Source organism: Pseudosulfitobacter koreensis, assembly GCF_024733015.1.
In the GTDB taxonomy this organism is placed as follows: Bacteria; Pseudomonadota; Alphaproteobacteria; order Rhodobacterales; family Rhodobacteraceae; genus Pseudosulfitobacter; species Pseudosulfitobacter koreensis.
Genome location: NZ_JANKJG010000001.1, coordinates 562567 through 614262 on the forward strand (window position 1 = coordinate 562567; position 51696 = coordinate 614262).

The window sequence follows — 51696 nt, forward strand, 5'->3', positions numbered from 1 at the left end:
AACGGGTCGAAACCGGTGGTTTCAGTGTCTAGAACGATTTCACGCATGGGTCAGACCTGCCTTGATGGTGCTTACGATGGCCTGCACCTGCGCGCGGGCATGGTCCGTCGTGTCGGTGATCACAACATAATCGGATTGCGCGACCTTGTCATCGTTCGGCATCTGTTTCGCCTTGATCTGCTCGAACTGTTCTTGCGTCATGGTTCCGCGTGCCAAAACCCGCTCTTGCTGGATTTCTGCCGGAACAGAGACGCAAACGACAGCGTCCATCGCCTTGTTGCCGCCAGTCTCGAACAAAAGCGGAATGTCGAAGACCAGAATGTCAGAGCGCGCCGCATCCACGAATTGCTGACGGTCAAGACCCACGAGCGGGTGAACGATTTTCTCGATCCGCACCAGCAACGAGGGGTCTTCGGCGATCAGCGCACGCAGTGACGGGCGCGAGACCGCGTCGTCGATGACCGCGCGCGGCTCAATTGCGCGCATCGGCTCGACCGCACTGCCGCCCTTGCCATAGATCCGGTGCACCGCCGCATCCGCATCCCAGACGTCGCAACCCGCTTCGGCGAACAGTTGCGCCGTCGTCGATTTGCCCATGCCGATGGACCCGGTCAGCCCCAGACGAAAGGTCATCGCAGGGCCGCCGCACGTGCTGCGCTGTCGACGGTTGGGCGCTGCCCGAACCAACGTTCGAACCCCGGCACGGCCTGATGCAGCAACATGCCCAGGCCATCTACGACAACACAGCCCTGTGCCTCGGCGGTCGCGAGGAACCTGGTTTTCAGCGGTGTATAGACCAGATCCGTGGCCACAGTCCCGCGCCGCAGACCATCCAGCGGTACGCGCAATTCCGATTTCCCGATCATCCCCAACGACGTGGTGTTCACGGTCAGCATCGCATCGTCCAGCATGTTGCCAGCCTGCACCCAGTCATAGACCTGCACCCGGTTGCCAAAGTCGGACGCCAGCCGTTCGGCACGCATACGGGTGCGGTTGGTCAGCATGATCTCTGGCACGCCTGCCTCCAGCAGCGACGCGACAACCGCGCGCGATGCACCCCCGGCACCCAGAACAGCCGCGGGCCCTGATTTCGGGTCCCACTCCGGCGCGCCGGCCTTGAGGTTTTCCAGAAACCCGTAGCCATCAGTGTTGTCGGCCCGGATTTTACCGTCCTTGCGAAAAATAAGCGTGTTTGCAGCGCCGATAAGCGTGGCGCGATCCGTCACCTGGTCGGCGATCTGCAAGACTGCCTCTTTGTGCGGAATGGTGATGTTTACCCCGACAAAGCCCATGGCGGGCAGGGTGCGCAACACCCGCTCAAGATCCTCGGGTTCGACGTGCATGGGGATGTAGTGCCCCTTCAGCCCAAGCGATTTTAGCCAGTGGTGCTGCAATTGCGGCGATTTGGAATGGGCAACGGGCGCACCGATCACGCCCGCCAATGGAATCTTTGTATCGGTCACGCCTGCACAACTCCTCGGACTGTGAGAAAGGCCAGAAGCTGCAAAAGTGGCATACCCAGCACGCTAAAGTAATCCCCTTCGATGCTGGCCATCAGCCGCACGCCCTCTTCCTCGATCTTGTAGCCACCGACGCTGTGACGGATGCTGTCCCAGTTGCGGTCGACATAGTCCTGGATATAGCCATCCGACGCATCGCGCATCCGCACGCGAACCTGCCCGATGTGCCGCCAGATCGGCTTGCCGTCCTCGCAGATCACCGCTGCCGACAGCAGGCTGTGGGTGTCACCGCGCAAGGCAATCAGCTGCGACACCGCCTGATCGGGCGTTTCCGGTTTCGACAGCAGCGTTCCGCGATGGTCCAGTACCTGATCGCAGCCCAGAACAAAGGCGCCGGGATGCTTGTCACTGATCTTGCGCGCCTTGATTTCGGCCAGTGTGTCGGCGATGTCGCGCGGCTTGGCATCTTCCGCCAATAGTCCTGCTTTAATGCTTTCTTCATCTACGCGTGGTTTCATCACCTCGAAGGGAACGCCCGCCTGCGTCAGCATACCCGCCCGGATGGACGACCCCGAGGCGAGGATGAGAGCCTGTGGCATGTGGATAACCTTGTGCGAAAACCATGTGCAGCGTGATGGCACTCTTGTGGGAATTATCCGCCGTGGTTTCAATCCCGAATTTCGCCGCAGTTTGGGCGGGTTCGGGCACGCTTGTACCCCCATGGACAAGGATAGAATTTACGCTGTTGATAACTGAATTCGCGTGAAAGCATCCACAGGATTGTCAGATGTGAGCTTGGTTTACTACGCTTGTAACCTCCTGATATTAATAAAATAATATCTTCGTTCGATCAATCATGCAAAGCAGAGGGTAACTTTTGCCCCTGTGCACAACCCCGTGCACAGAACAATAATCCACAGAAATCCTGGCCCCCTACTTAATCATCATCCTTTCTTTTCTCTTATATATATTATTAGTAAGGACCCGAGCGCAGGGGGCCCCATGACCGATTTTCTGATCAACTGGTATCTCTACATCAAGGCTTTGCACATCATGTCGGTGATCGCGTGGATGGCGGGGCTGTTCTATCTGCCAAGACTGTTCGTGCATCACGTCGAAACAGCAGGCCAGACCGGGCCAAGTCATGACCTGTTTATCGTCATGGAAAACAAGCTGCTGCGGGTGATCATGAATCCTGCAATGATTTCTACCTGGCTTTTCGGTCTCTTGCTGGTGGCGACGCCGGGCATTGTCAGCTGGGACATGGTCTGGCCCTGGACCAAGGCGATTGCGGTGCTGGCCATGACGGGGTTTCACATGTGGCTGGCGGGTCAACGGCGCAGTTTCGTCGCGGGCGAGGGTCTGAAGACGGGCCGCACCTACCGGATGATGAACGAACTGCCGACGCTTCTGATGGTCGTGATCGTGCTGTCGGTTGTAGTGAAGTTCTGAATTCATTGACTTTGACGGCACATTTGCCTACTTGATCCCCACGCACCCCGTTCGGGGACCGCATCTCGCGATATATTTTGATTTGGGACAGCCTGTTTTGCGCCGGCTGCTACGTGTTTGCATGACAACTGAAACGATGGACGCAGCTGAACAAGTTGAACGCCTGACCCTGGCCGAGCTGAAAGCCAACAGCCCCAAAGATTTGCTGGCGATGGCCGAAGAGCTTGAGATCGAGAACGCCTCGACCATGCGCAAAGGCGAGATGATGTTCCAGATTCTGCGGGAACGCGCGGACGAAGGCTGGGACGTGTCCGGCGATGGCGTTCTGGAAGTGCTGCAGGACGGATTTGGCTTTCTGCGCTCTCCCGAGGCCAACTATCTTTCTGGCCCCGATGACATCTATGTCTCCCCCGACATGATCCGGAAATATTCGTTGCGCACCGGTGACACCATCGACGGCGGCATCCGCGCGCCAGACAATGACGAACGCTATTTCGCGCTGACGGATGTTGCGAACATCAACTTCGAAGATCCGGAGAAAGCGCGTCACAAGATTGCTTTCGACAACCTGACACCGCTTTACCCTGACGAGCGTCTGACGATGGAAACCGACGAGCCCGCGACCAAAGATCGGTCGGCGCGGATCATCGACCTGGTGTCGCCCATCGGCAAGGGCCAGCGTTCGCTGATCGTGGCACCGCCGCGCACAGGTAAGACCGTTCTGCTGCAGAACATCGCCAACAGCATCGAACGCAACCACCCCGAATGCTATCTGATCGTCCTGCTGATCGACGAGCGGCCCGAAGAGGTCACCGACATGCAGCGGTCTGTCAAGGGCGAGGTCATCAGTTCGACCTTTGATGAGCCCGCAACGCGCCACGTGGCCGTATCGGAAATGGTCATCGAAAAGGCCAAACGTCTGGTGGAACACAAACGCGACGTGGTCATCCTGCTCGATTCGATCACCCGTCTGGGCCGCGCGTTCAACACGGTCGTGCCGTCGTCGGGCAAGGTTCTGACCGGCGGTGTCGATGCCAACGCCCTGCAACGCCCCAAGCGCTTCTTTGGTGCTGCGCGTAACATCGAAGAGGGCGGCAGCCTGACCATTATCGCCACTGCGCTGATCGACACGGGCAGCCGGATGGACGAGGTGATCTTTGAAGAGTTCAAAGGTACCGGCAACTCCGAGATCGTCCTGGATCGCAAGATCGCGGACAAACGCGTGTTCCCGGCCATCGACATTCTGAAATCCGGCACCCGGAAAGAAGAGTTGCTGGTGGACAAGACGGACCTTGCCAAGACATTCGTCTTGCGCCGGATTCTAAACCCGATGGGCACGACCGACGCCATAGAGTTCCTGATTTCCAAGTTGAAGCAGACTAAGACAAACTCGGATTTCTTCGATTCCATGAACACCTGACCCCTGGGGGCGTGACCGATGGATACGATTTTCGCCCTTGCAACCGCGCAGGACCGCGCAGGCGTGGCCGTCGTGCGCGTGTCCGGGCCTGCCGCGCACAGCGTCGGGATGCAGATGTGCGGAACCCTTCCCAAGGTGGGAAGCTTTGCGGTGCGGCCTGTCAGTTCTGACGGTGACTTGATCGACCGCGGGCTGGTACTGACATTCGCGGCCCCGCACAGTTTCACCGGCGAGGATGTGATCGAGCTGCACCTGCACGGCAGCATCGCAATCATCGACCGGGTTTTGGACACGTTGAGCGCCTTCGACGGCGTCCGGCTTGCCGAGCCGGGCGAGTTTACCCGACGCGCCTTGGAAAACGGCAAGATGGATTTGGCCCAGGTCGAAGGTCTGGCCGACCTGATCGACGCCGAAACGGAGTTTCAGCGCGCACAAGCCATGCAAACTGTCGAAGGGGCGCTGAGCAAGGTCGTCGAAGACTGGCGCGCGCGGTTGATTAACGCGGCGTCGCTGCTTGAGGTGACCATAGACTTTGCAGATGAGGATGTGCCCGTGGACGTCGCCCCCGAGGTGTCGGCCTTGCTGGAAAGCGTGATGTCCCAGGCATCCGATGAAATTTCGCGATCGTACGTGTCAGAGCGCGTGCGCACCGGGTTTGAGGTCGCCATCGTCGGATTGCCCAACGCGGGAAAATCCACGCTTCTGAACGCGCTTGCCGGACGCGATGCCGCGATCACTTCGGAGTTTGCGGGTACCACGCGCGATGTGATCGAGGTTCGGATGGATCTGGACGGCTTGCCCGTGACCTTCCTCGATACGGCCGGATTGCGCGAAAGCGATGATCAGGTCGAAACCATCGGGATCGAACGCGCCATCGCAAGGGCGAAGACAGCAGACCTTCGCGTGTTTCTATCGGAAAACGTGTCCGACCTGCCGCTGGACCCATTGCCGCAGGACATTGTCGTCGCCCCAAAGGCAGATTTGCGCACAGATGGAACGGGCGTGTCGGGCGTGACAGGTGCTGGGCTGAATGCTTTGGTTCAAGAGGTGAAGGCTGTTTTCGCGGACAGGGCGACCCACTCGGGGCTTACGTCACGAGCACGGCACCGAACGTCGCTGCAATCCGCCGTCACAGCGATGAAAGACGCGTCTCGCCTCGTCAATCAGGGCCCGGAGGTCTATGATCTGGCGGCAGAAGAACTGCGCACCGCGATTCGAAGCCTTGAGTTTCTCGTTGGGCGCATTGACGTCGAAAATTTGCTGGATGAGATCTTTTCCAGTTTTTGCTTGGGCAAGTGATAGGAGTGTTTCACGTGAAACATTTTGATGTGTTGGTAATCGGGGGAGGTCACGCAGGTGCGGAGGCTGCGCATGCTGCTGCGCGAATGGGTGCCAGGACAGCGCTTGTTACCATGACCCTGTCTGGTATCGGCGTCATGTCCTGTAATCCGGCGATCGGTGGGCTGGGAAAAGGTCACCTCGTGCGCGAAATCGACGCGATGGACGGAGTGATGGGCAAGGTGGCGGACAAGGCCGGGATTCAGTTCCGGCTGCTGAACCGTCGCAAGGGTCCTGCAGTCCAAGGGCCACGCGCGCAAGCGGACCGTGCGATTTATCAACGCGAAATGCTGGCGGCAACCCAGGCCCAAGACAACCTTACCATTGTTGAAGGTGAAGTTGTCGATCTGAAGATGTCCGGTCAGAAAGTCACGGGCGTGGAATTGGCCGACGGCACACTGTTGCACAGCACCACCGTTGTTCTGACCACGGGCACATTCCTGCGCGGGATCATCCATATCGGCGAGGAAAAGCACTCCGGTGGTCGGATGGGTGACAAGGCTTCGGTTAAGCTTGCCGAGAGGATCGATTCATTTGGCCTGCCCCTCGGCAGGTTGAAAACGGGGACCCCGCCGCGGCTGGACACGCGGACGATCAATTGGTCGGTATTGGAAGAGCAGCAAGGCGACGATGAACCGGCGTTTTTCTCGTTCGAGACCACAAAGCTTGCCGCCAAACAAGTTGCGTGCGGGATAACCCACACAAATGAGCGCACCCACGAGATTATTTCCAAGAACCTGGCGCGCTCTGCGATGTATGGCGGGCACATCGACGGCACCGGGCCGCGCTATTGCCCTTCGATCGAAGATAAGGTCGTGCGCTTTGCGGATAAGACATCTCACCAGGTCTTTCTTGAGCCCGAAAGTCTGACCGGGCACACGGTCTATCCGAATGGCATTTCGACGTCGCTGCCCGTGGACGTGCAGGAAGATTACATTCATTCGATTGTCGGACTTGAGACTGCGAAGATACTGCAGCCCGGTTATGCGATCGAATATGATTACATCGATCCCCGCGCCCTTGATGCATCGCTGCAGTTGCGCGCGACCACGCATTTGTTCCTTGCGGGACAGATCAATGGCACCACCGGATATGAAGAAGCTGCGGCGCAGGGTCTTGTCGCCGGAATAAACGCCGCCTGTCTCGCGCAGGGGCGCGAACCGGTGCAATTCAGCCGGGCAAACAGCTATATCGGCGTAATGATCGACGATCTGACCACACGCGGTGTAACCGAGCCCTACCGCATGTTCACGTCGCGTGCCGAATTCCGACTGTCTTTGCGGGCGGATAACGCAGACCAGCGGTTGACGCCCACAGCGATGGATCTGGGCATGGTCTCGGTACAGCGTCGTGCGCTGTTCGATTCGAAGCGTGACGCTTTGGAGGTGGGTTATCAGGCGTTGTCGCGCGAAGCTTATACGCCAAAACACATTTCAAGAGCTGGAATTGCAGTGAAGGAGGACGGCACGCGCAGGACGCCCTACCAGCTGTTGGCTTTCCCGGATGTCCAGTTCAAAGACGTGGTGCGGGTTCAACCGGACCTGAGTGCGATTGATAGGCCTATTCAAATCCAGCTCGCCCGCGATGCGCTTTATGCGAATTACATCGACCGGCAGCAAAAGGATATTGACAGAATTAAAAAGGATGAGGCTCACGTGATACCAACTGGGTTCACCTATGCCGGTATAAGTGGCCTCTCGAATGAACTGTCCGCAAAGCTGGAAAGCGCGCGCCCCGACAACCTGGCGCAGGCCGCGCGTGTAGAGGGGATGACCCCCGCAGCGTTGGCTCTGTTGCTCGCGAAGCTTCGTCAACACCAAAAGAAATCGGCATGACGATAGTTCCCGACTGGCTGGAGGGGAATGTTTCACGTGAAACATTGACCGACCTCGAACGCTTTCATGATCTGTTTCTCAGGTGGAATGCCAAGATCAATCTGGTGTCGCGCTCAAGCGCACCCGAACTTTGGAACCGCCATATCTGGGATTCCGCACAAGTCTGGAAACTTGCACCTCAAGCTGAACATTGGGCCGACTTCGGGAGCGGGGGCGGCTTTCCTGCGATTATCTGCGCTATCTTTGCCAAAAAAGCAGGCAAAACCACGCGATTTACGCTTGTCGAAAGCGATCAGCGGAAATCAACCTTTCTGCGCACAGCAATCCGAGAGCTGGACTTGAACGCCTCGGTCCTGGCCAAACGCGTTGAATCACTTGATCCGCTGAAGGCCAATGTCATTTCCGCACGCGCTTTGTCTCAGCTGTCTGATTTGCTTGAGTTTACTGCGCTTCACCTCGCAAGCTACGGGCAAGCGCTGTTTCCCAAAGGTGAGCTTTGGAAATCAGAGCTTGATGATGCGCGGAAAACATGGACATTCGAGTGTGAGGCGCACCCCAGCCATACGGATGCGCAAGCGGCCATTTTGCAGATCAAGGAGTTGAAACGTGTCTGACCCAACGCGTCCAGCAGGACCCAAGATCGTAGCAGTGGCAAACCAGAAGGGCGGTGTCGGAAAAACGACGACGTCGATCAACCTGGCAGCGGCGCTGGCTGAAAAGGGTCGCAAGGTCCTCGTGGTTGATCTCGACCCACAGGGCAATGCGTCCACCGGTTTGGGGATCGAAGTCGATGATCGGGTTTTGACGACCTATGAATTGCTTCTTGAAGACATCGATCTGAACGAGGCCATCCTGCCGACCGCCTTTGAAAATCTGTCGATCATTCCGGCGACGGTCGATCTCAGCTCGGCTGATCTCGAACTCATCTCGAACGAAAAGCGCAGCTTTCTGCTACATGATGCTTTGCGGCAGGTGCAAATGGACCTGTTTGCCTTCGACTACGTGTTGATTGACTGCCCACCTTCGCTGAACTTGCTCACCGTCAACGCGATGATTGCGGCGCATTCGGTTCTTGTGCCGCTGCAATCCGAGTTCTTTGCGCTCGAGGGGCTTTCGCAGCTCATGCTGACCATTCGCGAGGTGCGTCAGTCAGGTAACAAGGAACTTCGGATCGAAGGTGTGGTCCTGACCATGTACGACCAGCGCAACAACCTGAGTTTGCAGGTCGAGCAGGATGCGCGCGATTACCTTGGGGATCTGGTGTTCAAGACGGTTATTCCGCGCAACGTTCGCGTGTCCGAAGCGCCGTCTTTCGCGATGCCGGTTCTGAATTACGATCCTGCGTCGCGCGGCGCAAAAGCCTATCGCGACTTGGCGTCCGAGTTTATCCGGAACAATGCACGACAGAAAGTAGAGGCCTAGAATGGTTCCCAAAGACAAGAAACGAGGCCTGGGGCGCGGGCTTTCGGCACTGATGGCCGATGTGAACGAGGCCGAGCAGGTCTCGAAGGAAAGCGCGGGGACGGGCATTCGCATCGTCCCAATCGAGCGGGTAAAGCCCAATCCCGACCAGCCCCGCAAGCGGTTTACCCAGGACGATCTGAACGATCTGGCGGCTTCGGTCGCTGAGAAGGGCGTGATTCAGCCGCTGATTGTGCGCGAGAAAGATGGCGGGTTCGAGATTGTTGCGGGTGAGCGTCGTTGGCGCGCCGCGCAGATGGCGAAGTTGCACGAGCTGCCGGTTATCGTGCGCGACTTTGACGACACGGAAGTGTTGGAAGTCGCGATCATCGAGAACATTCAGCGCGCTGATCTGAATGCGATTGAAGAGGCCGCAGGCTATCGTCTGTTGATGGACAAATTCGGCCACACGCAAGAGAAGATGGCCGAGGCACTGGGGAAAAGCCGCAGTCACATTGCCAACCTGCTGCGCTTGCTGCAATTGCCTGATGATGTGCTGGAAATGATGCGCAATGGCGGTCTGACGTCTGGACACGCGCGGGCCCTGATCACGGCGGATGATCCATCTGCGTTGGCGCGCAAGGTCGTGGAAGACGGTTTGAGCGTTCGGGCGACCGAAGCCCTGGTGAAGTCAATGCAGGGCGGAAGCGACGTCAAGGAGCCGAAGGCCGAAAGCAAGCGTGCGGGTGACCCCAAAGATGCAGACACGAAAGCGCTTGAGGGAGACCTGTCTGCTGCTCTTGGCATGCGCGTCAACCTGACACACAAGCCGGGCGGTGAATCCGGTCAGCTGTCGATTTCCTATAAAACGCTGGATGAGTTGGACGAATTGTGCCGGATGCTCAGCGGAAGCTAATCCGCCAACAACTCGCGTAAAACACCGTTCAAAACACTAACACCTTGTTCTGTAACGGAAATTCTTTTACCTCTCTGACTGAGCAAACCCAGGTCAGAGAGGTTTTTGAGCGCGTCAGGAGCCACAGAGCGCCCGGAAAGCGCCTCAAAACGAGTCAAATCAACGCCTTCGGTCAATCTCAGACCCATCAGCAGGAACTCGTTGGCCTGATCTTCGCCGGTTAGCGGCGCGGCAGGCAGTTGGCGCAGCTCTTCCAGCCAGCGTTTCGGGTTGCTGGGCGCCTCGGTCGCATAGCGCTGACCGTTCGAAGTGATCCGTCCATGTGCGCCAGGTCCGATGCCCACGTAATCGCCATAGCGCCAATAAATCAGGTTGTGCCGCGATTGAGCGCCATCACGGGCGTGATTGCTGACCTCATAGGCGGGCATGCCAAAATCCGCGCAGATATCGCGGGTAAGGGTGAACATATCCGCCGCACGATCTTCGTCCGGCAGCCCGGCCAGTTTTCCCGCGTTATAGCGATCACCAAATGCCGTCCCTTGTTCGATGGTCAGCTGGTAGAGCGACAGATGGTCAATCGCCATGTTCAGAGCCTGCTTCAGCTCGGCTTCCCAGTCCTTCAAGGTCTGCTTCTGCCGCCCATAGATCAGATCGAAACTGACCCGATCAAATGTCCTTCGAGCAATGTCGAAAGCTGCGCGCGCCTCGTCTGCCGAATGGATACGGCCCAGGCGGCGCAGATCGTCGTCGTTCAACGCCTGGATGCCCATCGAAATCCGATTGACGCCGCCTGATCGAAAGTCCGCAAAGCGCTGCGCCTCGACCGAGCCGGGGTTCGCCTCCAGCGTGACTTCCATGTCATTAGCGGTGGGCCAATGCTTGCGGACCGCGTCGATGATCTCACCGACAACCCAAGGCTCCATCAGACTGGGCGTGCCGCCCCCGAAAAACACGGTGTGCACAACGCGGCCGGGCGTTTGTTCGGCGGCCTTGCGGATCTCATCCAGATAGGCATCACGCCATGCAGCATGATCGACGCTGCGCGTTACGTGACTGTTAAAGTCGCAATAGGGACACTTTGCGGCACAAAACGGCCAATGGATATAGATGCCAAAGCCGCCATTTTGCCAATCTTCAGTCAAAGCAACCTGCGATCAGTTTGGCGAACGCATCGGCGCGGTGGCTGATCACGTTTTTGGCGTCCGCTGTCATTTCGGCGAATGTCACGTCGTGGCCGAGGGGCTGGAACATCGGGTCATAGCCGTGGCCCAAGGCGCCGCGCAGCGGCCAGACCAGCGTGCCCTCGACGGTGCCTTCGAAAACCTCGTCGTGTCCGTCTGGCCATGCAAGCACGAGTGTGGAGCAGAAGCGGGCCGTCCGTGGTTGCGGCGCGTTGCGTTCTTCCAGCAGGTCGTGGGTCTTGGTCATTGCCATCAGAAAGTCGCGACCGTTCGGGGTTTCAGCCCAATCGGCGGTATAGACCCCCGGTGCACCGTCCAGCGCGTCGACCTGGATACCGGAATCGTCCGCCAAAGCGGGCAGGCCGGTGGCCTGAACCGCGGCGTGCGCCTTGATCCGGGCATTCCCGATAAAAGTGGTCTCGGTCTCATCCGGTTCGGGCAGCTTCATTTCCGCAGCGCCGACGACCCGCACACCTCGCGGCAGGAAAAGCGCGACCATCTCTTCCAGCTTGCCCGCGTTGTGCGTGGCCACCAGCAACTGCTCACCCGTGAACTTGCGTGTCATGCGGTGGCGGCCTTCTGTGCCGCGACCAGTTCAGAGACACCTTTTTCCGCCAGATCCATCAACTGGTTCATCTGATCGCGCGAGAATGTTTGCCCTTCGGCGCTCATTTGTACCTCGATCAGGCGGCTGGTACCGGTCAGGATAAAGTTGCCGTCAACGCCCGCTTCGCTGTCCTCTGGGTAATCCAGATCCAGCAGGGGCTGGCCCGCATAAATACCGCAGCTTACTGCGGCAACAGGGTCTACCAGAGGATCAGAGATGATATCGCCCGCTTTCAACAGCTTGTTAACCGCCAGTTTCAGTGCGACCCAGCCGCCGGTGATCGACGCGCAGCGGGTGCCACCATCGGCCTGCAGGACGTCGCAGTCGATGGTGATCTGGCGTTCGCCCAAGGCAGAGCGGTCCACACCTGCGCGCAGCGACCGTCCGATCAGGCGCTGGATTTCGACCGTACGGCCCCCTTGCTTTCCCGACGCGGCCTCGCGGCGCATCCGGGTGTTGGTGGCGCGGGGCAACATGCCGTATTCGGCGGTGACCCAGCCCAACCCCGACCCCTTGATGAACGGCGGCACGCGATCTTCGATGGTGGCGGTGCACAGAACGTGGGTGTCGCCCATCTTGATCAGCGCAGATCCTTCGGCGTGTTTGGTAAAGCCCGTTTCAATCGAAACGGCCCGCATCTCGTCCAGTTTTCGTCCCGAAGGTCGCATGATAAATCCCTTTCATTGTTGGGCCGGGGATAACGCCCCACAGGGCTGTGACGCAAGTGCGATTGACCTTTTGTTGCTCAGCCCTTCTATTGGCTACGCCGAGGCAAATTATGACAGACACACCGAATATCCTGGAAGAGCTGAACGACCGATCGCGCGAAGTGTTTCGCCGCGTGGTCGAAGGCTATCTTGCCAACGGCGATCCGGTCGGATCACGCACGCTGACCCGTGATTTCAGTGAAAAGGTCAGTGCGGCGACCATTCGCAACGTCATGCAGGATCTTGAGTTCATGGGGCTGCTGGACAGCCCGCATGTCAGTGCCGGTCGCATCCCGACTCAGCGCGGACTGCGCATGTTCGTCGATGGTCTGATGGAGGTTGGTGTGCCCGATTCAGCCGATCGCGAAAAGCTGGACGCGACGCGCGGTGGCAACGAGCGGGATGTCGCCGGGCTGCTGGACCGCGTTGGCTCTGCCTTGTCGGGTGTCACGCAGGGCGCATCGCTGGTTCTGGCGCCCAAGCACGAGGCACCGATCAAGCATATCGAGTTCGTGTCGCTGGGGCATGACCGTGCCTTGGGCGTCTTGGTTCTGGCCGATGGTCACGTTGAAAACCGTCTATTCACACCACCGCCGGGTCAAACGCCCAGTTCAATGCGTGAGGCGGCGAATTTTCTCAATGCGCTGATCGAGGGGAAAACCCTCAGCGAAGTGCAATCGGTGATCCAGATCGAGATCAAGAAGCGCCGACGCGAGATCGACAGTCTGGCCGCCGAACTGGTGCAGCAGGGTCTGGCCGTCTGGGACGGCGATGACGACCGCGACCAGCGGTTGATCGTGCGGGGGCGGTCGAATCTGCTGGGCGCCGCGGGCGAGGGCGAGGACCTGGACCGCATCCGCACGCTCTTTGACGACCTTGAGCGCAAGCGCGACATCGCTGAATTTCTCGAACTGACCGATGAAGGCCACGGTGTGCGCATTTTTATCGGCTCGGAGAACAAACTTTTTTCACTTTCGGGTTCCTCTCTGGTGGTTTCCCCATATATGAACGCAGATCGAAAGATCATCGGAGCGGTCGGGGTCATCGGGCCCACGCGGCTGAACTATGGGCGCATCGTTCCGATCGTGGATTATACGGCGCAATTGGTAGGCAAATTGCTGACCGATAAAAGTTAGAGGTGAAGAATGGCGGAGCCGAAAGACAACGATTTCCTGGACGACATCGACGCGGCCGAGGCGGACGAATACGCGGATGACATGGCCGAGATTGATGACGAGGCGTTGGAGCTGGACCAGCTGCGCGCCGAGCGGGATCAGCTGAAGGACCGTTTCATGCGTGCGCTGGCGGATGCCGAGAATGCGCGCAAGCGGTCAGACAAGGACCGTCGTGAGGCCGAGAATTATGGCGGCTCGAAGCTGGCCCGCGACATGCTGCCGGTCTATGACAACATGAAGCGTGCGCTTGAGACCACGAACGAGGACCAGCGCGAAGTGGCAGGGCCATTGCTTGAAGGGATCGAGCTGACGATGCGCGAGTTGCTGAGTGTGTTCAAAAAGCACGGCATCGACATGATTGCACCAGAAGTGGGCGATAAATTCGATCCGCAGCACCACCAGGCGATGTTCGAGGCACCTGTTCCCGGCACCAAGGCGGGCGAGATCATTCAGGTCGCCGCAGAAGGTTTCATGTTGCACGACCGCTTGCTGCGTCCTGCGCAGGTCGGCGTGTCGTCGATGCCTGCATCGTAAAGGTTTTGAAATTCGAGTTCAAAAGAGGCGGTCAGGTTTTGGCCGCCTCTTTCAGTTTATAAAGCGCTTCAAGCGCCTGCTTAGGCGTCATCTCGTCGGGATGCAGCGCGCCGATCATCTCTAACGCGGGGCTTTGCGCCTGTTTGGGCGCAGGGGCAGTGGCCTGCATGCTGAACAGCGGCAAATCGTCGATCAGCGCCTTTTGCGTGGCACCGCCTTCACGCTCGCCCTTTTCCAATGCTTCCAGAACCGTTCGGGCGCGGGCAATGACCGAGGGCGGCAATCCGGCCAGTTGCGCCACCTGCACGCCATAGGACCGGTCTGCGGCACCCTTGTGCACCTCGTGCAGGAACACGACTTCGCCGTCGAACTCCTTGACCGCAACGGTGGCATTGTCCACGTGATCCAGCTTGCCCGCCAGCGCGGTCAGTTCGTGGTAATGCGTGGCAAACAGCGCGCGGCTTTTGTTGCCGTCGTGCAGATGCTCCAGCGTCGCCCAGGCAATCGACAGGCCGTCATAGGTGGCCGTGCCGCGCCCGATTTCGTCCAGGATCACCAGCGCACGGTCATCCGCCTGATTGAGAATCGCCGCGGTTTCGACCATTTCGACCATGAACGTGGACCGCCCGCGCGCCAGATCATCGGCGGCGCCGACGCGGCTGAACAACTGGCTGATCACACCGATGCGGGCGGAAGTGGCAGGCACATAGCTGCCCATTTGCGCGAGCAGTGCGATTAGCGCGTTCTGGCGCAGGAACGTGGATTTACCGGCCATGTTGGGTCCAGTTAGCAGCCAGATGTTCGATCCGTCTTCGACCGTCAGGTTGCAGTCATTGGCGATGAACGCTTCGCCCGATCCATCGCGCAGGGACTTTTCCACAACGGGATGGCGTCCGCCGACGATATCGAACGCGCGGCTGTCGTCCACCTGTGGGCGGCACCAGTTTTCGGACCGGGCCAGACGGGCAAGGGCGCAGGACACGTCAAGTTCCGCCAAGGCCGTTGCGGTCTGGAAAATCTCGGCGGCTTTTTCAAGAATGGAGGCTGAAAGCATTTGGTAGAGCCGCTTTTCTGTCTCGATCGCGCGATTGCCCGCGTTCAAAATCTTGGTTTCCATCTCGGACAACTCAACCGTAGTGAACCGCACCTGATTGGCTGTGGTCTGGCGATGGATGAAGGTCTCGGAGAGAGGCGGCGACAGCATCTTTTCTGCGTGGGTTGCTGTGGTTTCGATGAAATAGCCCAGCACGTTGTTGTGCTTGATCTTCAGCGACGTGATGCCGGTGACCTTGGCAAAATCCTGTTGCATGGCGGCGATCACCGACCGCCCCTCGTCGCGCAGGGTGCGGGCTTCGTCCAGATCGGCGTCGTATCCCGGTGCAATGAACCCGCCATCGCGGGCGAGCAAGGGCGGTTCGGCCACCAGCGCGTCGTCCAGCAGGTTCACCAGATCCCCCATCCCGCCCATACGTTCCAGCGCATCCGTCACGCCGTGCGGTGCATCCGGCCCCAGCCCGTCCTGCGCGATGGTGGCTGCCTGGCTCAGCCCGTCCCGGATGGCGGTCAGATCGCGGGGCCCGCCACGATCCAGTGACAGCCGCGACAGGGCTCGGTCCAGATCAGGCACGTGGCGCAGCCGTTCGGTCAGGCCCTCCGCGAGACCGTTATCAAGGAAGAAACCGACAGCGTCCAACCGATCCTGAATGATTCGCACATTGCGCGAGGGGCTGGACAGGCGACGCTCCAACAGACGTGCGCCCCCGGCTGTCAGGGTCTTGTCGATGGTCGCCAGCAGTGATCCGGCGCGACCCCCGGACAGGGCGTGGGTCAGTTCCAGATTGCGCCGGGTTGCGGCATCAATCTGCACCTGCCCCATCTGATCTTCCTGCTGCGGCGGACGCACCAAGGGCAGTTTGCCTTTTTGCGTGATGTTCAGGTACTCGACGATGGCCCCCATCGCGGAAATCTGCGCGCGGTCAAAACTGCCAAAGGCGTCCAGCGTCTGCACGCCGAACAGCTCGCACAACCGCTTTTCGCCGCCGGTGCTGTCGAATGTCGCACGCGACAGCGGCGTCATCGAAATCCCGAAATCAGTCACCAATTCGGCCAATTCAGGCTCGGTCGTGTCCATCACGATCAACTCGGACGGTGCCAAGCGCGCCAGTTCCGGCCCCAGCCGCATCTGGTTCAGTTGCATCACGCGAAACGCCCCGGTCGACATGTCCAGCCAAGCCAGCGCTGACGCGTCGCGCACCTGGGCAAAAGCTGCCAGATAGTTGTGCTGCCGCGCGTTCAGCAGGGAATCCTCGGTCAGGGTTCCGGGTGTCACCAGACGCACAACGCCACGTTTGACCACCGACTTGTGGCCGCGTTTCTTCGCCTCGGCGGGGTTCTCCAACTGCTCGCACACCGCCACGCGAAACCCCTTGCGGATCAGGGTCAGCAAATAGCCTTCTGCCGAATGTACCGGCACGCCGCACATCGGAATATCGTCGCCGTCATGTTTGCCGCGTTTGGTCAGGGCAATGTCCAGTGCTTCGGCGGCGGCCACCGCGTCTTCAAAGAACATTTCATAGAAATCGCCCATCCGGTAGAACAGCAGCGATCCGGGATGCGCCTGCTTGATCTCCAGAAACTGCGCCATCATCGGCGTAACCGTCATACCTGCCCCCATGCGAACCAGCGCGACCTTACAAACGCCTGCGGCGGAGCGAAAGCCAAAGCTGATTGAGCGCGGCAGATCGCTCGGGTATGAGGGAGCAATACATTGGAGGAATGTTTGCACATGTCGAAGACCAAAGTCACAGCAGAAGAGGCTCTGACCTTCCACCTCGAACCGACTCCGGGCAAGTTCGAGATCACCGCAACCGTTCCGATGACCACGCAGCGCGACCTTAGCCTGGCCTATTCGCCGGGCGTCGCCGTGCCCTGCGAGGCAATCGCGGCAAACCCCGAGACCGCCTACGACTATACCAACAAGGGCAACCTTGTCGCCGTCATCTCGAACGGGACGGCTGTTCTGGGTTTGGGCAACCTTGGCGCGCTGGCGTCCAAGCCGGTGATGGAGGGCAAGGCGGTTCTGTTCAAACGCTTTGCCGACGTGAACAGCATTGACATTGAGCTGGACACCGAAGACCCGGACGAGTTCTGCCGCGCCGTGCGACTGATGGGCCCCACATTCGGCGGCATCAATCTAGAAGACATCAAGGCGCCCGAATGCTTCATCATCGAGCAGCGCTTGAAAGAGGAAATGGACATCCCCGTTTTTCACGACGACCAGCACGGCACCGCCGTGATCTGCGCCGCCGGTCTGATCAACGCGCTCTACCTGTCGAACAAAAAGATCGAAGACGTAAAGATCGTGCTGAACGGGGCAGGGGCTGCGGGCATCGCCTGTCTTGAACTGCTCAAATCCATGGGCGCGCGGCATGAGAATTGCATCATGTGCGACACCAAGGGCGTGATTTACCAAGGCCGTACCGAGGGCATGAACCAGTGGAAATCGGCCCACGCGGTCAAGACCGACACCCGCACGCTGGAAGAGGCGATGGTGGGTTGCGACGTTTTCCTGGGCGTGTCGGCCAAGGGCGCCGTGACGCAGAAGATGGTCGCGTCGATGGCGGACAACCCGGTGATCTTCGCGATGGCCAACCCCGACCCCGAGATCACGCCGGAAGAGGCGCACGAGGTCCGCGTTGATGCCATCGTCGCCACCGGACGCAGCGATTACCCCAATCAGGTCAACAACGTGTTGGGCTTTCCTTATCTGTTCCGCGGCGCGCTGGACATCAACGCACGTGCCATCAACGACGAGATGAAGATCGCTTGCGCCCATGCGCTCGCAAATCTGGCGCGAGAGGATGTGCCGGACGAAGTCGCGCTGGCCTACGGCAAGAACCTGACCTTCGGCCGTGACTACATCATCCCGACGCCTTTCGATCCGCGTCTGATCCACCGCATTCCGACAGCGGTGGCCAAGGCCGGCATGGACACAGGCGCCGCGCGTCGTCCGATCATCGACATGGAGGCCTATGAGCTTTCGCTGAAATCGCGGATGGACCCGACGGCGAACATCCTGCGGGGGATCAATGCGCGGGCGCGGGCCGCCCAGGCGCGGATGATCTTTGCCGAAGGCGACGACCCTCGGGTGTTGCGCGCTGCGGTCATGTACCAACGCTCGGGTCTGGGCAACGCGCTGGTCGTGGGGCGCAATGACGACGTCAAGGCCAAGCTGGAAGCAGCCGGCCTGGGCGACGCCGTGCGCGAGATCGAGGTCGTGAACGCGGCCAACACGCAGTATCTGGAAACTTACAAGACATTTCTCTACGATAGGTTGCAACGGCGTGGCTATGACCGGTCGGACATTCACCGTCTCGCCGCGCGGGATCGGCATGTGTTTTCGGCTCTGATGCTGGCGCACGGGCACGGCGACGGTCTGGTGACCGGGGCCACGCGCAAATCGGCGCATATCCTTGAGCGGATCAACAACGTCTTTGACGCCGATGCCGAACATGGCGCTGCGGGCATCACCGCGCTGCTGCACAAGGGGCGGATTGTACTTATTGCCGACACCTTGGTGCATGAATGGCCCAACGAGGAAGACCTGGCCAATATCGCCGAGCGGGGTGCCGTGGTCGCACGTCATCTGGGGCTTGAGCCGCGCGTTGCCTTCGTCAGCTTCTCGACCTTCGGCTATCCGGTGTCCGAGCGGGCGGAAAAGATGGCGATGGCGCCCAAGGTCCTCGATCGGCGCGGTGTCGATTTCGAATACGAGGGCGAGATGACAGTCGATGTCGCCCTGAACGCCAAGTCGCAGCAGGCCTATCCGTTCTCGCGGCTGACCGGGCCTGCGAACATTCTGGTGGTGCCCGCGCGCCATTCGGCCAGCATCTCGGTTAAGCTGATGCAGGAAATGGGCGGTGCGACGGTTATCGGGCCAATCCTGTCGGGTGTGGACCGGTCGATTCAGATCTGCTCAACCGTTTCGACGGCAAACGACATCCTGAACATGGCCGTTCTGGCCGCCTGCAAGGTCGGCTGATGGCAATCTGGAACCTTGGGTCGATCAACATCGACGTGGTGTACCGGGTGCCGCATCTGCCTGCGCCCGGTGAAACACTCGCTGCGACCGAGGTGACGCGTGGACTGGGCGGCAAGGGCGCAAACATGTCCGTGGCCGCCGCCCGCGCTGCGGCCTGTGTCGCCCACATCGGGGCGGTGGGCGCTGATGGCGGGTGGACCGTTGATCGGCTGATGGAATACGGCGTCGACGTGCGCCATATCTCGCGCCTGCCGAGTGAGACGGGCCACGCGATCATCGCCGTCGATCAGGCGGGTGAGAACAATATCATTCTCTATTCAGGCGCAAACTGTGTGCTGGACAGTGACATGATCGGTGCCGCCCTTGCTTCAGCGGATCATGGCGATACGCTTTTGATGCAGAACGAAACGAACGGACAGGCAGAGGCGGCTCAGATGGCCAGCCAGCTGGGTCTGAAGGTGGTTTATGCCGCCGCGCCTTTCGACGCGGATGCGGTGCGCGAGGTGATGCCTTATCTGGACATGCTGGTTCTGAACGCGGTCGAGGCTGCACAGCTTAGCGACGCGCTTGGCGCCGAACTTCAGGACCTGCATATTTCACAGATCGTGGTGACGTGCGGTGCCGATGGCTGCGACCACTACGACAACATCCGCAAGACGAGGGCGCAGTATCCGGCGATCAAGGTCGATGCGGTAGACACCACAGGTGCCGGCGATACGTTCACTGGCTACCTGGTGGCGGGGCTGGACCGCGATCTGCCCATTGCGCAGGCGATTGATCTGGCGATGACCGCCGCCGCGATCATGGTCACACGCCATGGCACAGCAGATGTGATCCCCGATCTGAAAGACATCGAGGATTTCAAGCTGGCTTAGCTGCCCGGCACGAAGGGCGCATCATTGCCCCAAAGCTGTCTGACCCGTTCATCCCGGCCGCAAGCATCGCGATAGGCGATATAGGCGTTCGCCTTCGACTTGGGGCCGAACCGGGTCAGGATCAGGCTGGACTGCTTGTAATAATCCTGATGATAGCCGTCGGCAGGATAGAACGGTTGCTCTTCCAGAATAGGCGTCACAACCGATTGGCCCAACTCCGCCTCGGCGTTTGCCTTGGCAGCTTCGGCGGCTTGCCGTTGCGCGGCATCGGCGGGGAAAATCGCGGTGCGGTAGCTGTCGCCGCGGTCACAGAACTGGCCACCTGCATCCAGTGGATCGACCGAGCGGAAAAACAGGTTCAGCAGCGTGGATGCGTCCACGACGTCCGGGTCATATTTGATCTGCACCGCTTCGTAGTGACCGGTTCCGCCGCCCACGACCTCTTTGTAGGTCGGATCAGCCACCGTTCCGCCGGTGAACCCTGATATGGCCTCGGACACGCCTTGGACCTTTTCAAAGTCGGCCTCGACGCACCAAAAACAGCCGCCCGCGACGGTCAGCGTCTTTTGTTCGGCAGCGTGGATTGCGGTTGAAATGCCGAGGCTTGCGGCGGCGATCAAAAACAGTCGTTGAATAGTCATGACAAACTCCCTTTTGTCGATGATGTAGTCGAAAGGCGTCGCCGCTCAAGGGAATGAGCATGCGGTCACGTCAAGGTGAAGCCACGTATGAAAAGGATCAGGGCATGACGACAAAACGGATCGCGATGTGGTCGGGGCCACGCAATCTGTCCACCGCGATGATGTACAGCTTTGGTGCGCGGTCCGATTGCAGGGTCGTGGACGAGCCATTCTACGCAGCCTACCTGCACGCCACCGGGATCGAACACCCGATGCAACAAGAGATACTTGCGGCGCAGTCGACTGACGGCAACAAGGTTGCAAAGTCGCTGGTTTCGCCCGTGTCAGAGCCTGTTTTCTATCAGAAACACATGGCGCATCACATGGTCGACGGGATGCCGCGCGATTGGATCAGCCAGGTGACCAATGTTTTCCTGATCCGCCATCCGGCCCGCGTTCTGGCCAGCTATGCGCAAAAGCGCGAAGGGCCAAGCCTGAGCGATATCGGTTTTGTTCAGCAGGCGGCACTGTTCGATCAGGCGCACGCGCCTATTGTGATCGATTCAGCCGATATTCGCGACAACCCCGAGGGGATGTTGCGCGCGCTTTGCGATGCGATCGGGATAGACTGGGATGCGGGGATGCTGAACTGGCCCGCCGGAGGGCACCGCGATGACGGCGTCTGGGCATCGCATTGGTACAATGCCGTGCACCGCTCGACAGGGTTCGCAGGGCCAGAGGGGCTGTTGCCGAAGTTGCCACCCGAATATCAGGACATCGCCGATGCAGCGATGCCCTGTTATACCCGGATGGCCAAGCAAAAGCTTAGGATTTAAACCGACGTTTCCGTGCCGCAAGCAGCTTCAGTCGCAGGGCATTCAACTGGATGAACCCTGCGGCGTCTTTCTGATCATAGGCGCCCGCATCGTCTTCGAACGTCACATGTGCCTCGGAATAGAGACTGTAATCAGACCAACGGCCCACTGTGCGCGCCAGACCCTTGTACAATTTCAACCGCACGGTGCCGGTCACATGTTCCTGGCTGCGGTCGATCAGCGCCTGCAGCATTTCACGCTCGGGCGAGAACCAGAAACCATTGTAGATCAGCTCGGCGTATTTCGGCATCAACTCATCCTTGAGGTGAGCAGCCCCCCGATCCAGCGTGATCTGTTCGATACCGCGGTGCGCTTCCAGCAGCAGGGTGCCGCCGGGCGTCTCGTAGATGCCGCGCGATTTCATGCCGACAAAGCGGCCTTCGACCAGGTCAAGACGGCCGATACCGTGCTTGCCGCCCAATTCGTTCAGCTTGGTCAGAATGGTCGCAGGCGACATCGCTTCGCCATTGATAGAGACTGCATCGCCCTTCTCAAAGCCAACCTCGATGTACTCGGGCGTGTTTGGCGCATCCTCTGGCGCGACGGTGCGCTGATAGACGTAATCGGGCGCATCCTGTGCTGGGTCTTCCAGAACTTTGCCCTCGGACGAGGTATGCAGCAGGTTCGCATCGACCGAAAACGGCGCTTCGCCGCGCTTGTCCTTGGCGATTGGTATCTGGTTCTTTTCGGCAAAATCGATCAGTTTGGTCCGGCTGGTCAGATCCCATTCACGCCAGGGCGCGATCACCTTGATGTCGGGATTCAGCGCATATGCGGCCAGTTCAAAGCGGACCTGATCGTTGCCCTTGCCGGTCGCACCGTGGGCCACCGCGTCGGCACCTTCCATGGCCGCGATCTCGACCAGACGTTTCGAAATCAGCGGACGGGCGATGGAGGTGCCCAGCAGGTACAGACCCTCGTACAGCGCATTGGCGCGGAACATCGGGAACACGAAATCACGCACGAACTCTTCGCGCAGGTCCTCGATATAGATCGACGACGCGCCCATCAGCTCGGCCTTGGCCCGCGCGGGCTCCAGCTCTTCGCCCTGGCCCAGATCGGCGGTAAAGGTGACGACTTCGCAACCATATTCGGTTTGCAGCCATTTCAGGATGATCGAGGTGTCGAGGCCGCCGGAATAGGCCAGCACTACTTTCTTTGGCGCGCTCATTGGTTCTTTCCACATTAAGGTTTTGCTGGCCGCGATATAAGGTTTCGGCGCTCGGGGCAAGATTGACGCTTGCAGGCGGGGCGCTTAGGGCTGGATCGACCTGAAAGGATCGAAATGACGTTCAAAGATGATGCACGGGCTGCGACCGCCGAAATGCGCGGCGTTTTCCCCGCGACCCCGCTGTTGCGCAACGATCTGCTGTCTGCGCGCTACGGTGCCGATATCTGGCTTAAGCGCGAAGACCTGAGCCCGGTGCGGTCCTACAAGTTGCGCGGCGCGTTCAATGCGATGCGCAAGGTCATTCCCGGTCAGTCGGTGTTTGTCTGCGCATCGGCGGGCAACCACGCGCAGGGCGTGGCGTTCATGTGCCGCCATTTCGGCGTGCGTGGCGTGATTTTCATGCCGGTCACGACGCCGCAGCAAAAAGTACAAAAGACGCGGATGTTCGGCGGTGATGCCGTCGAGGTTAAGCTGATCGGCGACTATTTCGACAACACGCTGGCCTCGGCCCAGGCGTTCTGCGCACAGGAGGGCGCGCATTTCCTGTCGCCCTTCGACGACGAGGACGTGATCGAGGGGCAGGCGTCCGTCGCAGTCGAGATCGAACAGCAGTTGGGCCGCGTCCCCGACCGGATCGTGCTGCCCGTGGGCGGCGGCGGGTTGTCGTCTGGCGTCCGCAGCTATTTCGGAAGCGAGACGGATTACACGTTTGTCGAACCTTCTGGCGCCAAGAGCCTTGCAGCAGCGGTAGAGGCGGGCCAACCGACCGAGGTGAAGAAGGTGAACACTTTCGTCGACGGTGCAGCGGTGGCAACCATCGGCGTGCGCACCTTCGACCGTCTGCGCGGCATATCCCGCGAGGATGTTCTGGACCTGTCCGAAGACCGCATCTGCACCACCATCCTTGAAATGCTGAACGTCGAGGGCATCGTTCTGGAACCCGCAGGTGCCCTTAGCATCGAGGCGCTGGGCGATCTGCGCGACGAGATCAGGGGCAAGACGGTGGTTTGCGTCGCCTCTGGCGGCAATTTTGATTTCGAACGCCTGCCCGAGGTCAAGGAACGCGCGCTGCGCTATTCCGGCGTGAAAAAGTACTTTATCCTCCGGTTGCCACAACGCCCCGGCGCGCTGAAGGATTTCCTGTCGTTGCTGGGCCCCGAAGACGACATCGCGCGGTTCGAATACCTCAAGAAATCCGCGCGCAACTTCGGCTCGGTCCTGATCGGGATCGAAACCAATGCGCCCGAAAACTTCACCGGTTTCCTTGCGCGGCTGGACGCGGGCGGGTTCGCCTATACGGACATCACGAACAACGAAACCGTCGCGCAATTTGTCATCTAGGGAGGAAGACATGGATTTTCAGGACAAGGTCGTCGTCGTCACGGGCGGGGCCAGCGGGATCGGTGCTGCGATGGTGCGCAAATTCGCGGCGCTGGGCGCGCTGCCTTGCGTGGCCGATCTGAACATGGGCGCGGCACAGACCCTGGCGGATCAGGTCGGCGGAATGGCCATGCGCTGCGACGTGACCTCCGAAGATGACATCGTGGCGCTGTGCGATGGTGTCACTGCCGCCATGGGGCCGATTGACGTGTTCGTGTCCAACGCAGGCCTCGGGCGCGGTCAGCCCAGCCATGCGGCGTCTGCAACGAACGAGACCTGGATGCTGAACTGGAACGTGCACGTGATGGCCCATGTCTATGCCGCGCGGGCGCTGCTGCCGCAGATGATCGAACGCGGGTCGGGTTACTTCGTCAATGTCGCCTCGGCGGCGGGGCTTTTGAACCAGATCGGAGATGCGGCCTATTCCGCGACGAAACACGCTGCTGTCAGCTTTGCGGAATCGCTGGCGATCAGCCATGGCAACGACGGGATCGGCGTTTCGGTTCTCTGCCCGCAATATGTGGCGACGCCGCTGATTGATCTGGCCGATGCTGACGCCGCAAACCATGCGTCGCTGATGACGGCCGATGATGTGGCGCAGGCCACGATTGACGGCATGAACGGTAGACAGTTTCGCATTCTGTCGCATCCAGCGGTGGGCGACTATGTCAAGGTGCGTGCGATGGACCCCGATGGCTGGCTGGAAGGGATGCGCAGGCTCAAGGCCAAGGCGGAACGCGAACTGGGTCAGGCGGGCATCAAGGATTTCTATAAACTGGTCTAGGCGGCCAGCCTTTGGTCTTTTTCAGCCAGAAACCGGTCCTTTGACGCGTCGTAGCTGCCTATGATCTGCGCAATGTCCACCTGATCGGCCAGACCCTGACGGGCCATCGTCTCGCCAGTCTGGCACAGCGTCGAAAGATCGGCAAATCCCAGGTTCAGCGCGCAGCTTTTCAGGAAATGCAGGTCGTGTTCCAAGCTGTCCCTGTCGGCCAGAGCGCGCAGGCGGTTGGTCACCTCTTCGACTTCTTCGATGAACAGGGCAATCACTTCGTCCATCTCGCCCGCGCCGATCTGATCGCGCAGCGCTGTCACCTGTGTCCAGTCGATCATCGCACTCTCCCGTGGGTTACACCGCAGAATGGGCAAGAGAGGTAAAGATCCGGTTTACTTCAATTTTATTGATGTTTTCCCGAGATGATGACCAATCCTTAATTCTGCTTTGCCAAGACTGTGGGACTGAAAGAAAGGATCTGGACTCACTTCGATGCAGGCACCCGCCACCTCATATGCGCCGATGCAAAGCGCAGACGCGTCAGGCAAACGACGGCGCCTGGCGCTGGTCGTCGACGACAGCCGCCTTCAGCGTCACATCCTCAGCAAGGCGGTGCGCGGTTGGGGTTTCGATGTGATCGAGGCCGCGTCGGGCGACGCCGCGCTGAAGATTTGCCACGATGTCACCCCCGATCTGGTGCTGAGTGACTGGATGATGCCGGGCATGAACGGGCTGGAATTCTGCGACGCCTTTCGCAAGCTGGGGCGGGAGGACTACGGCTATTTCATCCTGCTGACGTCAAAGTCGGAGAAAGAGGAAATCGCACGCGGGCTCGAGGCCGGGGCCGATGATTTTGTCAGCAAACCTGTCGATCTGAACGAGCTGCGCGCCCGGATCACGGCGGGCGACCGCATCCTGCAGATGCAACGCGAGCTGACGGAGAAGAACCATCTGGTTTCGCAAACCCTGCGCGAGTTGCAGCGTCTTTATGACAGCATCGACAAGGATCTGCTTGAGGCGAAGAAACTTCAGCAATCGCTGGTCCGCGAAAGGTCGGTTGTCTTCGATCAGGGGCATGTGTCGCTGTTGTTGCGGTCCAGCGGGCATGTGGGCGGCGATCTGGTCGGGTTCTTCCGGTCGGGAGACGATCATCTGGGACTTTATGCGATTGATGTCTCTGGTCACGGCATCAGTTCGGCGCTGATGACGGCGCGACTGGCGGGCTATCTGTCATCGACCGCCCCTGATCAGAACGTGGCGCTTGAGCAGACCGAGGAGGGAACACACCGCATCCGCCCGCCGCTGGCGGTGATGCAAACGATCAACAATCTGGTTCTCAACGAGATGGACACCGAACATTATTTCACGATGATCCTGGCCGACGTCGATCTGAGTACGGGCAAGGTTGTACTGGCGCAGGCGGGCCATCCGCATCCCGTGGTGCAACGCAAGGGCGGGCAGATCGAACAGGCTGGTCCCGGCGGCTTTCCCGTCGGGCTGATCCACGACGCGCAGTTTTCGCAATTCGACCTGCACCTGCGGCCCGGTGACCGGCTGCTGCTGTGCTCTGACGGGGTGACAGAATGTCCGGGCGGCACAGGCGATCTGTTGGCGGAAGAGGGGCTTGAGGAGATCATGCACAACCTGCAAGACGTGACCGGCCCCGCCTTCTTCGAGGCGCTGATCTGGAAGCTGAGTGAATTTGCGGGCAATCAGGATTTTCCCGACGATGTCTCGGGCGTTTTGTTCGAATATCAGGCCAGGCCCGCGGCATAGCGCTGAAGGAACATGCGGTCGCCGTCATTGCCGATGCTGTCGATCGCCTTGGCCCAGGGCAGCACCAACGTGACGTGATCGGGCTCGATCGGATCGCAGATGCGCCGCGTCGGGCGGGCCACAAAGACCGTGCACAGCTTTTCGGCCCACATGTCGTATTCGGGCATATAGACGAACCGCCGGAACGCGCCCAGCCGCAAGGGTTGCGCAATGGCCCAGCCGGTTTCCTCGCGCACTTCCCGATGCAGCGTCTGTTGCGAGGATTCGCCGGGATCAATGCCGCCACCGGGCAGTTGAATGTCCAGCCAGTCGCCCTGTTGACCGGTCAGCAGCACGCCACCGGGCATGGGTAAAATCGCATAGGCACCGGATCGCTGGGTGTATTTCTGTCCCTTGACCGGGGGTGGTCCGACGCGTCGGATCATGCGCTGCCTCTTTTACTGTGGATTGCGTCACCTATATTGACGCGATATGCCAACGACCGGCGCATAAGGAAACCCCAATGACTCTTGGAAACCAACTCGTGTGGGACGACACGGTCCTGCCTTTTCAGCTTGATGCCTCGGACATTCGTGGCCGCGTGGCGCGGCTGGACGGTGTGCTGGGCGGTATTCTCAAACAACACGACTATCCGCCCCAAGTCGAGGCGCTGGTTGCCGAAATGGCGCTGCTGACGGCGTTGATCGGTCAAACCATCAAATTGCGCTGGAAATTATCGCTGCAGGTGCAGTCCAAGGGCCCGGTGCGGATGATTGCGACCGACTATTATGGTCCGACCGAAGAGGGCGAGCCTGCCCGCATCCGCGCCTATGCCAGCTATGATGCCGACCGTCTGACAGACGGTGCACCCATCGACAACATCGGCGAGGGGTATTTTGCCGTGATCATCGACCAGGGTCAGGACATGGCTCCCTATCAGGGGATCTCGCCCTTGGTCGGGTCGTCGCTTGCAGCCAGCGCCGAGGCGTATTTTGCTCAGTCCGAGCAATTGCCGACGCGGTTCGAACTGAGTTTCGGCAAAAGCACCGAAGGTGGCGGCACGGAACATTGGCGCGCAGGTGGCGTGATGCTGCAGCACATGCCCGAGGCGTCGCCGCTGATGGCAAAGTCCGAAGGCGAGGGGGATATCCTCAAACCCTCCGATCTGCTGACCGGCGACAAGCACGAGAATTGGCGGCGCGTGAACATCCTGCTGGACACGGTGGAAGAGCTGGAACTGATCGGACCGCATTTGCCGCCGAACGATCTGCTGCTGCGCCTGTTCCACGAGGAATTGCCGCGCGTCTTCGATCCGCAGGCCGTTCGTTTCGGTTGCACCTGTTCGGAAGATCGCGTGCGCCAAAGCCTGTCGATCTATTCGGCGGCAGACATCGCGACGATGACCACGGACGAGGGCCGCGTGACTGCCGATTGTCAGTTCTGTGGTGCGCATTACGACCTGGACCCGAAATCGGTCGGGTTCGAGGCGGAAACGGGCCCAAGTGGCAATTGACCTGAACGACATCAAGGCCGCGCTGGACCGTCCGGGGCGGCCTTCTTCCGATTGGGATCTGAACCCCGACACCGTTGTGCCCGAAGGGCGCAAGCTGCGCCCCGCAGGCGTTCTGGCGGCGGTGGTCGAGGGCGCCGCCGGACTTGAGCTGATCCTGACCACGCGGTCTTCCGCGCTCAAGCATCACCCCGGACAGATCGCCTTTCCGGGTGGCAAGCAGGACGATGGCGATGCAGACGTGACCGCCGCCGCCCTGCGCGAAGCGCATGAGGAAATCGGGTTGCACCCCGAACTGGTTCAGGTTCTGGGCACGCTGCCTCCGCACGAAACCGGCACGGGCTTTCTGGTGACGCCGGTTCTGGCCTATGTCGGCACCCCGTTCGAGCCGTTGCCCGAAGCGGGCGAGGTGGCCGAAGTGTTCCGCGTTCCGCTGGCCCACGTGCTCAACCCCGACAATTATGTGACACAGTCTCGGCGCTGGCGTGGGGCGATGCGCACCTATTACACGGTGCCTTACGGGCCCTATTACATCTGGGGCGCAACCGCGCGTATGTTGCGGGCATGGACCGACCGTATGACATGAAATTGCCTGCCGATGTGCCCTGGCTGAACGATGCCGAGGCGCTGGCGCTCTGTGCCGCCCTGGAAGACGCGGGTTTTCAGGCGCTGTTCGTCGGCGGCTGTGTACGCAACGCGGTTCTGGGCGCGGACGCCAGCGACATCGACATTGCCACGGATGCGACGCCCCAACAGGTCCAGAACGTCAGCAAGGCAGCCGGGTTCAAGGCGATCCCGACAGGGATAGACCACGGCACCCTGACGATTGTCATCAACGGCGCGCCCTACGAGGTGACCACCTTTCGCACCGATGTCACCACTGATGGGCGCCGTGCTGTGGTCGCGTTTTCGACGGACGTGGCCGAGGATGCGCGCAGGCGCGATTTTACCATGAATGCGCTTTATGCGCGGTCGGACGGCACGCTGGTCGATCCCTTGGGAGGCTTGCCCGATGCACTGGCGCGGCGCGTGGTCTTTATCGACGATGCCGCCGCCCGCATCCGCGAGGACTATCTGCGCATTCTGCGGTTCTTCCGCTTTTCCGCCTGGTACGCTGATCCGGCCCATGGGTTCGACGCGGATGCGCTGGCGGCCATCGCGGATCATCTCGACGGTCTCGCGCAACTCTCCGCCGAACGCGTCGGCTCCGAGGTGCTCAAGCTGCTGACCGCCCCCGATCCCGCGCCTGCCGTGGCGGTGATGGAGCGTGTCGGCGTTCTTTCACGCTTGCTGGAAGGGGCACAATCACAGTGGCTGGCGCCGTTGATCCACGCCGAATCCATGCTTGACCTGTCACCTGATCCGATCCGCCGATTGGCCGTTCTGGGGGGTGAAGACGTGGCGATACGCTTGCGTCTATCCAAGGCGGATGCCCGAAAACTGGACGCGTTGCGCGCATTGACGGAACACGCAATGAGCGCTGCGGAATTGGGCTATCGGCATGGCCACGCCACCGCGCTGAATGTCATCGCCCTGCGCGCAGCGCTGTTCGAAGCCCCTGTAAACATGGGCGATGCACGGGCGGCCACGCTGGGCGCGCAGGCAACTTTCCCCGTCGCTGCACGCGATCTGATGCCCACCCTGCACGGTCCCGATCTGGGCGCAAAGCTCAAGGAACTCGAAGCGCGCTGGATCGCTTCAGGCTTCAACCTGACACGCGCGCAGCTTTTGGGCTGACATTTCCGGATTTTACCGCTATCCGGAGTACACACACAAGGAGAGTGCGACATGTACCGCGGGATTTGGTTAACCTAACCACAGCAGGTTGAACGGGCTGCACGCTTGCGCAGGCCACAGTCGAATTGCGTCTTTCCCTACAGGTTCATCATGTTCAAATACTTCGAAAACCTCGTCGATCCCTATGTGTCTTTTGTCGAAACCAACACGCCACCCACGCGGCTCTGGCCGTTCATGCGCGCCTATGCCGAACCGTTCAAGGCGGTGTTTGTCGCGGCGGGCATCCTGTCGATCCTGATCGCCGCCATTGAGATCGGGTTGATCTACTATATGGGGCGGGTCGTCGATCTGCTTCAAGGCAATCCAGCCGAGGTCTGGGCGGCCCACAAGGTCGAATTGATACTGGTCGGGATCTTCATCCTGACCCTCCGGCCGTTGATCCAGTTGCTGGACGTGATGCTGCTGAACAACACCATCATCACCAACTTCGGCACGCTGATCCGCTGGCGGTCGCATAAGCACGTGCTGCGCCAGTCGGTCGGCTGGTTCGAGAATGACTTTGCCGGACGGATTGCCAACCGCATCATGCAGACACCTCCCGCTGCCGGAGATGTTGTGTTCCAGGTGTTTGATGCGATTTCTTATTCGCTGGCCTACATGATCGGCGCGGCGATCCTGCTCTCCACCTCCGATGCGCGGCTTTTGCTGCCGCTGCTGATCTGGATGGTGCTTTACGCCATGCTGATCGTCTGGACGACCGAACGGGTTGGCCCCGCGTCCAAGGCGGCGTCGGATGCGCGCAGCACGGTCACGGGCCGCGTGGTCGATGCCTATACCAACATCCATTCGGTCAAGATGTTCGCGCACCACGACAGCGAGCTGGCCTATGCCAAGGAAGCGATCGAAAACACCCGCAAGACGTTCCAGACCGAGATGCGGATCTACACCACGATGGATTTCTCGCTGGTGGTGCTGAACGGCCTGCTGATCGTCGGCGTCGTCGGCTGGGCCATCGCGCTATGGGTTCAGGGCGAGGCGTCGGTCGGTGCCGTGGCTGCGGCGACGGCGCTGTCACTGCGGCTGAACGCGATGACCGGCTGGATCATGTGGGCGCTGACCACGTTTTTCCGCGAGCTTGGCGTCGTCGCCGAAGGGATGGAGACGATCGCCCAGCCGATCACGCTGGTCGATGCGCCGGACGCCAAGCCGTTGCAACTGACCGATGGCCGGATCGACCTGAAGGCGCTGACGCACCACTATGGACGCGACACCGGCGGGCTTGAGGCGCTGGATCTTGCCATACGTCCCGGCGAAAAGGTCGGCCTGATCGGACGGTCGGGCGCGGGCAAGTCCACCTTGGTCAAGCTGTTGTTGCGGTTTTACGACCCCGAAAGCGGTGTGATCGAGATCGACGGTCAGGACATCACGCAAGTGACGCAGGACAGTCTGCGCCTGAACGTCGGCATGGTGCAGCAGGAAAGCAGCTTGTTGCACCGGTCGGTGCGCGACAACATCCTTTACGGCAAGCCAGACGCGACCGAGGCCGAAATGATCGCCGCCGCCAAACAGGCCGAGGCGCATGATTTCATCACAACGCTGACCGATCCCAGCGGCAATGTCGGCTACGACGCACAGGTGGGCGAGCGCGGCGTCAAATTGTCCGGCGGGCAACGTCAACGGGTGACGCTGGCGCGTGTTATCCTGAAGAACGCGCCGATCCTGGTGCTGGACGAAGCGACAAGCGCGCTCGACAGCGAGGTCGAAGAGGCGATCCAGACCACGCTTTACAAGATGATGGAGGGCAAGACCGTGATCGCCATTGCCCACCGTCTGTCCACGATTGCCGAAATGGACCGCATTCTGGTGCTGGATGGCGGCAAGATCATCGAAGATGGCAGCCATGACGCGCTTTTGGCCAAGGGCGGCCTATATAGCGAGTTCTGGGCCCGGCAGTCGGGCGGATTTCTGAACCCCGAGGCGGACATATGAACATCGCAAAATGGATACACGCGTTCCGGCCTGCCGACGGTCCGCCGCCGCGCACGCTGAATGCGTTCATGCGCTGGGCATTGTCTGGGGCTTGGCCTGCACTTTGGCTGGCCGCGTTCTTTTCGGCAGCCGCTGGCACGGTCGAGGCGGGAACGGCGTGGATATTGGGCAAGGTCATCGACGCCAGCAGCGCGCTGGGGCCGGACGGGTTTTTCTCGGCAGGCAACCTTGCGCTGATCCTGGGTGCAGTGGCGTTTTTCCTGATAGCGCGGCCGCTGCTCTTCGGGCTGTCGTCGTCGGCCAACGCCATTATCGTGCAGCCAAACCTGAACCCGCTGGTGCTGTCGCGCCTGCACCGCTGGACGCTGGGTCAGTCGGTGCGGTTCTTCGACAACGACTTCGCGGGCCGGATCGCGCAAAAGCAGATGCAGACGGCGCGCGCAGTCACAGACGTGGTCGTCGAGATGATCAACGTCGTCGCCTTCGCGCTGGCATCGCTGGCGGGGTCTGTTCTGTTGCTGGTTGCGATCGACTGGAAGATCGGCTTGGGCTTCATGGTCTGGCTGATGGCCTATTTCCTGATGATCCGCTGGTTTCTGCCGCGTATCCGGGCGCGGTCTGCGGCACGTGCCGGAGCACGGGCGATGGTCTCGGGGCAGATCGTCGACACGATCACCAACATCAAGACGGTCAAACTGTTCGCTCATGACGACCACGAAGACCGTGCGGCGCTGGGCGCCATGGGCAATTTTCGCCGCACGGCGCTCGACTTTGGCTATCTGGCGGCGGGGTTCCGGTTCTGCCTGATGACGCTGGCAGGGCTGTTGCCCGTGCTTTTGCTGGGCTGGACGCTGATTCTGTGGCGCCAAGGCGTCGCAACCCAAGGCGACATCGTGGCGGCAGGTGCGGTGGCCATCCGCATCGCGCAGATGACCGGCTGGGTCAGCTTCACGCTGATGGCGATCTATTCCAGCGTCGGCGAGATCGAGGACGGCATCAACACGCTGACTCCGCGCAACCGGACGGAAAACAACCCCGACGCCGTCGATCTGGACGTGGGGCAGGGCGGCATCGTCGTGGACAACCTGAACTTTGCCTATGGGCGCGATGTCGGCGGGATCACGGATGTGAACCTGACCATCGCACCGGGTCAAAAAGTCGGGATCGTGGGTGCATCCGGCGCGGGCAAATCGACGCTTGTGGCGTTGCTGCTGCGGCTCTACGAAACCGAGGGCGGCACGATCAGCATAGATGGCACCGACACCAGCACAGTCACGCAGGAAAGCCTGCGCCGCAGCATCAGCATGGTCACGCAGGAAACCGCGATGTTCAACCGTTCGGCGATGGACAACATTCGCTATGGCCGTCCCGAAGCCACGGACGAAGAGGTGTTTCAGGCCGCCCGCGAGGCAGAGGCGCATACCTTCATTCTCGATCTGGAAGACCACAAGGGGCGCACCGGCTACGACGCCCATCTGGGCGAACGCGGCGTGAAACTGTCTGGTGGTCAGCGGCAACGGATCGCGCTGGCCCGCGCCATCCTGAAGAACGCGCCGATCCTGATTCTGGACGAGGCGACCAGCGCGCTCGACAGCGAGGTCGAGGCGGCGATTCAATCCGCGCTGGACCGCGTGATGGAGGGCAAGACGGTGCTGGCCATCGCCCACCGCCTGTCGACGCTGACCGAGATGGACCGGATCATCGTGATGGATCAGGGCCGCATCGTAGAGGATGGCAGCCATGATGCGCTGTTGAAGCAGAACGGGCTTTACGCCCAGTACTGGCATCTTCAATCCGGCGGCTTTCTGCGGACCGAAGCGGCGGAATAAGCCACCGGAAATACCCCAAGCGAAAACGCGTACTGCTTTCTTGATCATATCGGAGGTCCCGCAATGGGGTCGTCCGACATCACCAAGAAAGCAGCACGCGTGAAATTCAGTCAGCAGGCCTCGCGCTTAGCGAAAGTTGCTGCGTCCCTTGTCGCGCAGTTGCGCGAATTTTTCGGTCGGGTCGAACTCGGACGAGTGTTGTTGGCCACTGCGCCGACCGGTGGTGGCAAAGATGACAACGGCGACCAGGATAAGGGCCAGAAGCCCAAAGATAAGCATATCGAGACTCATGTTCCGTTCCTTTCTCTGATTGTGTCTCGGGTGCTCAACACCGGATTCAGAACAAGGTTCCATAGATCGCAAGGCCGGACGAATTCGCGGCATCACGGTTGCGTTATTGTCTCAGTCTGGGGTTTTCGAGCGGCCAGCTCAGTGATCGGCGGGTTCGTGGAACGTGTCCTCGACGTCAAAGGTCACCTCGGTGCGATAGACGTCATCGGTCGAGGTGGTTTCGACCTTTCCGTTCAGTTGCGTGGCAAAGGCCCGGATCAGCTGCGCGCCCAAGCCCGCCTCGTTGGTCTCGAACTCCTTGATGTTCGCGCCGACCGAGTTTTCGCAGATCAGTCGCGCGGTCCCTGCGTCCAGCTGCTTGAGCGAGACGAACAGATGCGGTGCCTCGCCTTCGGGCGCGCCCATGAACTTCAGCGCGTTGGTGCCCAGTTCCGACGCCAGCAGTGTCAGCGGCACAGCCTGATCGGGAAACAGCACCACCTCGTCAAAATCATAGGTATAGTTCAGATCGGTCACATGGCTGCCGGCGACCAGACGCTCGAACAGGTCGGGCAGCAGAATACCGGCATTGGTGCGGCTCAGGTTTTCGGTCTGGTACAGGCTCTTGTGGACTGACGACAGGCTCATCACCCGCTCCTGAAGCCTGCGCAGAATATCGCGGGTTTCAGGTTCGCTCGCCTTGCGGATCTGCATGTTCATGATCGACGAGATCAGTTGCAGGTTGTTGCGGACGCGGTGGTGCACTTCCTTGAGCAGGACGTTTTTCTCTCGCAACGCGTCTTCCATCTGCGCCTCGTCGTCGAGCAGGTGAAAGGCCATCTCGGCCAAAGCGTCTTCGAGGTCTTGCAGCTCCGCCGACAGCGAAAGCTGGTCGGATGTGGTGGGCAGCCGCCGGGTGCGCGAAAACGCCTGAACCTTGTTGCGCAGTTTCTTGACGTGGCGCACAACCAACCGGTCAACGGCAAAATAGGCCACCGCAAGGCTGGCCACGAACATCAGGAACGGGAACAGCATCGGCGCGCCCGATAATCGCCCGATGGCGGGTTTGCGGTATTCCACCGGCCAGGCCGCCAGCGCATAGACCAGCCCCGGCACCACCGGCACCACGGCAAAGGCCTGTTCCTGTCCGAACTGGTTGTTCGCGATGAACGTCTGGGTCCAGTTTTCATTCAGCCGCTCGAACCGGAAGTTCTGCGGCATGTATATGGTCTGGTCCGCCGTCGAGGATACCGTGGTCAGCACGTCACCCTGATCGTTGTATGTCGTCAGGCTGAGCGGTCGGCGGGTGTTGGACGGCAACCACGGAACACCCAGTTCCGCGCGGGGTAGAGACATTGCGATATAGCCGCGGAACGTTCCGTCCTGGTACGATGGGAACAGCACGTCGATCGCCGCACCGCTGTCGGTATTGGTGTTGCGCGTCGGTTCGATCCACATGCGGGGGGAGCCCAGCTGTTCGGTCAGGTTGGTCCAGCCGCTCAGGTCGAAATCCGATCCGCCGGAGGAGCAAACCATCACACCGGCAGGGTTGAGAAACCCGACAAAGGAATAGCTTCCGGTCTCGTCGATATATTGTCTGAGATAATTGCCGCAGCGTTCGGGTTCGACCAGCATCAGTTGCAAAACAGCCGTCAACGCCTGAGCGGCACCGAACGCGCGCTCGAAAACCTGCCGCTCGGACACGGCGGCGGTGTTGGTCAGCGCCAGTAGTGCCAGTTCCGAACGGTTGTCGACTTCGTAGGACAGATCGCGGGTCTGAAGCACGCTCATCACGCCGATGGGCAGCAGGGCCAGGGCAAGAAAGGCCGCGACCCGGACCCTCAGACCACGGGAAAGTTTTGCGGACAACGTCGTGGCGCGGCCCGAATCCGGCATCAGAATGCAGAGGAGCCGTTGGCCGCCACCACAGCGACAGTTGCGCTATCGGTCATCACCATTGAATCCTCGTCGTCCAGATGCATCAGCTCTGCCAAACGCTTGCGCCCCCGGTTGGCGCGACTTTTGATCGTGCCCACCGCGACGCCGCACATTTCGGCTGCCTCTTCGTAGGAAAAACCGGATGCGCCCACAAGTACCAGTGTCTCGCGCTGCTCATCTGGAAGCTGCGCAAAGGCCTTGCGAAAGTCGTTCATCTGCAGCCGCCCGTCGTGGGCCGGCTTCTCGGCCATGTTGCCGGTGTGAATACCATCCACGTCCGCAACCTCGCGTTTCACCTTGCGGCGGCTGGAGTAGTAAGTGTTGCGCAGAATGGTGAACAGCCAGGCACGCATGTTCGTACCCTCCTGAAACTTCTCGATATTTGTCCAGGCCTTCACCACGGTGTCCTGCACCATGTCGTCAGCCACCGCACCGTTGCGCGTCAAACTCAGGGCGAACGCCCTCAGTGCCGGCAGATGATCCACCAGCTCGTCTCTCGGATTTGAATCGCTCATTTGTGGTCACCTGACCCCTTGTTGGTGTCTTGCTCCTGAAGCTGCGCAAGCAGCTCCTTGAAGCGATCGGGAACCTCTTCCTCGACCTTCTCCTGGAACACGCGACGAAGATTGTCGTCGATCTGCTTGCGCGTTCCGGAATTGGGTTCGTTATTTGCCATTGTGATTTTCGCCTAATGTCAGAAGTGTACTTTTGCGCACTTAGTTGGGAACTAAACACGGGATGCTGCGTTTGGTTCCCAAGAAATATGAAATTCGGGGAAAAAGATATGACTTCTGAAAGCACTGGCCAGGATCGCACAGCCGAGATCGGATCGGCACTGCCGTTCCTGCGTCGCTATGCACGTGCGCTAACCGGTTCGCAAACCAGCGGCGACCGCTATGCCGCCGCCACGCTGGAGACGATCCTTGCGGATCACACGGCGATGGATTCCAACCTGCGCACCAAAACCGCATTGTTCAAAGTGCTGCACGTCCTGTGGCAGGCCAGCAAGGTCGACACGATGGATATGTCGGACGACATGATGGAAGGGGCCGCGCAAAAGCACCTGTCCAAGCTGACCGACAACACCCGCGAGGCGCTGCTGCTGCACACCATCGAGGAATTCGATTACGACGCCGTGGCCAGCATCATGGATGTGGACCGGTCCGAGGCCGAGCATCTGGTCAGCGTCGCCCACCGCGAGATGGCCGACAGCATCGCGGGCCGTGTTCTGATCATTGAAGACGAGCCGATCATCGCGATGGATCTGGAAAACCTTGTCGGCGATCTGGGGCACCGGATCACCGGCATCGCGCGTACCCGCGACGAGGCGCTGTCGCTGGGCACAGCGGACAAGCCCGACCTGATCCTGGCCGATATCCGCCTGGCGGACAACTCGTCGGGCATTGACGCGGTCAACGATCTTCTGGGTCAGTTCGGCGACATGCCGGTCATCTTCATCACCGCCTATCCCGAGCGCCTGCTGACGGGCGAGCGGCCCGAGCCTGCCTTCCTGATCTCGAAGCCCTACAAGGAAGATCAGGTGAAATCGGCTGTCAGCCAGGCGATGTTCTTCTCAACCACGGCAACGCTGAAGGTCTGAACACCTTCCCTAGCATCCGGGCTTGCCCCCGGATGCTGCGGGATTTTTACCCAAATTTTAAAGAATTACGATCTGACCTTCGGCGACAGGCCGATATTGGTCAGCACACGTTCGATGTCGCCGGTGCTGAACGGCGTCGGCACGCGGTATCCGTCGTGCAGAACCTCGGCAAAGGCTTTGTTTTCCACACCGACGCGCACTGCGGTGATGCAGCGTTCGATCAGCAGTTCCATCAACGCCGGTTCCGTGGACTTGGCCGCACTTCCCAGCATGAACACGACATCAGGCGTGCCGTTGGTTTTCAGTGCGTCAATGGCAGCATCCACGTCGTCGACATGAGATATCATCGCTTCAGGAATGCAGTCGGAGAGGATCTGAGACAGGTCCTCTGCAATCAACACATCACCCTGAACGACCAGAAATTTCGTCGTCATCCACTGACCCCAGATATTCAATTGGGTTTCAATATGGTACATTGCTAAGGTCGTCGCATTAAACTGTGACATAGCTTCGAAAGTTTTTACTGATGGCGACCAAATGCTTTAACTGCCCGCTACAGCGCAGCGATGTGTTCATTGATCTTACCAAAGATGAAATGCGGTTCATGCAAAACTTCAAGGTTGGCGAACTTGAGGTCGACGCAGGCACCACGCTGCTGATGGAAGGGTCGAACAGCCCGCAGCTTTACACCGCGCTGCGCGGCATGGGGCTGCGCTACAAGACGCTGGAGAACGGCAACCGTCAGGTGACGAACTTTGTGTTTCCCGGCGATTTCATCGGCCTTCAGGCCGGTATCATGGGCGAAATGCAGCATTCGGTCGAGGCATCCTCGTCCATGACCTTGTGCGTTTTCGACCGCAGCGAACTCTGGAGTTTCTTTCGCAACAGCCCGGAACGCGCATTCGATCTGACATGGATGGCCGCCGCAGAAGAGCATTTTCTGGGCGAGGCGCTGGCCTCGGTCGGGCAGCGCACCGCCTTCGAGGCGATTGCCTGGGCCTTGTGCAAGATCATGCTGCGCGGTCAGGGGCTGGGTCTGGCCAAGGACCGGGTGATGCCGATGCCGTTTCGGCAACAGGATCTGGCCGACGCCCTCGGCCTGTCGCTGGTGCACACGAACAAGACGCTCAGCAAGCTGCGCAACCGGCAGCTGGCCAACTGGGGCGACGACATGCTGATCGTGAACGATCTTGGCGCCCTGGCAGATGCCGCAGGCATGACGTTAGAGCCGCCGATGAAGCGCCCGATCATGTAGGTGTCGCGTCAGGCCCTAATGCCGTTCGAACACATCATCCTTGACTTGACCCCAGGCGATGACCGCAAAGACCGCCGTACCGCCTACGATGTTGCCCAGCAGCACGGGAATGAAGAACTCGAACACCGCCTCGTAGGGTCCGACCAGCCCCTGAACCGCAAGGTACGCCATTTCGACCGAACCTGCGACGATGTGGGTAAAGTCCCCGACAGCGATCAGCCAGGTAAAGGTGGTGATGATAAAAAACGCCGATTCGTTGCTTTGCGGCATCATCCAGACGATCGCAGCCACCAGAATGCCCGCAGGAATGGCGCGAAAAAAGCTTTCACCCGGCGGCATGTGAACAGCATGTTCCGACAGGGACAAAAGCGCAGGCCCCAGATTTTCGGGGATCGCGGGCGTATAGGCATAAAATGTGGCGATGACGAAAGCACCCAGTACATTGGCCCCCAGCACGATGCTCCACAGACGGGCAACGCAGCCAAGATTGTGTGCCGTCGGCTGAACCATCAGCGGCAGCACGGTGGTGATCGTGTTTTCGGTGAACAGTTGCATCCGGCATATGATGACCAGCAGGAAGCCCAGGGAATATCCCAGGTTCTCGACCAGGAACGACCAAGGCGCATCCGGAAGATACGTGCGCAGGATCGCCTCGCCCAGCACCGAAAAGCTGATCAGAATGCCCGCAGCCGTTCCCGACCAGAACAAAGACCGTTTTGTGCGGGCCAATTCCTCTTCACCGTCGCGACGGATCACCTCATAAATCAGCTTTGAACTCAGCTTGGCCGCAGCCTCGACCGACTCGCGTTCGGTTTCTTGTTCCAGGGGCACCGCGCCCGGATCGTTCTCGTGGGCAGATACCATTTTTTGTTCATTCCGGTTGGTCATCAGGACTTAACCCGCCCCAAGCCGTTTTGGTTCCCGGAAACCTTGCCTTGTTGTTGGCGGCGTTTCGCGACACGTTGAAATCTGCAATCTCATGGAGAATCTGATGTTCGGATCGCGCGCCTATGTTCAGAAGCTCGTGCAGGATGTGCGTTCAAGCTATTGGTTCATCCCCTCAGCTCTGGTGTTCGCGGCGCTGCTCTTGTCCGAGCTGACCCAGTGGATCGACCACAACCCCGACATGCTGCCCGTGGGCTTGCCCGACGACTTTCTCGACACGCAGGTCGATGGCGCGCGGCAGACGCTGGCGGTGATTGCGCAGTCGATCATCGGGGTGACGGGGGTGATGTTCTCGATCACGATGGTCGCGGTGTCCTTTGCATCGGGCAACTTCGGGCCGCGCCTGATCGGCAACTTCATGCGCGACCGGGGCAATCAGATCAGCCTTGGCGTGCTGATCTCGTCCTTTGTCTATTGCCTGATGATCCTGCGCGCGGTGCAAAGTTCCGGGTCGGACGGGCTGGAATCGTTTGTGCCGCAATATTCGATGCTGGTGGCGCTGATGCTGATGCTGATGTCAGTCGGGACGCTGATCTATTTCCTGCATCACATTCCCGAAACCATCAACGTGTCGAACATCTCGGCCGATCTGGGTCGCAGGCTTGAGAACCGCATAGAGCGGCTAATTGACAACCACGCCGACCGCAATGAAGAGCCTGCCCAGGTTCCGGCAAAGGACGCGGTCGAGACCGAGCTGAGCCTTGGGCACGCGGGCTATATCCAGCAGCTGGATCTGGACGCGCTGTCCGACATGGCCGAGCAGAACGATTGGGTGATCGACGTCAACGTCGACATCGGCGGCTTTGTCAGTTCGCACGAGACGGTTCTGACCGTGCATTCCGCCAGCGCCCCCACGCCCGAGATGTGTGACAAGGTCTGCGCCTGCTTCGCCGTCGGCGAAGAGCAGACCGAGGCGCAGGACATCACCTTCATGATCGACCAGCTGGTCGAGATGGCGGCACGCGCGCTGTCGCCGGGGGTGAACGATCCGTTCACGGCGATCAACTGCCTGAACTGGCTGCGCAACGGTCTCAGCACCGCCTTGCAGTACAAGGGCGGTCTACACCCTACATCGCGCCCGCGCGTGCAGTACCGCAGCCTGACGGTGCTGCAACTTCTGAACATCAGCTTTCGTGCTGCAGCTCCCTATTGCATGGCGGACAAGATGGCGCGCGATCACTGGATGTTCTGCGTGCGCAGTCTGCTGGACGCGGCCATGGGTGAGGACAAACGAAACGTAAGCAAGCTGCTTGAGGATTTCGACAAACACTACCCCGAGGCTGACTAGAGGGGTTTGCCAATCGCGGCGGCTTGGCCCACAACTGGGGAAAAATCGTTCGAAAGGTCCAATCTCATGAACTTTGTTTTCCCTCCCGCACCTCAGGCAGCACTTGCCGTCGCTGACAGTGACGACCGCTTTCCGGTGCGGCGTGTCTTTTGCGTGGGTCGCAACTATGCGGCCCATGCCCGCGAGATGGGCAACGACCCCGACCGCGAACCGCCGTTCTTCTTCACCAAGCCTGCGGATGCGGTGGTGGATACGCCCTGCACCGTGCCCTATCCGCCGCTGACCGAAGACCTGCATTTCGAGATCGAGCTGGTCATCGCCATCGGCAAGGGCGGCGCGAATATCGCGCCCGCTGATGTGCACACGCATATCTGGGGCGCCTCGGTCGGCATCGACCTGACGCGCCGCGATCTGCAAAACCTGGCGAAAAAGACGCGCAGGCCGTGGGACTGGAGCAAGGCTTTCGACCAGTCTGCCCCGATTGCGCCCATTCTCCCCATTGCGCGTGTCCCCAGCCTCGAGCGTGGACGGATCTGGCTGGCGGTCAATGGCGAGATCAAGCAGGACGCGGACATCGCCGAGCTGATCTGGCCGGTGTCCGAGCATATCGCCACCCTCAGCGAGGGGGTCACGCTGGCCCCCGGCGACATCATCATGACCGGCACGCCCGCAGGCGTGGGCGCGGTGCGCCCCGGCGACGTGATCACTGGTGGCGTCGACGGCATCGGCGACTTGCAAGTGACGATAGGGCCACGCGCATGACCTTGGTTTTGCACAACTACTTCCGCTCCTCCACTTCGACACGGGTGCGGGCCGCGCTGAACCTCAAGGGGCTGGAGTATGAAAACGTCTCGCACGCGCTCTTGAAGGACGAACACCGCAGCGCCGAACACCTCGCGCTGAACCCCCAAGGTCTGGTGCCGACACTGGTGACGGACCACGGTCCGTTGCCGCAATCACTGGCGATCATCGAATGGCTGGACGAGGTTCACCCCCAGCCGCCGCTCTTGCCCGCTGACGCATGGGGCCGGGCACGGGTGCGCAGTCTTGCACATATTATCGCGTTAGACGTACATCCCGTGAACAATCTGCGCATTCTCAAACATCTCGAGACGGAATACGGTGTCGATGCCGACGGCAAGGCGGCGTGGTTCCGCAAATGGGCTGCCGATGGCATGGCCAGCCTCGAGGCGCGCCTGTCGTCCGAACCTGAAACCGGCACCTTTTGTCATGGCGAGGCACCGGGGCTGGCCGACCTGTGCCTGTTCGCCCAGGTGCTGAACAACGAACGCTTCGGCGTGGGGCTGGATGCCTGTCCGACCATTGCGCGCATTCATGCGGCCTGCATGGCGCTGCCCGCGTTTGAACGTGCAGCCCCGGCGAACCAGCCCGACGCCGTATGATGCGACACCGTGGCCCAGTTTTCGGGTCCACGCGCGTGCTACCGTGATGTCAGCCAAACATGAATCCAGACTGATCGGAGCCACCGAATGAAACCCATGATCCGCATTCTTGCCATCCTTTCGCTTGCCACGCCCGCCTTTGCAGACAGTCACGCGATGGGCGATGCCGCAGAAGGGGCCAAGACCTTCAACAAATGCAAAAGCTGCCACGTGATCGCCAATGGCGACGAAGTGATCGAGAAGGGCGGGCGCACCGGTCCCAACCTCTACGGTGTGATCGGGCGTCAGGCCGGTTCTGTCGAAGGGTACAGGTATCAGGATTCCATCATTGCCGCGGGCGAGGCCGGTCTGATCTGGGATCAGGCATCGCTGGCCGAATACCTGGTCGATCCGCGCGAGTTCCTGCGCACCTATCTGGACGACCCCAAGGCGAAATCCGGCATGGCCTACAAGCTGAGAAAAGGCGGCGAAGACGTCGCATCCTATCTGGCCGAAGTCGGCCCCGAAGTCGCTTCCGAAGACGAAGCGGCGCCTGCAGACGGCTAAGCGCCCGACGCTGCGGCGGTGCGGGCCCGCGCCTGCGCCGCCAGTTCCGGCAGACCGTTGCGGGTATAGACCTCTGCCAGCATCCGGTTCAGCGGCACACCGTCCGGGTCGTAGGTCCGACGCATCTCCAGCACCTGCTGCGCGCGCGCCACGTCGCCATTTTCCATCAGCGCATCCAGATGGATCTGGTCGAACAGATCGCGCTGGGCATGGCTGCCGCCACATTCCGCCAGCCGGGGCAAGGCCGCGCCCATCAGCCGCGCGGCCTCTGACCAGTTGCGGTTCGCATGGGCCACAATCCCTCGGGCTGCGGGCAGAGCGACCTCGGCCCAAGCGCGGTGATCGTGCTTCGTGGCATCTGCGGCACGCGCCTCGATCGCATCCATCATCACGCCCAGCGCTCTGCGGTCATCGGTGCGGCCCAACGCATATAGGTATTGCAGCGTCAAAAACGGGCTGACCGTATCGGCACCGCGCTGTGCCACGTGATCCACCACATCGGCCCAGCGGTCGCCCACGTCCACACCGGCAAAGTCCAGTCGCGCCAGCAAGGAAACGGCACTGACCTGATCCTGGCTATAGTCCTTGGACAGGCCCCAGATGTTTTCGTCATAGGCGCGCAGTACATCCGCATGACGTCCCTGGCTGATGTAGAACAGCGCCAGATGCCACCAGTTGTGGCTGCGCATGAAGCTGTTCAGATCGCGCCAGGTATCCGCAACGCTTTCCAGAAACACCGTGCCGCCTGCCACGTCGCCGCGCGTCAGATAGATATGCGCCAACGCGTGATGCGCCCAAGGCTCGTCCGGGCGCAGCTCCATCGCGCGCCGTGCAGCAGCCTCGGCCTGATCCAGCAGGTGACACTCCTCGTAGCCGAAGGCGAGCATGCCGTGTGCATAGGCGATGTCGTCCGCGCCGGGAAAGGCGCGCGTGGCGATCCGCAGCATCGCGGGAAAATCACCGATGTTGAAGGTGTGGTACTGGCCCAGTTTCAGCATCACCATATCGCGCGGATAGCGGCGGATGGTCTCTTCGCACAGCGCGATCAACTCGGGAACCTTGCCGTCGTGAAACAGACGCGCGGCGTTCACCGTGGCCTGCTCGCGGGGGGTGGCGTTTTGCGCCGCAGCCTCTGCGGCTTTCAGGAACGGAGCGGCCAGTTGCGGGGCCACGGGCGCCTCCAGCAGCATATAAAGGATCGCGGCATAGGCATTGACCAGCGCGCAGCTGGGCGCAGCCTCGGCGGCGGCCAAAACATTGGCGGCTTTGGTCTGAAAGCTGATGAACCCGTGCACGAAGTCATCGATGCCCTGTAATGCAGCCGCATCCGCGCCAGAGACTGGCAGGCCGTAAAGATCGGTCATTTCAGGCATTGAGGTCACTCCAGCAAGGCAGCAGGTCATCGGGCTCAGCGTGGGCCAGAAACACGCCCCGCGCAATGGCCCGCGACAGGCACAGGGCGGCGGCATGGCCGATCAGCGCCAGATCGCGGTGGTCGTCTTGCATAGGGCGCGCGCCGGTCGACAGGGCAAAGACCAGATCGCCGTCGCCCGGACTGTGCGCCGGGACGCAGGCGCGCCCGATACCGTCGTGTGCGGCCCAGGCGACACGCTGGCATTGTGCCTTGGAGAGGCTGGCGTCAGTCGCGACAATGGCAATGGTGGTGTTGGCCCGCTCGATCATCGCGGCGGTCTTGCGGCTGTCCAAGGCGCGGCCCAACCCGCTGGCAGGGTCGGGGCCAAGGCCCCCAAACTCGCCGTCGATCTCGAACGGGGCCGCCCAGAAATGCCTGTCGCCCGGCGTGGTCACGGCCCCCATGGGGTTCGCCGCCACGAGTGCCGCAACGGTCGTTCCATCTGGCAGCACCAGCGAAGCAGACCCAAGCCCGCCCTTCATCATCGCCGTCATGGCGCCAGTGCCCGCGCCGACGCTCCCCAAATCGAAAGTGTCGCTTGCCGCATCGAACGCCGCGCGGCCCAGCTTGCGATAGGGGTTCTCCTCCCAATCCTTGTCGCCGCCAGACAAGAGGTCGAATATGATCGCCCCAGGAACCAGCGGAATCACTGCATCGGCCACGCGGTATCCACGCCCCATTTCCCGCAGCCCGTCCACGACGCCCGAACAGGCATCCAGCCCATAGGCAGAGCCGCCCGACAGCACCAGCGCATCGACCGCCGCGACCGACTTGTCGGGCTGCAACAGATCGGTTTCGCGGGTGCCGGGCGCGCCGCCCATCACCGCGACCGATGCGGCAAAGGGGGTGTCCGATGTCACCACCGTGGCCCCCGACTTCAGCGCCTGATCGGTGGCGTTTCCGACGCGCACACCGGGCACGTCGGTCAAAAGATTGCGGGGGCCGGGTGTCATCATGTCATATCCGTGGTTTGGGGGCGGCGGTGGCGACGTCGCCAGTGTTCGGAACACCCTTGGGTTCGATCAGCAGCACCTTGCATTCAGCCTCGGCGCGGGGCCGGTGGGTGACACCGCGCGGCACGATAAACAATTCGCCCGCACCGACGTGGTGTTCGGCACCTTCCAGATCCATGACCATCTCTCCTTCGAGGACCAGAAAGAAATCGTCGGTGTCGGGGTGCATGTGAAAGGGAAATTCACCTTGAAACTTCACCACCATCACGTCGTTGCCGTTGTAGTCAGCCACGACATGAGGGTCCCAATGGGTGCTGAACTGCGCCAGCTTCTCAGCCAGGTTGACGGATTTCATATGCAGCGCCCGCCGTCCACTTCCATGGCGACACCGGTGATCATGCTGGCCTCGTCCGAGCACAGGAACAGCGCTGCGTTCGCCAGATCCTCGGGCTGGGAAAAGCGGCCCAGCGGGATCGTCGACAGGAACTTGGCGCGGATTTCCGGCGTGTCCTCGCCCATGAAGGATTTCAGCAGGGGCGTTTCGCCCGCCACGGGGTTCAGTGCGTTGACGCGCACGCCGCTGGGGGCCAGTTCAACCGCCATCGTGCGGGTCGCGGTGATCATCCAGCCCTTCGATGCGTTGTACCAATTCAGGTTCGGGCGCGGTGACACGCCAGCGGTCGAGGCGATGTTCAGGATCGCGCCTACGCCGCGGTCCTTCATGTGGGGTACAAGGCTGCGGGCGGTCAGATAGACCGACTTCATGTTGACGTTGAACACGCGGTCAAAGTCTTCCTCGGTCACATTCTCCATCGGTTGCGGCATGTGGGTGATGCCTGCATTGTTCACCAGAATGTCGATATGGCCCAATGACTTCAGCGCCACATCGGCCATCGCCTGTACCGACGCGCCATTGCCCACATCGACCTGACAGTACTCCGCTCCCAGATCGGCAGCCACCTTGGCGGCACCGTCGCCGTTGATGTCGGCCACCAGAACGCGGGCCCCTTCGGCGGCAAAGCGGCGCACGATACCCTCGCCAAATCCCGAAGCCGCCCCTGTGACGATCGCCGTTTTTCCCTCAAGTCTCATATCTCTCTCCCTTGCGTGTAATCAGCCGTGATGGGCCGCCACGGTTTTCAACGTGGAAAACCCGTACAGCGCCTCGAACCCTTTTTCGCGGCCGTGGCCGGATTTCCCGGTGCCGCCAAAGGGCAGTTCGACACCGCCGCCCGCGCCATAGTTGTTGATGAACACCTGCCCTGCACGCAACGCCCGTGCCAGTCGCATCTGGCGCGCACCGTTGGCGGTCCAGATCGCCGCGACCAGCCCGTAATCGGTGCCGTTTGCGATGCGCACCGCCTCTTCTTCGGTGTCGAAGGGGATCAGCACCTGAACGGGGCCGAAAATCTCGTCGCGGGCCAGCGTGTGGTCGGGGGGCACATCCGCGAACAGGGTTGGCACGACATAAGCACCGGTCTCGGGCGCGTTTTGCAGCTTGCCGGTGGCGGCGACGGTCAGATCGGCGCCCTTGTCCAGAAACCCCCGAACGATGTCGCGCTGACGGTTCGAGATCAGCGGCCCGACGCGGAGGTCATCCATCGCGGGGCCCACGGTAAGGCCGCGATATGCTTCGGCCATCCGGTCGCGTACCGTGTCATAGACACCGCGCTGCACCAGAATGCGCGAGGAGGCCGAGCAGGTCTGCCCGGCGTTCTGGATGCCCGCGTTCACCAGAAACGGCAGCGCCGCGTCAATGTCGGCATCGTCGAACACCAGTTGCGGGGATTTGCCGCCCAGTTCCAGCGTCACGGGTACCACATTGGCCCCTGCGGCCTGCTGCACCAGTGCCCCGGTGCGCACCGACCCGGTAAAGCTGATGTGGTGGATGCCGGGGTGTCCCGACAGCGCGGCACCAGCCTCTGTCCCCAGACCCGTAACCACGTTCAGCGCACCGTCGGGCAGGCCGACCTCCTGACAGATACGGGCAAAGGCCAACGCGGTCAGGCAAGCCTCTTCCGCCGGTTTCAGGACACAGGCGTTGCCCATCGTCAGCGCCGCGCCGACGCTGCGACCTATAATTTGCATCGGATAGTTCCACGGCACGATATGCCCCGTCACCCCATGCGGTTCGCGCAGCGTATAGACGGTGTAGCCATCCAGATAGGGGATCGTCGCGCCATGCACCTTGTCGGCGGCACCGCCATAAAACTCCATGTACCGCGCCAGCGCCACGGCATCGGCGCGGGCCTGTCCAAGCGGTTTGCCCACGTCGCAGGCTTCGATCTCAGCCAGAGTGTCGACGTAATCCAGTACGCGACGCCCGATCTCGGTCAGAAGGCGGCCCCGTTCCAGCGCCGTCATTCGGCCCCATTCACCATCCAGTGCCGATTGCGCGGCGGATACGGCGGCATCGATGTCGTCGCCCTTGCCGCGTGCAATAAGCGCCAGTTCGCTGCCGTTCGATGGATTGATCAGCGGGATCGTCTGGCCGCTGGTGCAGGGCTGCCATGTGCCGCCAATCAGGATTTCAGTAGGGTCAAACCAAAGGGGAGCAGTCATGATGCGGCCTCGTCTCTTGCGTCTGTCAGGTCGGGCAGCGATGGCGCCGCGGCGATCAAGGTTTGGGTGTAGGGGTGCTGCGGGTCGGAAAAGACCTGTTCGGTCGCCCCGTGTTCGACGATCTGTCCCGATTGCATGACCAGCACGCGGTCGGTCACGGTGCGCACCACGCTTAGATCGTGGCTGATGAACAGATAGGTCAGTTCGTACTGGCGGCACAGATCGGCCAGCAGATCAAGGATCTGGGCCCGCACCGAGACGTCCAGCGCGCTGACCGCTTCGTCGAAGACGATGATTTCGGGCCGGATGATCAGCGCCCGCGCGATGGCGATGCGCTGGCGCTGACCGCCCGAAAACTGGTGCGGATATTTGTCGGCATCGGCTGCCGACAGCCCGACCGCCTCAAGCGTTTCCGCGATCAGGTCAGCGCGGGCCTGACCCTTGGGCGGATTGTCCAGCAGATAGAAGGGTTCGGTGATCAGACGCGACACGCGGTGGCGCGGGTTGAAGCTGCCGTAGGGGTCCTGGAACACAACCTGCATGTTGCGGCGCACCGCCAGATTGGCCTTGCCCGCCGAAAACACCGGCGCACCGTTCAGGGTGATGGTGCCGCTTTGCACATCCTCCAGACCCAAAATCGCCCGTGTTAGGGTCGATTTTCCGCATCCGCTTTCCCCGACAAGGCCGACACGCTCGCCCTTCTTGATCTCGAAACTGACGTCGTTCACGGCCCGGAACGTGCCCGGCGCGCCGAACACCGTCTTGCGGGGCGTGCGGTAATCGCGGCTGACGTGGTCGACCTTCAACAGCGGCGCGTCGGATTTGCGCGCAGGCAGATCGACCTGATGGGACGACGCCTCGAACAGCAATTTGGTATAGGGATGCCGCATGTTGCGCAGCAGATGCGCGGTGTCGCCCTGTTCGACGATCTCACCGTGTTGCATCACCACGATGCGGTCGGCCATTTCCGACACGACGGCCAGATCGTGGGTGATCATCAGGAGGCCCATGTCATCCTCGCGCGCCAGCTTGGCCAGCAGTTTCAGGATTTGCGCCTGCGTGGTGACATCCAGCGCCGTCGTCGGCTCGTCCGCGATCAGCAGCGCGGGGCGCAGGGCGATGGCCATCGCGATCACCACACGCTGACGCTGGCCGCCGGACAGTTCATGCGGAAAGCGACCCAGCGGAAAGCGGTCTTGCGGCAGGCCCACGCGCGTCAGGGTGTCTGCGGCGGTCTGCATCGCCTCGGCGCGGGTGCCTGCGCCGTGTATCAGAATCGTTTCGGCCACCTGATCGCCGATGGTCTTGACCGGGTTCAGCGCGGTCATCGGTTCTTGAAACACCATGCCGATGGCATTGCCGCGCAGGGCGCACATCTGCGCCTCTGTCCGGGTCAGAAGGTCGGTGTCGTCAAGCATGATCCGCCCGGTGGCGTGCGATCCATCGGGTGCAAGACCCATGACGGAAAACGCCGTCATCGACTTGCCCGACCCGCTTTCGCCGGTGATCGCCACAACCTCGCCCCGCGCCACCTCAAAGGTCACGTCGCGCAACACGGGATGGTTGTGGATGCCCATTGTCAGGTTCTGAACGCTCAGCAGGCTCATACCCGTGCCACCCGCAGCCGTGGGTCAAGCATGTCGCGCAGCCCGTCACCCAGCAGGTTCAGACCCAGAACCGTGATGATGATCGCACAGCCGGGGATCAGCGCCATATGTGGCGCGATGCTGACCAACGTCTGCGCGTCGGCCAGCATCCGGCCCCAGCTGGGCGTCGGCGGCTGCGCACCCAGACCCACATAGGACAGCGCCGCCTCGGCCAGGATGCCCAGAGAGAACTGGATCGTGGCCTGAACGATCAGCAGGTTGGCGATGTTGCCCAGTACATGCTCGAACGCGATGCGCGCGTCGCCCTTGCCCGACACCCGTGCGGCCATGATGAATTCCCGCGCAAGGATCGGCAGCGCGCCGCCACGGGTGACGCGGGCAAAGACCGGGATGTTGAAGATGCCGATGGCGATGATCGCATTGATCGCACCGGCACCGAAGATCGCAGTGATCAGGATGGCGATGACCAGACTGGGAAAGGCAAAGACCAGATCGTTGCCGCGCATGATCAGCTCGTCGATCCAGCCGCCATTGCGCGCCGCGGCCCACAGGCCCAGCGGCACACCGATCAGCATGCCGATGCCCACGGCGACAAAGGCGACAGCAATAGAGGTCCGCGCGCCCACCATGATCATCGACAGGATATCGCGCCCGAAGTGGTCGGTTCCCAGCCAATGCGTCATGTTCGGCGTCTGCAGCTTCTGCGGGATGTTCATCGCGGTGTGGGCGAAGGGCGTCCAGACAAAGCTGAGCAGGGCGGCCAGCACCACCAGCGCCGTCAGCAGACCGCCGATGATCATGTTGCGGCTCATGTGCGGCTCCTCAGGCGCGGATCGACCAGGGCATAGGCCAGATCGACGGCAAAGTTCACCATGATCACGGTAAAGACCAGCAGCATCACCACGCTTTCCACCACGATCAGATCGCGCGCACTGATCGACTGGAACACCAGCCGCCCAAGGCCCGGCAGATAGAACACCTGTTCGATGATGATTGCCCCGGCCAGCAGGAACGAGAATTGCAGCCCGATGATCGTCAGCACCGGGATCATCGCGTTGCGCAGCCCGTGCCGCCACAGCGCCTGTCCGCGCGTCAGCCCCTTGGCCCGCGCGGTGCGCATGAAATCCTCGCCCAGCACATCCAGCAATGCCGAGCGCATCACCCGCGACAGGATCGCCGCCTGCGGCAGGGCCAGCGAAATCGCGGGCAGGGTCAGCGACCACAGACCAGCGCCCAGCCCCTTGTCCCATCCGACAAAACCCCCCGCGCTGAACCAGCGCAGGTTGATGGCGAACAGCAGCACCAGCATCATCGCGAACCAGAAATTCGGGATCGCGACGCCCAACTGCGTGGCCCCCATCACGGCGGTATCGCCCGCCTTGCCCCGGCGCGCGGCGGCATAGATGCCGGTGGGAAAGGCGATGGCGGTGCTAAGCGTCAGCGCATAGAGCGCCAGCGGCAGCGAGACCCACAACCGGTCCGCAATCATCTGCGCGACGGGTGTGCGATAGGTATACGAGGTACCGAAATCCCCGGTCAGCAGGCCACCGACCCATGACAGATATCGCTGCCATTTCGGCACATCCAGACCCAGTTCGGTACGCAGCGCCGCGATGGTGTCGGGCTGCGAATTGATACCCAGCATGAACGTCGCAGGGTCCCCCGGAGCGACCTCGATCACAAAGAAAATCACCAGCGAGGCAACGGCCAGGCTGATGCAAAGCGAGAGAAGACGTTTGAGGGTATATCGTAGCATTGCGGGCAGGTTAGGCATGGATTGCGGCAGGGTCTAGTGCTCTGAGTCTGACGTATCTTACCGGTTCCCTCGGATTTGATCGAGCTTATCCAAGGCGCGGCGTTCCCGGGTGAGAATATCCTCGGCGGTTTTGGTCCATTTGAAGGGCTTGGGGCTCTCGTTGTGGTACGCCAAATAGTCGTAGATCGCGGCCTCAAGATCATCGACGCTGGAATAGCTGCCACGCCGGATGCGCCTTGACGTGATCTCGGCGAAGAACCGTTCGACCAGGTTTAGCCAAGACGCGCTGGTGGGCGTGAAGTGAAGCTTGAAGCGCGGGTGCTTGTCCAACCAGGCCTTCACCTCGGGCGTCTTGTGGGTGGCGTAGTTGTCGAGCACCAGATGCACATCGCGCCGCGTGGGCACAGCCTTGTCGATCTGTCGCAGGAATTTCAGGAACTCTTTTGCACGATGGCGCGGCATGCAATCGCCGATGACCGTGCCCGATTTCACGTCCAGCGCCGCGAACAGCGTGGTTGTGCCGTGGCGCTTGTAATCGTGCGTTACGGTCGCGGCACGGCCCTTCTTGAGTGGCAG

The 51696-nt window shown here is 60.9% G+C and carries 53 protein-coding genes (1 of these 53 only partly in view); 26 read left to right on the plus strand and 27 right to left on the minus strand.

Annotation, left to right across the window (positions count from 1 at the left end; translation table 11 throughout):
• The 4 genes in view from dnaQ to NTA49_RS02840 are tightly spaced (each overlapping or abutting the next) and all read right to left on the minus strand, a layout consistent with a single transcriptional unit that may run on beyond the window.
• Positions 1-47: the beginning of a DNA polymerase III subunit epsilon gene (gene dnaQ / locus NTA49_RS02825; protein ID WP_258293134.1), read on the minus strand. Its footprint begins 640 nt before the window's first position; only the first 47 of its 687 coding nucleotides appear in the window; it begins with the start codon at positions 45-47; its stop codon lies off the left edge, out of view.
• Positions 40-633 (minus strand): dephospho-CoA kinase, encoded by a 594-nt coding sequence (gene coaE, locus NTA49_RS02830; protein ID WP_258293135.1) that lies wholly within the window; start codon positions 631-633, stop codon positions 40-42. The genes dnaQ and coaE overlap by 8 nt, the downstream gene beginning before the upstream one ends.
• Positions 630-1463 carry a shikimate dehydrogenase gene (locus tag NTA49_RS02835; protein WP_258293136.1) on the minus strand — a complete coding sequence of 278 codons (834 nt, stop codon included), beginning with the start codon at positions 1461-1463 and terminating at the stop codon, positions 630-632. The genes coaE and NTA49_RS02835 overlap by 4 nt, the downstream gene beginning before the upstream one ends.
• On the minus strand, positions 1460-2059 hold the full coding sequence (locus tag NTA49_RS02840) for a Maf family protein (protein WP_258293137.1): 600 nt from the start codon (positions 2057-2059) through the stop codon (positions 1460-1462). Before NTA49_RS02840 ends, NTA49_RS02835 begins: the two co-directional genes overlap by 4 nt.
• A 403-nt stretch (positions 2060-2462) precedes the next feature.
• Between NTA49_RS02840 and NTA49_RS02845 the strand changes: the two genes are divergently transcribed.
• From NTA49_RS02845 to NTA49_RS02875, 7 genes are all read left to right on the plus strand, one after another.
• Complete coding sequence (locus NTA49_RS02845; protein ID WP_258293138.1) at positions 2463-2912, plus strand: CopD family protein; 450 nt, start codon at positions 2463-2465, stop codon at positions 2910-2912.
• A 121-nt stretch (positions 2913-3033) separates the two neighbouring features.
• The gene (gene rho / locus NTA49_RS02850; RefSeq protein WP_261368069.1) at positions 3034-4332 is read left to right on the plus strand and encodes a transcription termination factor Rho; all 1299 of its coding nucleotides are present in this window, start codon (positions 3034-3036) and stop codon (positions 4330-4332) included.
• Positions 4333-4350: 18 nt separating this feature from the next.
• Positions 4351-5631 carry a tRNA uridine-5-carboxymethylaminomethyl(34) synthesis GTPase MnmE gene (mnmE, locus tag NTA49_RS02855; RefSeq protein ID WP_258293139.1) on the plus strand — a complete coding sequence of 427 codons (1281 nt, stop codon included), beginning with the start codon at positions 4351-4353 and terminating at the stop codon, positions 5629-5631.
• 14 nt (positions 5632-5645) lie between these two features.
• Positions 5646-7505, plus strand: a complete 1860-nt coding sequence (gene mnmG / locus NTA49_RS02860) for a tRNA uridine-5-carboxymethylaminomethyl(34) synthesis enzyme MnmG (protein WP_332844274.1) — start codon at positions 5646-5648, stop codon at positions 7503-7505.
• The gene (rsmG, locus tag NTA49_RS02865) at positions 7502-8119 is read left to right on the plus strand and encodes a 16S rRNA (guanine(527)-N(7))-methyltransferase RsmG (protein ID WP_258293141.1); all 618 of its coding nucleotides are present in this window, start codon (positions 7502-7504) and stop codon (positions 8117-8119) included. Before mnmG ends, rsmG begins: the two co-directional genes overlap by 4 nt.
• Positions 8112-8927, plus strand: a complete 816-nt coding sequence (locus NTA49_RS02870; RefSeq protein ID WP_258293142.1) for a ParA family protein — start codon at positions 8112-8114, stop codon at positions 8925-8927. The genes rsmG and NTA49_RS02870 overlap by 8 nt, the downstream gene beginning before the upstream one ends.
• Position 8928: 1 nt before the next feature.
• Positions 8929-9822, plus strand: coding sequence for a ParB/RepB/Spo0J family partition protein (locus NTA49_RS02875; protein ID WP_258293143.1), 894 nt, complete (start codon positions 8929-8931; stop codon positions 9820-9822).
• On the opposite strand, the gene hemW is transcribed toward NTA49_RS02875, so the two are convergent.
• The 3 genes from hemW to rph are packed head-to-tail and all read right to left on the minus strand — an operon-like array spanning position 9819 to position 12278.
• A complete protein-coding gene (hemW, locus tag NTA49_RS02880; protein WP_258293144.1) occupies positions 9819-10964 on the minus strand; it encodes a radical SAM family heme chaperone HemW in 1146 nt (381 codons plus the stop codon). The two genes, NTA49_RS02875 and hemW, sit on opposite strands and share 4 nt — an antisense overlap.
• Positions 10957-11568 (minus strand): RdgB/HAM1 family non-canonical purine NTP pyrophosphatase, encoded by a 612-nt coding sequence (gene rdgB / locus NTA49_RS02885; RefSeq protein ID WP_258293145.1) that lies wholly within the window; start codon positions 11566-11568, stop codon positions 10957-10959. The genes hemW and rdgB overlap by 8 nt, the downstream gene beginning before the upstream one ends.
• Positions 11565-12278, minus strand: coding sequence for a ribonuclease PH (gene rph, locus NTA49_RS02890; RefSeq protein WP_258293146.1), 714 nt, complete (start codon positions 12276-12278; stop codon positions 11565-11567). Before rph ends, rdgB begins: the two co-directional genes overlap by 4 nt.
• Before the next feature lie 110 nt (positions 12279-12388).
• Here rph and hrcA point away from each other — a divergent pair, with 110 nt between their 5' ends.
• On the plus strand, positions 12389-13453 hold the full coding sequence (gene hrcA / locus NTA49_RS02895) for a heat-inducible transcriptional repressor HrcA (RefSeq protein WP_258293147.1): 1065 nt from the start codon (positions 12389-12391) through the stop codon (positions 13451-13453).
• Between the two features lie 9 nt (positions 13454-13462).
• Positions 13463-14026, plus strand: a complete 564-nt coding sequence (locus NTA49_RS02900) for a nucleotide exchange factor GrpE (protein WP_258293148.1) — start codon at positions 13463-13465, stop codon at positions 14024-14026.
• A gap of 31 nt (positions 14027-14057) precedes the next feature.
• Here the strand turns inward: NTA49_RS02900 and mutS are convergent, their stop codons facing one another.
• Positions 14058-16688: a DNA mismatch repair protein MutS gene (gene mutS, locus NTA49_RS02905; protein ID WP_258293149.1), complete on the minus strand. Its 2631-nt coding sequence runs from the start codon at positions 16686-16688 to the stop codon at positions 14058-14060.
• A 123-nt stretch (positions 16689-16811) separates the two neighbouring features.
• On the opposite strand from mutS, the gene NTA49_RS17165 reads away from it, so the two are divergent.
• Together NTA49_RS17165 and NTA49_RS02920 are read left to right on the plus strand one after the other, a co-directional pair.
• Complete coding sequence (locus NTA49_RS17165) at positions 16812-19067, plus strand: NADP-dependent malic enzyme (protein ID WP_261368071.1); 2256 nt, start codon at positions 16812-16814, stop codon at positions 19065-19067.
• Positions 19067-19942 (plus strand): ribokinase, encoded by an 876-nt coding sequence (locus NTA49_RS02920; protein ID WP_258293150.1) that lies wholly within the window; start codon positions 19067-19069, stop codon positions 19940-19942. The genes NTA49_RS17165 and NTA49_RS02920 overlap by 1 nt, the downstream gene beginning before the upstream one ends.
• Here NTA49_RS02920 and msrA read toward each other — a convergent pair.
• Complete coding sequence (gene msrA / locus NTA49_RS02925) at positions 19939-20583, minus strand: peptide-methionine (S)-S-oxide reductase MsrA (protein ID WP_258293151.1); 645 nt, start codon at positions 20581-20583, stop codon at positions 19939-19941. The two genes, NTA49_RS02920 and msrA, sit on opposite strands and share 4 nt — an antisense overlap.
• A 104-nt stretch (positions 20584-20687) precedes the next feature.
• Here msrA and NTA49_RS02930 point away from each other — a divergent pair, with 104 nt between their 5' ends.
• Positions 20688-21398 carry a sulfotransferase gene (locus NTA49_RS02930; RefSeq protein WP_258293152.1) on the plus strand — a complete coding sequence of 237 codons (711 nt, stop codon included), beginning with the start codon at positions 20688-20690 and terminating at the stop codon, positions 21396-21398.
• Here NTA49_RS02930 and NTA49_RS02935 read toward each other — a convergent pair.
• Entirely contained in the window at positions 21388-22608 is a 1221-nt protein-coding gene (locus NTA49_RS02935; RefSeq protein ID WP_258293153.1) for an argininosuccinate synthase, read from the minus strand. The two genes, NTA49_RS02930 and NTA49_RS02935, sit on opposite strands and share 11 nt — an antisense overlap.
• Positions 22609-22722: 114 nt before the next feature.
• Between NTA49_RS02935 and ilvA the strand changes: the two genes are divergently transcribed.
• Positions 22723-23949, plus strand: a complete 1227-nt coding sequence (gene ilvA, locus NTA49_RS02940) for a threonine ammonia-lyase IlvA (protein ID WP_258293154.1) — start codon at positions 22723-22725, stop codon at positions 23947-23949.
• Between the two features lie 10 nt (positions 23950-23959).
• Positions 23960-24772 carry an SDR family NAD(P)-dependent oxidoreductase gene (locus tag NTA49_RS02945; protein WP_258293155.1) on the plus strand — a complete coding sequence of 271 codons (813 nt, stop codon included), beginning with the start codon at positions 23960-23962 and terminating at the stop codon, positions 24770-24772.
• Here the strand turns inward: NTA49_RS02945 and NTA49_RS02950 are convergent.
• Positions 24769-25101 carry an Hpt domain-containing protein gene (locus tag NTA49_RS02950; protein WP_258293156.1) on the minus strand — a complete coding sequence of 111 codons (333 nt, stop codon included), beginning with the start codon at positions 25099-25101 and terminating at the stop codon, positions 24769-24771. The two genes, NTA49_RS02945 and NTA49_RS02950, sit on opposite strands and share 4 nt — an antisense overlap.
• A gap of 154 nt (positions 25102-25255) precedes the next feature.
• Between NTA49_RS02950 and NTA49_RS02955 the strand changes: the two genes are divergently transcribed.
• Positions 25256-26539, plus strand: a complete 1284-nt coding sequence (locus NTA49_RS02955) for a PP2C family protein-serine/threonine phosphatase (RefSeq protein ID WP_258293157.1) — start codon at positions 25256-25258, stop codon at positions 26537-26539.
• Here NTA49_RS02955 and NTA49_RS02960 read toward each other — a convergent pair.
• The gene (locus NTA49_RS02960) at positions 26518-26964 is read right to left on the minus strand and encodes an NUDIX hydrolase (protein ID WP_258293158.1); all 447 of its coding nucleotides are present in this window, start codon (positions 26962-26964) and stop codon (positions 26518-26520) included. The genes NTA49_RS02955 and NTA49_RS02960 overlap by 22 nt on opposite strands.
• Positions 26965-27041: 77 nt before the next feature.
• Here NTA49_RS02960 and hslO point away from each other — a divergent pair, with 77 nt between their 5' ends.
• From hslO to NTA49_RS02985, 5 genes are all read left to right on the plus strand, one after another.
• Positions 27042-28031 (plus strand): Hsp33 family molecular chaperone HslO, encoded by a 990-nt coding sequence (hslO, locus tag NTA49_RS02965; protein WP_258293159.1) that lies wholly within the window; start codon positions 27042-27044, stop codon positions 28029-28031.
• Positions 28021-28614, plus strand: coding sequence for a CoA pyrophosphatase (locus NTA49_RS02970; RefSeq protein WP_258293160.1), 594 nt, complete (start codon positions 28021-28023; stop codon positions 28612-28614). The genes hslO and NTA49_RS02970 overlap by 11 nt, the downstream gene beginning before the upstream one ends.
• Complete coding sequence (locus NTA49_RS02975) at positions 28611-29765, plus strand: CCA tRNA nucleotidyltransferase (RefSeq protein WP_258293161.1); 1155 nt, start codon at positions 28611-28613, stop codon at positions 29763-29765. Before NTA49_RS02970 ends, NTA49_RS02975 begins: the two co-directional genes overlap by 4 nt.
• A gap of 150 nt (positions 29766-29915) precedes the next feature.
• Complete coding sequence (locus NTA49_RS02980) at positions 29916-31754, plus strand: ABC transporter ATP-binding protein (RefSeq protein ID WP_258293162.1); 1839 nt, start codon at positions 29916-29918, stop codon at positions 31752-31754.
• Complete coding sequence (locus NTA49_RS02985; protein WP_258293163.1) at positions 31751-33583, plus strand: ABC transporter ATP-binding protein; 1833 nt, start codon at positions 31751-31753, stop codon at positions 33581-33583. Before NTA49_RS02980 ends, NTA49_RS02985 begins: the two co-directional genes overlap by 4 nt.
• Positions 33584-33709: 126 nt before the next feature.
• Here the strand turns inward: NTA49_RS02985 and NTA49_RS02990 are convergent, their stop codons facing one another.
• The 4 genes from NTA49_RS02990 to NTA49_RS03005 form a co-directional block, all read right to left on the minus strand.
• Positions 33710-33874: a hypothetical protein gene (locus tag NTA49_RS02990; protein ID WP_258293164.1), complete on the minus strand. Its 165-nt coding sequence runs from the start codon at positions 33872-33874 to the stop codon at positions 33710-33712.
• Between the two features lie 138 nt (positions 33875-34012).
• A complete protein-coding gene (locus tag NTA49_RS02995; RefSeq protein WP_258293165.1) occupies positions 34013-35644 on the minus strand; it encodes a sensor histidine kinase in 1632 nt (543 codons plus the stop codon).
• A gap of 104 nt (positions 35645-35748) precedes the next feature.
• On the minus strand, positions 35749-36306 hold the full coding sequence (locus NTA49_RS03000; RefSeq protein WP_258293166.1) for an RNA polymerase sigma factor: 558 nt from the start codon (positions 36304-36306) through the stop codon (positions 35749-35751).
• Positions 36303-36467, minus strand: coding sequence for a NepR family anti-sigma factor (locus NTA49_RS03005; protein WP_258293167.1), 165 nt, complete (start codon positions 36465-36467; stop codon positions 36303-36305). Before NTA49_RS03005 ends, NTA49_RS03000 begins: the two co-directional genes overlap by 4 nt.
• A gap of 108 nt (positions 36468-36575) precedes the next feature.
• On the opposite strand from NTA49_RS03005, the gene NTA49_RS03010 reads away from it, so the two are divergent.
• Positions 36576-37391 (plus strand): response regulator, encoded by an 816-nt coding sequence (locus NTA49_RS03010; protein ID WP_258293168.1) that lies wholly within the window; start codon positions 36576-36578, stop codon positions 37389-37391.
• 65 nt (positions 37392-37456) lie between these two features.
• On the opposite strand, the gene NTA49_RS03015 is transcribed toward NTA49_RS03010, so the two are convergent.
• Positions 37457-37825, minus strand: a complete 369-nt coding sequence (locus NTA49_RS03015) for a response regulator (RefSeq protein WP_258293169.1) — start codon at positions 37823-37825, stop codon at positions 37457-37459.
• Positions 37826-37917: 92 nt separating this feature from the next.
• Between NTA49_RS03015 and NTA49_RS03020 the strand changes: the two genes are divergently transcribed.
• A complete protein-coding gene (locus NTA49_RS03020) occupies positions 37918-38646 on the plus strand; it encodes a Crp/Fnr family transcriptional regulator (protein ID WP_261368072.1) in 729 nt (242 codons plus the stop codon).
• Positions 38647-38661: 15 nt separating this feature from the next.
• On the opposite strand, the gene NTA49_RS03025 is transcribed toward NTA49_RS03020, so the two are convergent.
• Positions 38662-39510, minus strand: a complete 849-nt coding sequence (locus tag NTA49_RS03025) for a formate/nitrite transporter family protein (RefSeq protein ID WP_258293171.1) — start codon at positions 39508-39510, stop codon at positions 38662-38664.
• Positions 39511-39637: 127 nt separating this feature from the next.
• On the opposite strand from NTA49_RS03025, the gene NTA49_RS03030 reads away from it, so the two are divergent.
• The 4 genes from NTA49_RS03030 to NTA49_RS03045 all read left to right on the plus strand — a co-directional run bounded on the left by NTA49_RS03030 (position 39638) and on the right by NTA49_RS03045 (position 42828).
• Positions 39638-40879: a DUF2254 domain-containing protein gene (locus NTA49_RS03030; RefSeq protein WP_258293172.1), complete on the plus strand. Its 1242-nt coding sequence runs from the start codon at positions 39638-39640 to the stop codon at positions 40877-40879.
• Positions 40880-40945: 66 nt separating this feature from the next.
• Entirely contained in the window at positions 40946-41641 is a 696-nt protein-coding gene (locus NTA49_RS03035; RefSeq protein WP_258293173.1) for a fumarylacetoacetate hydrolase family protein, read from the plus strand.
• Positions 41638-42282: a maleylacetoacetate isomerase gene (gene maiA, locus NTA49_RS03040; RefSeq protein WP_258293174.1), complete on the plus strand. Its 645-nt coding sequence runs from the start codon at positions 41638-41640 to the stop codon at positions 42280-42282. The genes NTA49_RS03035 and maiA overlap by 4 nt, the downstream gene beginning before the upstream one ends.
• 87 nt (positions 42283-42369) lie before the next feature.
• Positions 42370-42828 carry a c-type cytochrome gene (locus NTA49_RS03045; RefSeq protein ID WP_258293175.1) on the plus strand — a complete coding sequence of 153 codons (459 nt, stop codon included), beginning with the start codon at positions 42370-42372 and terminating at the stop codon, positions 42826-42828.
• On the opposite strand, the gene NTA49_RS03050 is transcribed toward NTA49_RS03045, so the two are convergent.
• The 9 genes from NTA49_RS03050 to NTA49_RS03090 form a co-directional block, all read right to left on the minus strand.
• A complete protein-coding gene (locus NTA49_RS03050; protein ID WP_258293176.1) occupies positions 42825-44201 on the minus strand; it encodes a tetratricopeptide repeat protein in 1377 nt (458 codons plus the stop codon). The genes NTA49_RS03045 and NTA49_RS03050 overlap by 4 nt on opposite strands.
• Entirely contained in the window at positions 44194-45195 is a 1002-nt protein-coding gene (locus tag NTA49_RS03055) for a P1 family peptidase (protein ID WP_261368116.1), read from the minus strand. The genes NTA49_RS03050 and NTA49_RS03055 overlap by 8 nt, the downstream gene beginning before the upstream one ends.
• Before the next feature lie 4 nt (positions 45196-45199).
• Positions 45200-45550, minus strand: coding sequence for a cupin domain-containing protein (locus NTA49_RS03060; RefSeq protein ID WP_258293178.1), 351 nt, complete (start codon positions 45548-45550; stop codon positions 45200-45202).
• The gene (locus tag NTA49_RS03065) at positions 45547-46287 is read right to left on the minus strand and encodes an SDR family oxidoreductase (protein ID WP_258293179.1); all 741 of its coding nucleotides are present in this window, start codon (positions 46285-46287) and stop codon (positions 45547-45549) included. The genes NTA49_RS03060 and NTA49_RS03065 overlap by 4 nt, the downstream gene beginning before the upstream one ends.
• A 21-nt stretch (positions 46288-46308) precedes the next feature.
• Positions 46309-47757, minus strand: a complete 1449-nt coding sequence (locus tag NTA49_RS03070; RefSeq protein WP_258293180.1) for an aldehyde dehydrogenase family protein — start codon at positions 47755-47757, stop codon at positions 46309-46311.
• Positions 47754-49364, minus strand: coding sequence for an ABC transporter ATP-binding protein (locus NTA49_RS03075; protein ID WP_258293181.1), 1611 nt, complete (start codon positions 49362-49364; stop codon positions 47754-47756). The genes NTA49_RS03070 and NTA49_RS03075 overlap by 4 nt, the downstream gene beginning before the upstream one ends.
• Positions 49361-50176 (minus strand): ABC transporter permease, encoded by an 816-nt coding sequence (locus NTA49_RS03080; protein WP_258293182.1) that lies wholly within the window; start codon positions 50174-50176, stop codon positions 49361-49363. Before NTA49_RS03080 ends, NTA49_RS03075 begins: the two co-directional genes overlap by 4 nt.
• Positions 50173-51120 carry an ABC transporter permease gene (locus tag NTA49_RS03085; RefSeq protein ID WP_258293183.1) on the minus strand — a complete coding sequence of 316 codons (948 nt, stop codon included), beginning with the start codon at positions 51118-51120 and terminating at the stop codon, positions 50173-50175. Before NTA49_RS03085 ends, NTA49_RS03080 begins: the two co-directional genes overlap by 4 nt.
• Positions 51121-51177: 57 nt before the next feature.
• Positions 51178-51696: IS630 family transposase (locus NTA49_RS03090; protein WP_258293184.1), on the minus strand; the 519-nt coding region annotated here is incomplete at its 5' end.

Coding starts and splice junctions, on each gene's coding strand:
- coaE (WP_258293135.1), bottom strand. CDS start 633: ATGACCTTTCGTCTGGGGCTGACCGGGTCCATCGGCATGGGCAAATCG.
- NTA49_RS02840 (WP_258293137.1), bottom strand. CDS start 2,059: ATGCCACAGGCTCTCATCCTCGCCTCGGGGTCGTCCATCCGGGCGGGT.
- NTA49_RS02845 (WP_258293138.1), top strand. CDS start 2,463: ATGACCGATTTTCTGATCAACTGGTATCTCTACATCAAGGCTTTGCAC.
- rho (WP_261368069.1), top strand. CDS start 3,034: ATGACAACTGAAACGATGGACGCAGCTGAACAAGTTGAACGCCTGACC.
- mnmE (WP_258293139.1), top strand. CDS start 4,351: ATGGATACGATTTTCGCCCTTGCAACCGCGCAGGACCGCGCAGGCGTG.
- rsmG (WP_258293141.1), top strand. CDS start 7,502: ATGACGATAGTTCCCGACTGGCTGGAGGGGAATGTTTCACGTGAAACA.
- NTA49_RS02875 (WP_258293143.1), top strand. CDS start 8,929: ATGGTTCCCAAAGACAAGAAACGAGGCCTGGGGCGCGGGCTTTCGGCA.
- rdgB (WP_258293145.1), bottom strand. CDS start 11,568: ATGACACGCAAGTTCACGGGTGAGCAGTTGCTGGTGGCCACGCACAAC.
- rph (WP_258293146.1), bottom strand. CDS start 12,278: ATGCGACCTTCGGGACGAAAACTGGACGAGATGCGGGCCGTTTCGATT.
- hrcA (WP_258293147.1), top strand. CDS start 12,389: ATGACAGACACACCGAATATCCTGGAAGAGCTGAACGACCGATCGCGC.
- NTA49_RS02900 (WP_258293148.1), top strand. CDS start 13,463: ATGGCGGAGCCGAAAGACAACGATTTCCTGGACGACATCGACGCGGCC.
- mutS (WP_258293149.1), bottom strand. CDS start 16,688: ATGACGGTTACGCCGATGATGGCGCAGTTTCTGGAGATCAAGCAGGCG.
- NTA49_RS17165 (WP_261368071.1), top strand. CDS start 16,812: ATGTCGAAGACCAAAGTCACAGCAGAAGAGGCTCTGACCTTCCACCTC.
- NTA49_RS02920 (WP_258293150.1), top strand. CDS start 19,067: ATGGCAATCTGGAACCTTGGGTCGATCAACATCGACGTGGTGTACCGG.
- msrA (WP_258293151.1), bottom strand. CDS start 20,583: ATGACTATTCAACGACTGTTTTTGATCGCCGCCGCAAGCCTCGGCATT.
- NTA49_RS02930 (WP_258293152.1), top strand. CDS start 20,688: ATGACGACAAAACGGATCGCGATGTGGTCGGGGCCACGCAATCTGTCC.
- NTA49_RS02935 (WP_258293153.1), bottom strand. CDS start 22,608: ATGAGCGCGCCAAAGAAAGTAGTGCTGGCCTATTCCGGCGGCCTCGAC.
- ilvA (WP_258293154.1), top strand. CDS start 22,723: ATGACGTTCAAAGATGATGCACGGGCTGCGACCGCCGAAATGCGCGGC.
- NTA49_RS02945 (WP_258293155.1), top strand. CDS start 23,960: ATGGATTTTCAGGACAAGGTCGTCGTCGTCACGGGCGGGGCCAGCGGG.
- NTA49_RS02950 (WP_258293156.1), bottom strand. CDS start 25,101: ATGATCGACTGGACACAGGTGACAGCGCTGCGCGATCAGATCGGCGCG.
- NTA49_RS02955 (WP_258293157.1), top strand. CDS start 25,256: ATGCAGGCACCCGCCACCTCATATGCGCCGATGCAAAGCGCAGACGCG.
- NTA49_RS02960 (WP_258293158.1), bottom strand. CDS start 26,964: ATGATCCGACGCGTCGGACCACCCCCGGTCAAGGGACAGAAATACACC.
- hslO (WP_258293159.1), top strand. CDS start 27,042: ATGACTCTTGGAAACCAACTCGTGTGGGACGACACGGTCCTGCCTTTT.
- NTA49_RS02975 (WP_258293161.1), top strand. CDS start 28,611: ATGAAATTGCCTGCCGATGTGCCCTGGCTGAACGATGCCGAGGCGCTG.
- NTA49_RS02980 (WP_258293162.1), top strand. CDS start 29,916: ATGTTCAAATACTTCGAAAACCTCGTCGATCCCTATGTGTCTTTTGTC.
- NTA49_RS02985 (WP_258293163.1), top strand. CDS start 31,751: ATGAACATCGCAAAATGGATACACGCGTTCCGGCCTGCCGACGGTCCG.
- NTA49_RS02990 (WP_258293164.1), bottom strand. CDS start 33,874: ATGAGTCTCGATATGCTTATCTTTGGGCTTCTGGCCCTTATCCTGGTC.
- NTA49_RS02995 (WP_258293165.1), bottom strand. CDS start 35,644: ATGAGCGTGCTTCAGACCCGCGATCTGTCCTACGAAGTCGACAACCGT.
- NTA49_RS03000 (WP_258293166.1), bottom strand. CDS start 36,306: ATGAGCGATTCAAATCCGAGAGACGAGCTGGTGGATCATCTGCCGGCA.
- NTA49_RS03005 (WP_258293167.1), bottom strand. CDS start 36,467: ATGGCAAATAACGAACCCAATTCCGGAACGCGCAAGCAGATCGACGAC.
- NTA49_RS03010 (WP_258293168.1), top strand. CDS start 36,576: ATGACTTCTGAAAGCACTGGCCAGGATCGCACAGCCGAGATCGGATCG.
- NTA49_RS03015 (WP_258293169.1), bottom strand. CDS start 37,825: ATGACGACGAAATTTCTGGTCGTTCAGGGTGATGTGTTGATTGCAGAG.
- NTA49_RS03020 (WP_261368072.1), top strand. CDS start 37,918: ATGGCGACCAAATGCTTTAACTGCCCGCTACAGCGCAGCGATGTGTTC.
- NTA49_RS03025 (WP_258293171.1), bottom strand. CDS start 39,510: ATGGTATCTGCCCACGAGAACGATCCGGGCGCGGTGCCCCTGGAACAA.
- NTA49_RS03030 (WP_258293172.1), top strand. CDS start 39,638: ATGTTCGGATCGCGCGCCTATGTTCAGAAGCTCGTGCAGGATGTGCGT.
- NTA49_RS03035 (WP_258293173.1), top strand. CDS start 40,946: ATGAACTTTGTTTTCCCTCCCGCACCTCAGGCAGCACTTGCCGTCGCT.
- maiA (WP_258293174.1), top strand. CDS start 41,638: ATGACCTTGGTTTTGCACAACTACTTCCGCTCCTCCACTTCGACACGG.
- NTA49_RS03045 (WP_258293175.1), top strand. CDS start 42,370: ATGAAACCCATGATCCGCATTCTTGCCATCCTTTCGCTTGCCACGCCC.
- NTA49_RS03050 (WP_258293176.1), bottom strand. CDS start 44,201: ATGCCTGAAATGACCGATCTTTACGGCCTGCCAGTCTCTGGCGCGGAT.
- NTA49_RS03055 (WP_261368116.1), bottom strand. CDS start 45,195: ATGACACCCGGCCCCCGCAATCTTTTGACCGACGTGCCCGGTGTGCGC.
- NTA49_RS03060 (WP_258293178.1), bottom strand. CDS start 45,550: ATGAAATCCGTCAACCTGGCTGAGAAGCTGGCGCAGTTCAGCACCCAT.
- NTA49_RS03065 (WP_258293179.1), bottom strand. CDS start 46,287: ATGAGACTTGAGGGAAAAACGGCGATCGTCACAGGGGCGGCTTCGGGA.
- NTA49_RS03070 (WP_258293180.1), bottom strand. CDS start 47,757: ATGACTGCTCCCCTTTGGTTTGACCCTACTGAAATCCTGATTGGCGGC.
- NTA49_RS03075 (WP_258293181.1), bottom strand. CDS start 49,364: ATGAGCCTGCTGAGCGTTCAGAACCTGACAATGGGCATCCACAACCAT.
- NTA49_RS03080 (WP_258293182.1), bottom strand. CDS start 50,176: ATGAGCCGCAACATGATCATCGGCGGTCTGCTGACGGCGCTGGTGGTG.
- NTA49_RS03085 (WP_258293183.1), bottom strand. CDS start 51,120: ATGCTACGATATACCCTCAAACGTCTTCTCTCGCTTTGCATCAGCCTG.